Raw genomic sequence first — 56561 nt, 5'->3', positions numbered from 1 at the left:
GCCGACCCGGCCGCCTCGGTGGCGCGGGTGTCGGCGCTCCTCGACGGGCTGTCGGTCGCGACGCTCGTCTACCGCAGCGTGACGCGCGCACAGCTGCGCGAGTGGGTGGCGGCCGCGGTCGCCCGCGAGCTCGGGCTCGAGGACGACTCCCTGCTCTGACCGCGCGTGCATCGTGGTGGTCACCTCACACCAACCAGTGCGCCTGGTAGTCGGGATCGGTGAGCGCGGGCCGGTCCATGCGGAACGCCGAGAGGTCGGTCGTCGTACGCCCGTCAACCGCGAGGTCGGCGAGCAGCCGGCCGAAAGTGGGCGCGAACTTGAACCCGTGGGCCGCGCCCATGCCGACCACCACCGACTCCAGACCCGGGACCGGTGAGATCACGAAGTCGCGGTCGGGGGTCAGGGTGTACTGGCAGCGCAGCGAGCGCACCGGCCTCCCGCTGTCGGGCAGCATCTGGCGCAGGTGCGCGGCCAGGCGGGCCTGCATCTCCTCGTCGGTCTCCGAGCCGCGCTGGTCGGGGTCGACGACCGGTCCGCCGCAGTCCTGGGCTGCCTTGACGGTCGGCTCGCCGTACGACGGGAAGCCGTAGTAGGACGGATCGTCCATCCAGATCCACAACGGCATCCGCCCCTGCGCGAACTGCTCTGGGCGCTCCGGCTCGAAGTAGGTCACCTGCTCCAGGGTCACCTCGAGCGGGATCGTGTGGCCGAGGCCCGAGAGCACGTCGTTGACCCAGGCATCGGCGCACACCACGATCCCGCCGCAGTGCAGCACGCCCTGCGGGGTGTCGACCTCGAAGCCACCCCCACCCAGCTCTCGTACGCCGCTGACGGGGCTGAGCTCGCGGAGCTCGGCACCGTGCGACCGCGCCAGGTCCTGCATCACCCGAGTGCCTCGTGCGGCCGGCACGATCGCGGCATCGGCCTGGTGGAGGGCGATCAGCCCGTCGGGCAGCTGGAACTGCGGCCACCGGTGCATCACCCCGGCCGCAGTGAGCAGCTCGTAGTCGATGCCGACCTCGTCGAGGGACTCGGTGTAGTCGACCGGGCTGATCGCCGGCTCCGGCGGGAACAGGTCGAGCCCGCCGACGACCGAGACCAGACTGGTCCCGGCGTCGCGTTCGAGTCGGGCCCAGTCGCCGTACGCCTGCTGGGTCAGTCGCACGTAGTCGGGCGTGTGGTAGCTGTGCCGCAGGATCCGGCTGGTGTCGTGGCTCGCCCCCCACGAGTGGCCGAGCCCGAAGCGCTCCAGCCCGACGACACGCTGGCCGCGGCGCGCCAGCTCCAGACAGGTGGCACTGCCGAGGGCGCCGAGGCCGATCACCACGAAGTCGGCGTGCTCCGTCGCGCCCGTGACGGTCATGGCGTCTCCTCGAGCAGGGGCAGCAGCCAGCGACGGATGTCGAGGCTGTCGTTCTCCATCGGGGCGAACCAGCCGTGCCGATAGCTGCGCGAGGACATGCCGCGCTGCACCGACTCGCAGACGGCCCAGTCCTGCTGGTTGACGAGGTCCCACAGCTCGACGGCATCGCTGGGGTCGAATCCCTTGGTGACGACCTCGGCCGGGTCGAAGAGCAACGAGCAGACCACGTCGGTCCGGTCGGTCGCCCGTGGCAGCAGCGTGAAGGCCGCGACGTGGTCGGCGGAGGCCGAGATCATCAGGTTCGGGTAGACGACGTCGCCCTTGTGCCGCGTGCGTTCGGCCTCGGTCAGGCCCGGCAGCGCCGACCGCGTCGTGGTGCCGGTCGTGGTGAACGTCCAGGCACCCTCGCGATGAGGAATGCCGTCGTCCCAGTCCAGCTCGCTGCCGCCACCCGCGAACGACGGCACCAGCCGGCACAGCTCGGGATGCACCGGACCGCAGTGGTAGCACTCGTTGTAGTTCTCGAGGATCACCTTGTAGTTGGCCGCCACCTCGTAGGTCAGGGTCGCGCCGGTCACGAGTGCATCGAGGCCGTAGTTGGCCAGCGTCCGTCCCGCGCGTCCGACCGCGTCGTCGAGCGGGGTCGCACCGTCCGGGGACAGGTGCACGAACAGGAAGCCGTTCCAGGTCTGCACCCCGACCGGGTGCAACGCGAAGTCAGCGACGTCCAGGTCCTCGAGGTCGGTGTGCGGTGCCCGCAGCAGCTGACCGTCGAGCCGGTAGGTCCACGAGTGGTAGGGGCAGCGGAGGGCAGCCGCGGCACAGGCCAACGGGGTGGCATTCCCTTCCCCCACCGGGAGCACCTGGGAGCCGCGATGGCGGCAGACGTTGTAGGCACCGTGCAAGGTGCCGTGCTCGTCGCTCGTCGCGAGCACGGACTCCCCCACGACGTCGAGCACCACCACCCGTCCCGGCTCGGCGAGGCCGAGGTCGTCGATCCGACCGACGCAGAACCACTGCCCGAACAGGACCGACTCCCGCTCGGTGAGCCAGGTCTCGGGATCGACGTACATCTCGCGCGGCAGTGCCGCCTGCAGGGCATCCTGGGGCACGGCGACCTCCTCGAAACGCTACTGACTCCCGAGTCAGTAAGCATCGTGCCACGCGCTGTCAGGATCACGCCAGACGCCTCGTGGGGCGTGTCCGGACCCGTCGCGCGCTTGCAAGTCGCGCAGATGGGCACCTACGCACGGTGAGACGTTGGCGATCCGCGCGGGCGAGCGCACCGTGACCGCCGACGCCTACCGTCGCGACACGGCCACGTGGGTCACCTTCGCGGCACTGTTCGCGTTCGGGCTGATGAACGCGATGCTCGGCCCGGTCCTCCCTTTCCTCCGGCAGAGCGAGCACATCTCCTACCTGGTGGCCGTCCTGCACCAGGTCGCCTTCGCGATCGGCGGCATGGTGGCCGGCCTGCTCGCGACACGGTCGTCGGCACCGAGACGTCGCACGATCATCGTGGGACTGGTCGGCGCGGCGATCGCCAGCCTGCTCCTCGGCTACGGCGGCGTGTTGCCGGCGACCATCGTGGCGGCCCTGCTCGTCAGTGGATTCGCCACCGCCGCCTTGATCCGGATGTGGGCCCTCCTCGCAGACCTCCACCTCGCGCATCGCGCGGTCGCCATGACCGAGGGCGAGATCGCGGTCAGCCTGGCTGGGATCGTGATGCCGGCCCTCATCGGCCTGTGCGCGGCCACCTCGATCACCTGGAGGTTCTCGACCGTCATCGCCTTCACGTTCGTGGTCGCTGCCGCCATCGCGGTCGGCCTGGTCAGGACGCCCGCGACCGGCGCTGAGGCGCGGACCGATCTCCCACTGCGGGAGACCAGCGGCCGTCCGCTCCGGACCCTGACGACGATCTTCGCAGTGGTGGCGCTGGAGTTCACCCTCAGCTTCTGGGCGGCGAGCTACCTGCACGACAACGTCGGCATCGACCGTGGCACCTCGGTGGCTTTGGTGAGCATGCTGTACGCCGCCAACCTCGTGGGCCGCCTCCTCACCAGCCGGATCGCCCGCAGGATGCGCGCGGGGGTGGTGCTCTGGCTCTGCCTGGCGGCCGCCTTCGCGGGTCTGCCGTTCCTGCTGTCCGCGACCAGCCTTGGCATGGCCGCCGTCGGACTAGCCGTGACGGGCATCGGGATCGGGGGGACCTTCCCCCTCGCCTCCGCCCAGCACGTCGAAGCCAGCGGAAGGTCGGCCGACCAGGCACTGGGCCAGATCCTCGCCGTCGGCGGCGTCGGCCAGATCGTCGGCCCGCTCGCCGCCGGCGCCGTCGCGCAGGTCGTCGACCTCCGCTACGGGCTCCTCGTCCTCCCCGTTCTCGTCGTCGTGGCCGCTGCGACCACCCGGCCGACGTAGGCGCGGAAAAGTGACAGGGTGGGTTCGTGACCGACGGACCATCGATCGACCAGGCGGCTGCACTCCTCGACCTGCACACCGGACCGGGGTTCGTGCTGCCGAATGCCTGGGATGCCGGCTCGGCCCGCATCCTCGAACAGGTCGGGTTTCCGGCCGTCGCCACGACCAGCGCCGGCATCGCCTGGTCGTGTGGAGTCCCGGACGGTGGGGCGCTGGACCTCGACACCATGCTCGAGCACGTCGCTCGCATCGCGGCGGCGGTCGACGTACCGGTCACGGCCGACCTGGAGTCCGGGTACGGCGACACCCCCGACGACGTCGGTCGCACCGTGTCCCGCGCCGTGGACCTCGGAGTGGTGGGCGGCAACCTCGAGGACGCGATCGGCGGCGGCTTGTTCGACCTCGACGACGCCGTCGGCCGTGTGGCAGCGGCCCGGGCTGCTGCGCCTCGCGGGACCTTCGTGCTGAACGCTCGCACCGACACCTACTTCGTCGGCGCGCCCGGCGACGTCTTCGACGAGACGGTCGAACGGGCGGCGAGGTATGTCGAGGCCGGGGCCGACTGCGTCTTCGTGCCCGGCGTCGTCGAGGACGAGACGATCCGCCGGCTCGCGGCCGCCATCCCGGCCCCGCTCAACGTGGTCGCCGGCCTGGCCAGCACTACCGATGCACCCACGCTGTTCTCGCTCGGGGTCAAGCGGGTCAGCCTCGGCGGCAGCCTGGCCAGAGCCTCGCTGAGCATGCTGGAGCGCGCCGGGCGCGAGCTGCTCGACTCCGGCACCCTCGGCTTCCTCGACGGCGCGATCGGCTACGCCGACCTCCAGCAACGCTTCGGCACGTCGCCGCCGGCGTAGTCTGGAAGTCCCTCTCCCGGAGGTTCGTGATGGCCTGGAGCAGTCCTGATGCCAGCGCGCGAGCGCCCATCGAGTCACACGTGCACGACGCGGTCGACCTGTCGACCGGCAGCGTGCTCAGCACACCTGCCGGGGAGACCCTGACGGCCGAGGACCGGCTCACCCGGCTGCACCACGTGGGCTTCCCCGGAGAGCTCAGCGTGTTCGGTTCACCGAGCCACCGGCTGAGCCCGCAGGTGCCGTACCAGGCGTCGCCGGAGGGATGGCTGGACGCCTACGAGGGCACGTACTCAGCGAGCACCAACAACGAGATCTGGTGGCGGCTCCCGGCCACGTTCGACAACTACACCGCGACCTGCAACGCGACGTTCCGTGGCGTGGCCGCGGGCGCGAGGGTGCTGAGCCTCTCGGTCGAGGCCTGGCCGTTCACCGGGCGCACCGGCTCGATCGTGATCTTCGTCGGTCAGACGCAGGCCGAGATACCGGTGAGCACCCCCACGGTCCGCACGATCGACGTGGCCTTCACCCATGACGGCTCCGACTCGATCACGGCCATGGTGGTGCTGCGTCAGGGGATCTATGACTTCGTGGTGCACTCGGTGAGCCTCGGGTCGCCGGGCATCGTCGTCGCCCAGCAGCCGACCGCCTGAGCTTCGTGACGCACTAGGACACGATGTTCAGCACCGTGTCGAGGTGGCAGGCGACCCGGTGCACGCCGGTCGCCGGCAGCGGGGCCAGCGGCTCGGTCCGGCACTGCTCGTCGACACCGGCCGCGGCAGCGCTGCCGTCGGCCAGGGCCGGGCAGCGTGGGTGGAAGCGGCACCCACCCGGGATGCGGGTCGGGTCGGGGATCTCGCCGGTCAGCACGATCGGCTCGATGTGCTCGATCTCGGGTACGACGGACAGGAGTGCCTTCGTGTACGGGTGTCGCGGCGACCCCAGGACCTCTTCGGTGGTGCCGGACTCGACCACCCGGCCGAGGTACATCACGGCGATCCGGTCGGCGATGTTCCACGCCAGCCCGAGGTCGTGGGTGACCACCACGATGCCGAGACCGAGCTCTTCACGCAGGCCGAGCAGCAGGGCCAGGATCTCGCCGCGGATGGAGGCGTCGAGCGAGGAGACCGGCTCGTCGGCGATCAACATCTGCGGCCGCAGCGCCAGCGCCCCGGCGATCAGCACCCGTTGCTTCTGGCCACCGGACAGCTCGTGCGGGTAGCGCAGGAACAACCGGTCGGGTGGCCGCAGCCCGGCGTCGGACAGGGCGGCGGAGACGAGGTCGACCTCGGTGCGCCCCTGGGGATCCTCGGCCACCTTGCCGTGCAGCCGGATGCCCTCGGCCACCGACTCGTAGACGGTCTGCCGCGGGTTCAGCGACCCGGCCGCGTCCTGGAGCACCATCTGCACCTGGTTGCGGAACCGGCGCAGCCCCCGGATCGAGTAGTCGAGCGGGGCGCCGTCGAAGAACACCTCACCGCTGCTCGGTCGCTGCAGTCCCATCAACGAGCGGGCCAGGGTGGTCTTGCCGGAGCCGGACTCACCGACCAGGGCCACGATCTCGCCCCGGCGTACGGACAGGTCGGCGCCGTCGAGGGCGCGCGCCACCGAACCGGAACGGGTGGCGAAGTCGACCTGCACGCCACGGGCCTCGATGAGCGGCTGCTCCTCCGTGGCCGTGCCGGCGACGCTCACGGCTCCCCCACGCGGATGCAGGCCGCGGCGCGCTCGCCCTCGAGCTGGAGCAACGGGGGCTCTGCCTCGCGGCACCGGTCGACCACGCGTGGGCAGCGTGGCGCGAACGAGCAGCCGGTCGGCAGCTCTCGCGGGTCGGGCGGGTCGCCGGCCAGACCGGTCGGTGCGTAGCGGGCGGCCGGGTCGCCGATGCGCGGGAAGGCGCCGGAGAGTGCACGCGTGTAGGGATGCTGCGGGTCGCTGAAGACCTGCTGGGCACTGCCCGACTCCACGATCCGTCCGGCGTACATCACCAGCACGCGGTCGCACACGTCCGCCAGCACCGAGAGGTCGTGGCTGATGATCATCATCCCGACCCCCAGGTCCTTCACGAGTCCGGAGAGCAGGTCGAGGATCTGGGCCTGCACCATGACGTCGAGGGCGGTGGTCGGCTCGTCGGCGATGATCAACGACGGCCGGCAGGCCAGGGCCATCGCGATCATCACCCGCTGGCGCTGGCCACCGGAGAGCTGGTGGGGGTAGGCCCGCATCCGCGCCGGCGGCAGGCCAACCTGTTCCAGCAGCGCGCCGACCCGCTCCTCGATCGCGTCGTCGCTCACGCCCGACTCGTGCACGCGGATCGCCTCGTCGATCTGCCGCTCGACGCGATGCACCGGGTTGAGGGAGTGCAGGGCTCCCTGGAAGACGATCGAGGCCCCGGCCCAGCGCAGCGCGCGCAGGTCGCCCCACCCCATCGTGAGCACGTCGGCACCGAGCACCTCGACCGTGCCGGAGACGGTCGCGCTCTTCGGCTGCAACCTGAGCACGGTGCTGGCGAGGGTGGACTTGCCGCACCCCGACTCCCCCGCAACGCCGACGACCTCGCCGGCATGCACCACCACGTCGACCCCGCGTACGGCGGGCAACGGGCCGTCGAGGGTGCCGTAGGACACCGACACGTCGCGCAGCGCGAGCAGCTCGGTCATCGCGAGCCACGCAGCCGGGGGTTGAAGACCTCTTCGAGCGCCTGACCGACCAGGGTGAAGGCCAGCACCACGATCACCACGCAGACGCCGGGCGGCACGATGTACCACCAGGCGCCGGTCGTCATGGCACCCACGGCGAAGGCGGACTCGAGCATCGAGCCCCAGGAGATGCGAGTCGGGTCGCCGAGGCCGAGGAAGCTGAGCGTGGTCTCGAGCAGGATCGCGCCGGCGACGGTCAGCGTCGTGTTCGCGAAGATCATCGGGGTCACGTTGGGCAGCACGTGCCGGCTCATCTGTCGCCAACGCCCAGCGCCCAGCACGCGGGCGCGCTCGAGGTAGGGGCGCTCCTTGATCGACAGCACCTGGGCGCGGATCAGCAGCGCCGTCGCCGGCCAGCTGGTCAGCCCGATCACGAAGGAGATGGTGAACAGGGACCGCCCCATCACGGTGGCGAGGATCAGGGCGAGAGGGAGGTACGGGATCACCAGGAACCACTCGGTGATCCGGAACAGGATCGCCGCCGGCCACCCCTCGAAGAACCCGGACATCAGCCCGACCAGGGTGCCGATCACCATCGAGATGACGGTCGCGCACAGTCCGACGAACAGCGAGATGCGCGAGCCCCAGATGAGCAGGGTGAGGATCGAGCGCCCGTTCTCGTCGGTGCCCAGCCAGTACTCCTTCGAAGGGGGCTCGAGGATGCCGCCGGTCGCCTTGGTGACCTGGAGCCCTTCGGGGTCGGCCAGCAGCGGCGCGAACACGGCGACCAGGATGAAGAGCACCAGCACGACGAGGCCGATGACTCCCCAGCGACTGGCCCGGAACAGCTTCCAGTTGGCCTTCAGCGCCGCCATCCGTCGCGCACGGAGGAGCTGGGCCGAGGTCCGGGCCGGGTTCGCGGTGCTCACGAGCGCACCCGTGGGTCGAGGACGCCGTAGAGCAGGTTGGCGATCAGGTTGGCCAGGATCACTCCGGCCGCCGCCACCAGGAAGGTCCCCTGGAGCACCCAGTAGTCCGGGATGCTGAGTGCCTCCTGCGCGAGCAGTCCCAGCCCCGGTATGGAGAACACCGTCTCGATGGTGATGGCCCCCGAGACGACGTACCCGAGGCTGATCGCGGAGAGGGTGGTGGTGGGGAGCAGGGCATTGCGAGCGGCGTGCCGGCGGCGCACGTCGACGTCACGCAAGCCCTTGGCGCGCGCCGTGGTCAGGTAGTCCTCCCCCAGCTCGTCGAGCAGCGAGGAGCGCATCACCAGGGAGTACTCCGCGAGGAACGCCAGCGTCAGCGTGAGCACCGGCAGGGTCAGGTGCCAGGCAGTGTCGATCCAGCCCTGGAGGCTGTTGGGATCGACGTCGAGGGAGTGCAACCCACCGGTCGGGAAGAGCCCCGGGAACGGCCCGATGCCGACCGCGAAGACGGCGATCAGGATCAGGCCCAGCCACCACTCCGGCATGGAGTAGAGCGTCAGCGTCGAGCCGGTCGAGAACCGGTCGAACGGACCACCCCGGTTCCAGGCGCCGATCATCCCGATGTAGACCCCGATGACCATCGCCAGGATCGTCGAGCTGCCCACGAGCAGCAGGGTGGTGCCCAGGCGTTCGGAGATCAGCTCGCTGACCGGCACCCGGTAGCGGAGCGACACCCCCAGGTGTCCGGTCAGGGTGTTGCCGACGTAGGTGACGAACTGGTGCGGCAGGGACTGGTCGAGGCCGTAGGTGTGCCGGAAGGCCTCGAGCTGCGCCTCGGTGCGGAACCGTCCGCGCCCGAGGGTGCGGGCCGGGTCTCCCGGCAGCACGCGGAACAGGAAGAAGTTGAGCACCAGGACGAAGCACAGGCTGCCGAACGCGCCCAGCACCTTGGACCCGACGTAGCTCAGGTAGGTGCGACGGCGGGCGACCGGCGGTGCCGGCGCGTTCGTGACGACGGCGGTCATCGGTGCGGCGTCACTCCCGCTCGGCCGCAGTGCTCCGACGACGCAGCAGCAGCACTCCGCCACCCACGAGGGCGATGACGACGACGCCGCCGGCGATCCACGCGGCCGCGTTGCTGCCGCCGCCGTCGTCGGAGGACTTCGTGCTCGATGACGAGCTCGCGCCGAGCGCCGAGGCCACCCCGTCGCAGTCGCCGGCCTGGGAGGTCGGGCGGAACTGGTTGTAGTTGTGTCCGCCGTACTGGATCAGCCAGACTCCGCCGGGGTCGGGCTGCGGCTGGAAGCAGGCGAACCGGTCGGTGCGCACGGCCTGCCCCTGGGTGGTCTCTGCCACCACGATGTACGGCGAGTCCTCGTAGAGCTTCTGCTGCATGGCCTTGACGATCTCGATCCGCTTCGCCTTGTCCATCTCGCCGTTCTGCTGCTTGTACATCGCGTCGTAGTCCTTGTCGCAGTACCACGAGTCCGACAGCCCGCCGCGCTGGTCACAGGTGAAGTCGGCCAGGATCCCGTCCGGGTCGGGCTCGACGTACCAGTCCCACTGGAACAGGTCGAACTCCCCGGAGAGGATCACGTCACCGAGCTTGCCGCTGTCCATGGCGGTCACCTTCGAGTCGATCCCGAGGTCGGCCAGCCACTCCTTGAGGAAGTTCATGATGTTGGTCGAGAACTCCGAGTCGCTGCGGGAGAAGAGGCGCAGCGGTGCGATCGGCTTGCCGTTGGGCAGGGTGCGCTTGCCGTCGCTGCCCTTCTTGTAGCCCGCCTCGTCGAGTAGCTGGCCGGCCTTGTCGAGGTCGAAGCTGAACTTCTCGTCGTCCGGCGGGTTCCAGTGCCAGGTCGTGTACGGCGACGGGACGACCGTCGAGCCGGGCGTGGCAGCCCCCTGGAACGCGCTCTTCACGATGCGGTCGAGGTCGACGGCGTACCCGAGCGCATGCCGGAACTTCGGGTCCAGCACCGCAGGGTTGGCGTCGCCGATCGGCTTGTTCGTCTTGGTGTCGACCGCTCCGGTGTTGAACCCGATCTCCTCGAACAACGGGGAGATGTTGTTGCCCGCGGTGATCCCGTCCTTGCCCTTGAGGGCTCGCACCTGCAGCGCGGTGATGTCGTCGACGAAGTCGGCCTCGCCCTTGATCAGCGCCTGCACGGCGGGGTCGGTGCTCTTGAAGACCCGGAAGTCGACGTGCTCGACGTGCGGTGCGCCGTCCCAGTAGTTCTTGTTGGCCACGAACTTGAACGTCGAGCCGCCGGTCTTGCCCTCCTCGAGGATGTACGGACCCGACCCGACGATCGGGTGGCCCGGCGTCGGCGCGTTGCCGAAGCTCTTCATCGCCTTCTCGCTGACGTTCTTCCAGATGTGCTCGGGCACGATCGGGATCGGCAGCAACGGGAGCACGGCATTGGCCCTGGACAGCTTGAGCACCACCGTGCCGGCGTCGGGCGCGGTGACGCTGGTGACGTTGTTGAGGTAGCTCGACCAGTTGTTCGCCTCGACGGTGCCGTGCAGCACCCGGTTGTAGGTGTAGGCGATGTCGGCCGCCGTGAGCTGTTGCCCGTCAGTCCACTTCACGTCGTCGCGGATGTGGAAGGTCCAGGTCTTCCCGTCAGGGGACGTCTCCCACTTCGTGGCCAGCTCCGGCTGCGGTGACATGTCCTTCATCGAGTAGCCGACCATGAAGTTGTAGGTCATCGCCCACATCTCGTAGGAGTTCGCCAGCACTCCGAGGAACGGGTTCAGGGAGTCGACCTCGTCGGTCAGCGCCACGGTGAAGGTGTCGTCGTCGGCGGCCGTCGCCGACGGGGCAGGAGTCAGCACGAAGAACCCGGCGATCAGACCCAGTGCCACGACGAGGCGGGTGAGAGTACGGTGCCCGCTGTGACGTCCCCTCCGCTGGCGAGACAGGTGCCGCACGTGCACCGGGAGCACGGAGTCGCGCGAGCCGACCCCTACAGCTGGATGCGCGACCACGAGTCGCCCGAGCTTCTGGAGTACCTCGCGGCGGAACGTCGCTGGTACGAATCTGCCACCGGACATCTGAGCCCCCTCGTAGACGGACTGCGATCCGAGATGAAGAACCGGGTGCCGGCTACTGACTTGTCAGTCAGTTGGCGACATCAGACTCGTTACTACTACACGCTCCTCCCGGCGGGAAGGGAGTACACGCAACTGTTGCGTGATTTCGACCTTCCGGGGCAGTCCACTCCAGGAGGCCCGGGTCAGGGCGAGCTGCTGCTCGATGCCAACCTGCTGGCCGACGACTCGGGCTACCTCGAGCTCGGGCTGACCATGGTCAGCCCCGACGAACGACTGCTCGCCTACTCGGTCGACCGGACCGGCGACGAGGTCTACGAGCTGCGGTTCCGCGATCTGGACTCGGGCGAGGACCTGGCCGACGTGGTGCCGCGGTCCTACTACAGCGGAGCGTGGAGCGCCGACTCGGCGTACTTCTTCTACACGGTGCACGACGAGGCCTACCGGCCCTTCCAGGTGTGGCGGCATGCCATCGGGTCGTCGTACGACATGGACGTGCTGGTGCTCGACGAGCCGGACGAGCGTTTCGAGCTCGAGGTGCGCGGCACCCGCAGTGGCGGACTCGTCGTGTTCTGGACGCAGAGCCGTGACACCCGGGAGGTGTGGGTCCTCGACGCCCACGACCCGACCGCGACGCCGCGCTCCGTCGGGGGGCGACGCCCGGGCATCGAGTACCACGCCGAGCACGTCGTCCTGCCCGACGGCACCGAGACCCTCCTGCTCGTCACCAACGACGGTGCCCAGGAGTTCCGCCTGGCGCGCTGCCCGGTCCCCCGCGATGCCGACCAGGACCACACGACGTGGCAGCCGGTGCGGCCGGAGGACCCGGGCGAGCGGCTGGAGCGGGTCGACGCCTTCGCCACCCACGTGGTGCTGAGCTTCCGCGCCGACGTCCGGCACCGGTTGCGGGTGCTGCCGGTGGACGCGCTGGACTCCGCCGGGTTCGTCGTCGACCCCCTCTTCGAGAGCGGGACCGTCGACCAGACCCACAACGAGGACTTCACGGCGAGCGGCGTGACCGTCGTCGACGAGTCCTACGTGCACCCGCCGGTGTGGTCGGAGGTCGACTTCGCGACCGGCACGCGCACGGAGCGACACCACCAGGAAGCACCCGGACACGACCCGGATCGGTACGTCAGCGAGACCAGGACGTTCCCCTCCCCCGACGGGACCCAGGTGCCGGCGACCGTCGTACGACACCGGGACACGCCGCTCGACGGCACCGCACCGGTCCTGATGTACGGCTACGGCGCCTACGAGTCCACCGACGACCCGGCCTGGGACCCGGCACTGCCGAGCCTGCTCGACGCCGGCGTCGTCTTCGTGCACGCCCACATCCGCGGCGGTGGTGAGGGCGGTCGGCGGTGGTGGATCGACGGTCACCTCGAGCACAAGCAGAACACCTTCACCGACCACATCGCCGTCGCGGACGGGCTGGCCGAGGCGGGACTGGTCGACGGCAGCCGCATCGGCACCCGCGGGCTCAGTGCCGGTGGGCTGCTGCAGGGAGCGGTGCTCAGCCAGCGGCCGGAGCGCTGGCGGGCCGTCGTCGCCGAGGTGCCGTTCGTGGACGCCGTCACCACCATGCTCGACCCGTCCATCCCCCTCACGGTCAACGAGTGGGACGAGTGGGGCGACCCGCGGCGCAGGGCCGACTTCGACTGGATGCTGGCCTGGTCGCCGTACGACCACCTGCCGCCGGCGGGTTCCCGACCGGACCTGCTCGTCACCGGGGCCCTGCACGACGCCCGGGTGATGGTCCACGAGCCGGCGAAGTGGACGGCCGCCCTCCGGGATTCCGACCCGGAGTGGTCACCCCGCTGCCTGTTCCGGGCCGAGACCGGCGCCGGCGCCCATGCCGGCCCCTCCGGTCGGTACGCCCGGCTCGACTACGAGGCCGAGGTCTACGCCTGGCTGCTCGACTCCCTCGGCGTCGCTACTGACGCGCGAGTCAGTAACAGATAACGTCTGACCACCATGATCAGGACGACGCCGTTCCACCCGCGGCTGGGTGAGCTCAACACCCAGGGTCTCTACACGCAGTGGCAGGGCTACCTGTCGGCGCTGCGCTACACCGACGCCCCCAAGCACGAGTACTTCGCGGTCCGCAACGCCGTCGGCGTCTTCGACACCTCGCCGCTGTACAAGTACCGGATCCAGGGTCCCGACGCCGAGCAGTTCCTCGCCGGGGTGCTGGTCCGCGACGTCCGACTGTGCCGGCCCGGCAACGCGCAGTACACGCTGTGGTGCGACGACCGCGGATTCGTGATGGAGGACGGCGTCGTGTTCCGGCACTCCGACACCGACTTCCTGCTGACCGCTGCCCGTCCCAACCTCGGCTGGTTCAGCGACCTGCGCGGACGTCTGCGCGTCGAGATCGAGGACGTCTCGGAGAGCTACGGGATCCTCGCCGTCCAGGGACCCCGGTCCCGGACCGTGCTCGCGATGCTGATGCCCGAGGCCGGTTCGCTACCGTTCTTCGGGCTCGCGGACACCAAGCTCGGCTCCTCCCCGGTGACCCTGTCCCGCACCGGCTACACCGGTGACCTCGGGTTCGAGGTCACCGTGGAGGCCGACCAGGCGGTCGGCGTGCTCGACGCGATCCTCGACGCGGGTCGTGGCCACGGCGTACGCCCCTTCGGGGAGGAGGCGCTGATGATGCTGCGCATCGAGGCCGGCCTCCCGCTCGTCGACGTCGAGTGGCACAACAGCCGGACCGCATTCACCGACCACGAACGAGTCACGCCGACCGAGCTCGGCATGGGCTGGATGCTCCGTGGTGTGGCCGACGGCGACCGCGCGTTCGTCGGCGGTGCCGCCATCCGGCGCGAGCTCGCCACGAAGTCCTCTCGATGGGCCTCGGTCGGGATCGTCGTGGACTGGAGGGCGTGGGACATGCTGCACCGCGACGCCGGACTGCTGCCACCCAAGGACGAGCACCCGCTGCCCTACGAGTCCGTGCTGCACGACCGGCCGACGACCGCGGGAGGGTCACAGGTCGGCTACGTCACCAGCTTCATGTACTCCCCGGTGCTGCAGAAGCACATCGGCTTGGCGCGCGTGCGCCCGGACGTCGCCTCCCCCGGCTCCGAGGTGCACATGGAGCTGGCCATCAACCACTCGAACACGACCGTGCTGGCCCGTACGGCGCGGCTTCCCCTGTTCAACCCACCGCGGAAGGCGGCGAAGCCATGAGCCCCGACACGTCGAGCCATGCCTACGACGCCATCGTGGTCGGCGGTGGCCACAACGGCCTGGTCAACGCGGGCTACCTCGCCAAGGCAGGTCTGCGCACCCTCGTGCTGGAGCAGCGCGACCTCGTGGGTGGCGCCGCCATCACCGAGGAGCTGCTGCCCGGCTTCTCCTTCACGACGTTCTCGTACGCCCTGAGCCTGCTGCGCCCGGACATCATCCAGGAGCTCGACCTCGTCGAGCACGGCTTCATGCCGCTGATGATGCCGTCGTCGTTCCACCCGACCGGAGACGGCGACTACCTGCTCCTCGGCGACGACCACGCCCAGAACCTCCAGGAGATCCGGCGTCACTCGCGGCACGACGCCGACGCCTACGACCGCTACCACCACGACCTCGACCGGGTGGTGCAGGCGATCCGGCCGCTGTTCGACCACGCGCCGCCGAACGTGTTCGGCCCGAAGTCAGAACGGGACCCCGAGGACCAGGCCGAAGTCGCCTGGCTGCTCGACCACCTCGGCGGCGTCGAGCAGAAGGTGATGCACGACGTGGTGCGGCTGCTCACCGGCAGTGCGTCGGACTGGCTCGAGGACTACTTCGAGCACGAGGCGGTCAAGGGCTTCCACGCCTCCTCGAGCATCATCGGCTCCAAGGTCGGCCCGATGTCTCCCGGCTCGGGGCTGGTGCTGCTCTTCCACAAGATGGGCGAGCACGACGGGCACCTCGGTTCGTGGGCGTTCCACAAGGGAGGCAATGGCGGCTTCACCCAGGTGCTGGCCCGGGCGGCCGAGGCGTTCGGCGCCGAGATCCGGCTCGGCTCACGGGTCGACTCCGTGATCACCTCGAATGGTCGGGCCGTCGGCGTCGCCCTCGAGGACGGCACCGAGTTCCGGGCCGACGTGGTCGTGTCGGCGCTCGATCCCCGTCGTACCTTCCTCGAACTCGTCGAGCCTCGGGAGCTCCCGGCCGACCTCGTCGAGAACATCGAGCGGATGAAGTTCCGGGGGGTCTCGGCCAAGGTCAACTTCGCCCTCGACGGGCTGCCGGTGTTCCCGGCGCTGCCCGACAGCGACGCGCAGTACGGCGGGTTCCTCAACATCGGCCCGACGATCGAGTACGTCGAGCGCGCCTTCGACGCCGCGAAGTACGGCTGGTACAGCGAGCGGCCCTTCATCGACGCGGCCATCCAGTCGGTGGTCGACCCCGACATGGCACCACCCGGGAAGCACGTGATGTCGTGCTTCGTCCAGTACGCGCCGTACGAGCTCAAGGGCGGGGACTGGGAGACCGAGCGGGAGAACTTCGGCGACAAGGCCCAGGCGGTGCTGGAGTCGCACTTCCCCGGCTTCGGCGACCTGGTCCTGCACCGCGAGGTGGTCACGCCCGTCGACATCGAGCGGGTCACCGGCCTCACCGAGGGCAACATCTTCGCCGGCGAGTTCCTCGCCCCGCAGATGTACTTCTTCCGTCCCGCCCCGGGCTGGAGCCAGTACCGGACCCCCATCGACGGCTACTACCAGTGCGGCTCGGGCACCCATCCCGGCGGTTGCGTGATCGGTTCTCCCGGCAAGCTGGCGAGCGATCGGGTGCTGCGCGACCTACGATCATCCTCGTGAGCACGACGCCGCACCAGCCTCGGGTGTACGCGTACCGATGGGTGGTCCTGGCTGCCTTCATGGCGGTCAACCTGACCATCCAGACGCTGTGGATCAGCTACGCCCCGGTCTCCAGCACGGCGCAGGAGTACTACGGCGTCTCCGCGGCGGCCATCGGCACCCTGGCCATCTCGTTCATGCTCGCCTACCTCCCGTTCTCCTTCGTGGCCTCGCAGCTCATCGTGCATCGCGGCTTCCGCTTCGCGGCCGGGCTGGGCGCACTGCTCGCCGGTGTCTCGGGCGTGGCCCGCGGCCTGGTCGGAGCGCACTACCTGCTGGCACTGCTGGCCACCATCGGGGCAGCCATCGCACAGCCGTTCCTGCTCAACGCCTGGACGACCATCTCCACGCAGTGGTTCCCCCAGTCCCAGCGAGCGACTGCCGTCAGCCTGATCACCCTGGCCAACCTGTTCGGCGTCGCCATCGGCATGGCCGTCACCCCGACGCTGGTGGAGTCGATGTCGATCTCCTCGGTGCAGCTGGTGTACGGCGTGGCCGCCCTCGTGGCCGGCATCGGCTTCGTCCTGGTCGCCCGTGACCGCCCACCGACCCCGCCCGACGACAACCCCGTGGCCGCACCCACGCCGGTGCTCGTCGGCGTACGCCAGGCCCTCGCCGTGCGGCCCTTCGTGGTGTTCCTGGTGATCGCGTTCGTCGCGATGGGTGTCTTCAACGGCATCTCCACCTGGGTGGAGGAGATCGTCAAGCCACGCGGGTTCTCCTCCGTCGACGCCGGCAACATGGGCGCACTTCTCCTGCTCGGCGGCATCATCGGTGCCCTGGTGATGTCGGCGATCTCCGACTGGCGCAGGCGACGGGTGCCGTTCATCGCGATCTCCTTCACGTTCTCCGCACCCGCCCTGGTGTGGCTGACCTTCGCCGACTCGCGGGCGGCCCTGGCTGCAGCCGCCTTCCTGCTGGGCTTCTTCATGACCAGCGCCCTGCCGGTGGGCATGCAGTACTCCGCCGAGATCACCGCACCGGTGCCCGAGGGCACCTCCAACGGCATGATCCAGCTCGCCGGCCAGACCTCGGTGGTGGTCGTGTACCTGATGGCCGTGACGCGGACGTCGTCCGGCTCCTTCGTGCCGTCCCTGTGCGCGCTCGCGGTGCTGTTGCTGGTGTGCGGCGTCGTGGTGTCCCGGTTGCCGGAGCCTGCGCGCCACTTCGAGCGCACCTCGGGCCCCGGGCCGGCTGGGGACACAGCTGTGCACGCAGCCACGAGTTAGACCACCTGCGAGTTGCCCGGATTCGTCCGGGTAACGGCGGCCGCGGGGCTTCTGGCGGAGTCCGTCGGCAATTTTGGAATCCCGTGCATTTCGGACTATTGGGCACTATTTTGATCCGGTAAACCCCCGCAAATCAGGAGGTATCCGGTACTCGTCATCCGACCGCCCACGCGCGCCAGCAGCACGCTGTCCGACGGCGGTGAGGCCCCGACGATCCTGGGTGCGAGAAGTCCACAGGCACCCTGAGTGTTGCCAGGCCATAGCCCGTTCGGGCTATCTTCCTGTGGCCCACGCAGGTCATGGGGGGGACGTCTGAACAGTCGTCAGACCGTTTCTCGGAGTGCGGGCGGTCCCGTCCTCTCCCCCGAAGCGAGCCCATGCGTACTCCACACAAACCCCTGTCCCTGACCCTGTTCATCTCCTTGTGCCTGGCACTCCTGGTGGCCCTCTCCGGGCCTGTCCCGACGGTCAGTGCCGCGGCTGCGCGGCTGACCAACGGTTGCGCCGTCGGCCCTCGAGGCATCCCCAGCTGTGGCGCCTACTTCGGCGCGGCGTACGGCGGCAACACGGCCGTCGGCGGCTGGGAGCGCTCGATGGGCCGGAAGATCGGCGTCCACCGCACCTTCTGGGCCGCCTCCCAGGTCGCCTCCGCCGTGCGGGTGGCCAAGATCGACGCGGCCAACAACCGGGTGCCCTGGATCAGCTTCAAGCCGCCCTACTCGTGGAAGGACATGGCGGCCGGCAAGGGCAACGCCTGGGCCCGCAACCTCGCCCTCAGGCTGAGGGCCGTGCGCGGTCCGGTCTGGGTGGCGATCCACCACGAGCCGGAGGGCGACGGCAACATCCAGCAGTGGAAGGCCATGCAGGCCAGGCTGGCGCCGATCATGCGCGCCGCCGCGCCCAACCTGGCCTACAGCATCATCTTGATGGGCTACCACGAGTTCCACGGCGCCGCGAAGTACCGGATGAGCGCGATCTGGCCGAACACCAAGATCGACATCGCCGGCTTCGACATCTACGAGACCTACGGCGCGCAGGGCAGCAAGACCTGGAAGATGTTCAACGCCAACTACTTCATCCCGATCCAGCGCTGGGCCAGGGCCAAGCACGTGCGATGGGGCCTGGCCGAGACCGGCTACAGCGACGCTGCGGCCAAGAAGAACCCGGTCTGGATCCCCCGGGTCTACCGCGCCATGCGGGCCCACGGGGGCATCGCGATGTCCTACTTCAACACCAACCTGAACAGCACGGCGAACTGGAAGCTGAGCCTGGCCAGCAAGCAGAGTGCCTTCACCCGCGTGAACCGCGTGGCACCACGGCTGCGGTAGCCCCACCGGCACCACCTGTCGCATCCTCGTGCTTGCGCAAAGTAGACCAGCGAGGCACTCGCACCATTCGTCCCCACGCCCGACCGGGGCCGGGTTCCTCCCGGGACCTCCCGGTCGGCGTGTCGGAACGGCCCGGCCGGGCGGTCCGGGAGGCAGCCCCGCAGGACCGACCGCCGCCGATTCGGGCATAGCGCGTATAGGTGCGCGCCGCCGCAGGTTCTGGGACGAAGCGACCGGGACATACCGCCCCACATCGCCATCTCCCGAAGGACCCCGGGGGTGCCCACCGGGCCGTCGACCCGGTGCGATGGAGGCCGCCACACCGGTGGTTGCGGCGTCAACAGCTGCGTCTCCCCCGGCGACGCCCCGGATCATCGGGGACGAGGCCGCGTTGCTTGCACCTGCAAGCGCTGGGAGAAGTCCACAGGCACGACCCTGTTTGCATTGCCATAGCACGTTCGGGCTAGGTTCATCAGGCCCACGCAGGTCATCAGACGCTCATTGTCGTCGGACCGAATCTCGGAGTGCGGGCCGTCCTGTACCCGTCCCCGAAGCGAGACCATGCGTACATCCCACAGCAGACCCTTGTCCCTTGCCCTGATCATGTCGCTCGGCATGGCCCTGTTCCTGGCCGTGACCGGCCCACCGGCCACATCCAACGCCGCCGCAGCCACCATGACCAACGGTTGCGCGGTCAGCGCCCGTGGCCTCCCGAGCTGTGGTGCCTACGTCGGCGGGGCGTACGGCGGCAACGCCGACGTGAGTCCCTGGGAGAAGTCGATCGGCAAGGCCATCGGCGTGCACCGCACCTACTGGAGCTCCGGTTCGGTCGCGTCTGCCGTCAAGAGCGCCACCGCGGACGCCGCCAAGCACCGAGTGCCTTGGATGAGCTTCAAGGCGCCGTACTCGTGGGCCGACATGGCCGCCGGCAAGGGCGATGCCTGGGCCAAGGACCTGGCCACCAGGATGAAGGCGACCGGCGGGCCGGTCTGGGTCGCGGTCGACCACGAGCCGGAGAACGACGGCGGTGACATCCAGAAGTGGAAGGCCATGCAGGCCCGCATCGCGCCGATCATGCGTGCGGCCGCGCCCAACCTCGGCTTCAGCATCATCCTGATGGGCTACCACGAGTTCCAGGGCGACAAGAAGTACGCCATGAGTGCGATCTGGCCGAAGACCACGGTCGACGTGGCCGGGTTCGACATCTACGAGAAGTACGGCCACCTGGGCCGGACCGAGTGGAAGGACTTCGTCAACAACTACTACGTGCCGATCCAGGCCTGGTCGAAGACCACGGGCGTCAAGTGGGGCCTCGCCGAGACCGGCTACAGCGACGCTGCTGCTGCGAAGAACCCCTCGTGGATGAAGAACACCTACAACAACATGGTGTCCTACGGCGGCATCGCGTTCTCCTACTTCAACACCAAGCTGAACAGCACCACGAACTGGACGCTGAACTCGACGACCAAGCTGAGCGCGTTCACGGCCATCAACAAGTCAGCCCCGATGCTGCGCTAGCACTCGCGGTCGCGGCGGAGTGCGGCAGACTGGGAGCGTGGTCTCGAACGACACCATCCCGGGACTGCTGTCCTCCGCCGTCGCCCGTGACGCACGCGGCACCTGGCTCCGCACCGACGAAGGCACGCTGAGCTTCGGCGGTGCGGCTGCCCACGTGGGTCGGCTGGCCGAGCGGCTCACCGATGCCGGCGTACGCCGCGGCGACCTCGTCGTGGTCACCGCCCGGACCACCCCGCCGTACGTGCTCGTCTGGCTCGCGCTGGCCTCCCTGGGCGCGGTGTCGGTGCCCACGGATCCCACCGGCACCCCCGACGAGCTGGCCGGTCTCCTGACGCAGGTGCAGCCCCGAGCCGTCGTGACCGACGCGGAGCTGCGCGCTGTCGTCGACACCGCAGCCGCCTCGACCCGGTCCCGGGTGCTCGACGTCGTGGACCTGCTGGGCGACTGGGGCACCGAGCGGGAGGTCGTCGAGGTGCCGGTGGCGGACGGGATCGATCCCTCCGACGTCGTCGTGCTGATCCCCACGTCCGGGACGACGGGACGTTCCAAGCTGGTGATGCAGACCCAGCGGGCCTATGCCTGGGCAGGCGTCGGATTCCCGTGGTGGATGGAGCTCACGTCGGCGGACCGGATGATGACGACGCTGCCGCTGTTCCACGTCAACGCACCGGCCTACTCCGTGCTCGGGTCGCTGGCCGTCGGATCCGGGCTGGTGCTGGTGCCCCGCTTCTCGGCCAGCGGGTTCCTCGACTCGGCACGGCGCCACGGCGCGACCGAGTTCAACGCGATCGGCGCCATGCTCGAGATCCTGATGCGCCAGCCCGAGCGCCCCGACGACGCCGAGACCGACCTGCGTCTGTGCTACACCGGCCCCTCCCCCGCGCGCGAGTGGCAGGAGGCATTCGAGGCGAGGTTCGGCCTGCGCGTCGTCTGTGGCTATGCGATGTCCGAGTCGCCGTACGGCCTGATCTGGCGGCACGGCACTCGACCGTTCGGCACCCTCGGCTCGGTGCGGCAGCATCCCACCCTCGGCACCGTCAACGAGGCCCGCGTGGTCGACGAGGACGGCACCGAGCTCGGCGCGGGTGAGACCGGTGAGCTGTTGCTGCGCAACCCGACGGTCACCCCGGGTTACTGGCAGATGCCCGAGGAGACGGCGGCCGCCGTGGTCGACGGGTGGATGCACACCGGCGACCTCGTCACGACCAACGGCGACGAGACCTACACCTTCGTCGCCCGCAAGAAGGAGGTGCTGCGTCGCCGCGGCCAGAACCTCTCCCCGCTCGAGGTCGAGGAGGCGATCCTCGAGCACCCGGACGTCCTCGAGGCGGCTGTCGTCGGCGTACCGTCCGAGCTCACCGAGGAGGAGGTCAAGGCGTTCGTCGTACTCACTCCTGGCGGGACCGTCGACTTCCCCACCCTGTGCATCTGGACCGCCGAGCGGCTCTCGGCCTTCAAGGTCCCGCGCTTCTGGGAGACGGTGGAGGCGTTGCCGCGCACCCCGACGTCACGCGTGGCCAAGCACCTCCTGCCCCGGGAGCGCACGCCCGAGGAGTACGACGCCGAGCAGTGAGCCTCAGATCGCGAAGAACAGGTTCAGGTAGCGCTCGGCCAGAGCGTGGTCTCCGCGGACGGTGCCCGAGTTCATCCGGTTGTAGGTCCGGAGCACCAGGCTGGCGGCGTCGAACTCGATCAGCGCCGGCAGGTCGTCGATCTCGCCGGGTCCGTAGGTCATGCCCTCGTTGCTGACCGACACCTTGTAGTCGCCGCCGTTGCGCCCGCCGACGCGGATGCCGATGTCGAACGGCTCGGTCACGGTCTCGGCCCGGCAGGTGCCCTGCCACAGCGCGAACATGAACGGCACCAGCAGGTCGGCCACGTCGCCGTTGAGCGCGTGCACCTGGCCGCGCCCCTCCCGCAGGTCCCACGTGTGCACGCCGTAGTCCATCAGCTGGCCGGCCGCGAAGAAGAACGCCGGGACCGGACCCATGTAGGCGTGGGTCACCATCATCCCGGTCCAGTCCTCGGCGCCGAGGGGCTGGAGGATGCCCTGCATCTTCTCGAAGTCCTCGTGCAGGCGCTGCACCATCTCCTCCTGGGACAGCGACCGGAAGGAGGTCGCGCCCTCGTTGGCGAGCTCGGCCATCACGGTCAACCCGTGCGGCGGTGCGTCGTCGCGCTCGCCGCGTGCGGCTTCGAACGCTCGGAAGTAGCCCTCGGTCGTGTCGACGATGTGACCGACCACGTCGCGCGTCGTCCAGCCCTCGCAGGCGGTCGGTTGCTCCCAGGTCGCGGGATCCTCGATCAGCCCGAACATCGCATCGGCCTGTTCGCGCACCACCCGCAGGATGATGTCCTTGCCCTCGAACGTCATGGCGTTCCACTCACTCATGCCCCACACCTCTCCTGTGATGAGTCAGGAAGGCTCGCCGAGTGTCCTACTCGTCGAGCTGGCGGCCGCCGAAGTACATCAGCGGATCGCTCAGCAGCTCGATCTGGATGCCGTCGGGGTCCTTGAAGTACATCGACTCCTCGATGCCGCGATCGGGTCCGGCGTACTCCACGCCGGCCGCGTCGAGACGCTCTCGGACCTGCTCCCAGCGGTCACGCGGGGAGGAGATGGCGATGTGCTGCACGCTGCCGATCGACTCGACGCCGGGGTCGAGACCCAGGCCCGGAAAGTCGAAGAAGCCCAGCAGGGTCTGGTTGCCGAGATCGAAGAAGAAGTGTGAGGAGCCCGGGTAGTCGCGGTTCTCGACCAGCTCGACGAGGGGGAACCCGAGCAGGTCCTGGTAGAAGCGGATCGTCGCCTCCACGTCGGAGCAGATGAAGGCTGCGTGGTGGATGCCTCGTCCGGGCGTGTTCCACTCAGCCGGCGGCTTGAGGTACTTCTCCCGGAGCTCGGCCCGGCGCGCCTCGAGCGCGACCTGCTCGTCCTCGGTGGGTTCTGCCACGGCCCGGCCACCCTTCGGCTCAGAAACTGGTGAGAGTTTCAACAACTCCGACTCTAGTCCCGAAAGGGTGGTCAGGTAAGGCCTCGGTGCGGGTCAGGAAGCGAGCTTGTCCGAGCGGTGCAGGTTGCGGACGAGCATCCCGCGTACCTGGTCGGCCTGGGCGCTCTCCTGGTGGTGGAGAAGGGCCATCAGGTCGTCGACCTCGGCGCGAGTGCTGAAGGTGGCCAGCTCGCGCTGCAGCTGGCGCCGGACGGCGCGCGCCTCACGACGCTCGCGAAGGTCGTCCCGCACGCTCGTGAGCAGGCGGCGCGAGAGCGACGCGGTGGAACTCGAGTGCGTGTTGGTGTTCATGGCTCTAGTCTCCGCTGATGCAACCCATACGTCCAATAACTGCAAGGCCTCGGATCCATGCGATAGCGTCATAGGTATGGAGACAGAAACCCTGCGCTGGTTCCAGCAGGTGGCGGACGGGATGACGGTCACGGAGATCGCCGACCTCGAGATGGTGAGCCAGCCGGGGGTGTCGCGAGCCCTGGCCCGGCTCGAGCGGGAGCTGGGTACGCCCTTGCTGCAGCGCAGCGGGCGGGTGCTGCGTCCGACGAGGGCGGGCAACGAGTTCAAGAAGCACGTCGACGGTCTGCTGCACTCCCTCGACGACGGGTACGCCGCCGTCAACGAGCTGGTCGACCCGGAGACCGGGACCGTGGACGTGGCCTTCCAGGTCTCCCTCGGCGGTTGGTTCGTGCCCACCCTGATCAGGGGATTCCGCGATGCCCATCCGCGCGTGCAGTTCCGGCTCCGGCAGTCCGACGACGCGCTCGGCTCCTCGTTCGTGGCAGGGGGTCGGGTCGATCTCGAGTTCACGGCCCGCCACCCGGGCAACCCGGACGTGCACTGGGAGCACCTCTTCACCCAGCCACTGGCCCTGGTCGTGCCCCCGACCCATCACCTCGCAGGACGCACCCGCGTGTCTCTCTCCGACCTCGCCGACGAAGAGTTCGTGATGGTGCGCCCGTCGTGGGTGTTGCGCACCCTGACCGACGAGATCTGTGCCGCGGCTGGATTCACACCGCGGGTGGCCTTCGAGTGCGACGACCTCTCCGTCGTACGCGGCTTCGTCCGCGCAGGGCTCGGAGTGGCCGTCGTCCCTGCCGCCGAGCCCGGGCGCCGCTCCCGGAGCTCGCACGCCGAGCCGTTGATCCGGCTGAGCGACGAGGGCGCCCACCGCGAGGTCGGACTGGTGTGGTCGAGGAGCCGCCGGCTCCTCCCCTCGGCCGAGCTCTTCCGCGAGTACGTCCTCGACACCGGACTACGCCGACTCGGCTCGCGATGACGACGAATTCCGCAGGGTCCCGACGCGCCGATCTGGCCTAGACTGACCCCTCGACCAGGGGACTGGGTCAACGGGGGAGGACGTCGTGAGAGACGTTGAGGCACAGCTCATCCACGACATGCAGAACACGGCGACCGTGCTGCGTGAGGCCGCCTCGCAGCTGCATCGCAACCGGGAGACCCTGCCAGCCGGCGTGGTCACGCATCTGACCGAGATGATGGACCGCCGCAGCGAGATGCTCGTCCGCCTGTTGGGGGACCTCTCCACCGCACACCTGGCCGAGCGCGGCGAGCTCGACCTGTCCCTGCAGCGGGTGTCCCTGCCCGAGGTCTGCCGTGACCTGATCGAGGAGCGTCAGCCCGTCCTCGGCTCGTCCCGCATCACCGTCGACGTCGCGGCAGATGCTCTCGTCGTCGCCGACCCCACCCGGATCACGCAGGTCCTCGACAACCTGGTCACCAACGCCCTGCGCTACGGCGGACCGCACGTCGAGGTCCGGGCCGTGCGCGAGGGTGCGCACGTCGTACTCACCGTGACCGACGACGGAGAGGGCGTCCCGGACGACCTCGTCGACACCCTCTTCGACGCCTACGTGCACGGCAGCAGCTCCCACAGCCTGGGCGGCAGCGGGCTCGGCCTGCTGATCGTGCGCCAGCTGTGCGAGGCGATGAGCGGCACCATCGAGTACGACGAGGACGGCGGGACGCGCTTCACCGCGACCTTCCCCGCCCTCCCCCTGCCGACTCGGGTGCTCGATCCCGACGTCGCAGCCGGACACTCGGTCGCCTTCTGGCACTGCGAGGACGACTTGGCGGAGAACCTGGTCGCATACGTCGCCAACGGTCTTGCCGCCGGTGAGGCGGTGCTGGTCGCCGCCACCCCGGCGCACCACGACCTCCTCGAGGACGGCCTGATGGCGATCGGCATCGACCCCGCGGCCGCCCACGCCTCCGGCCAGTACCTCCCGCTCGACGCCGACGCGCTGCACACGCACCTGCCGAAGCGCCAGCACATCGACCCGGAGCGCTTCGAGTCGATCATCGGGGAAGCCGTGGAGCGGGTCAGCGGACGCTGGCTCGGCTTCCGCGTGTTCGGCGAGATCGTCGACCTCTACTGGCGCAGCGACCACGACCACCTCGCCCTCGAGCTCGAGGCCTGCTGGAACGACCTGCGCCGCCGGCTGCCGTTCCCGCTCCTGTGCGCCTACGAGCTCGCCCCCGGCGAGAGCGCCGGCCCCATCTTCGACTGCCACGACACGGTGGTCTCTGCCTGACCGGCCGGGCGACCTCGCGCAACCGATTCCGAAAAGCCGCTTTAGTGCCCTAGACCACGAAATCGGGCGAGTCGCGCCTTTCGTGACGTTCAGCCATGATTCCACCAGCTCCCGTAGGTGACCCGAGACGCCGATGGGAGCGGGAACCGCCCGTTGACAGTGCCCAGGTCAGCGGGCGGTTTTCCGTTGTCCCGCAGCCTCTAGACGAGCTCGCCCTCCTCGGAGTCCTCCTCCTCGGCGTCGACGGTCCACTTCAGCTGGAACTCGATCTCCTCCTCGTCGTCGCCCAGCTCGTGCTCGATCGAGAACTGAGCGCGCACGGGGACGCGGATCCGCACCCCTGCCACCTGGATGCGGAAAGAGGTGTCCTGCTCGAGGGCGTCGGCCAGGCGCCGCAGCTTGGCCACCACCTCGGGAGTCGAGTAGATGCGTTCGATGTCGCGCGGTGCCCTGGCCATCGCAGCTGTCCCTTCGGTCCGGTGTGCAGGACTCGTGACGGTGCCAACCAGCAGGGAGCCGGGGTTCACCCGAGAGGGGTGATTGGGGAGCGCGGACGATCCGTGTGCCGACGGGCCGACCCTGACACACTGGACAGGTCATGAATGACCGGGAGCAGACCGAGACGTGGTCGTTGGTGGCGGGCGACCTCGCCCTGGACTTCGTCAACACGGTGGGCGGCAACGAATCGACCGCACACCTCGACGCCATCGCCACCTACGAGCTCCTGCTGGTGTGGTCGGTCCGCGTCGGCGCACTCGCGGAGGACCAGGCGGAGGCCCTGCGCCGACGGGCGCGCCGGCGCGCGGCTGAGGCCGACGAGGCCATGGCACGCGTCCACGCGCTGCGGGGCTCGCTGTACGACCTCTTCCTGGACCTGGCCACTGGTGAGCCGATCAACGAGTCCTGGGCCAACGTGCGACCCGAGGTCGCCGACGCGGTCGCTCGGGCGGAGCCCGTCAGGGACGAGGCGGGCATCCGGTGGAGCTGGGCCGGCGCCACCGAGCTCGACGCGCCACTGCTGCCCGTGGCCCACGCGGCCGCCACGCTGGTCACCAGCCCACAGGCGGCATTGCTGCGTCAGTGTGGCCGGTGCCGCTGGCTGTTCGTCGACCACTCGCGCAACCACGCGCGGCGCTGGTGCGACATGCGCACCTGTGGCATGGCGCAGAAGGTGGAGCGTCAGGCCGAACGGCGCCGCGAGTCCTGATCCGGGGCGTCCGTCGCGCGGTTCAGCGACCAGAGTGCGAGCGCGGCACCGACGGCCACGACGCCGGCAGCGCCGACCTGGACGGGGCCGAAGCCCAGACCGGTGCCGAGCAGCGTCAGGTAGATCGCGGCGGCGACCCCACCCCCGACATGGCTCATCGACTCGAACATCGCCGCGACCGTGCCGCTCTCGTCGTTGTCGACGTCGGCGAGCACGTCGCGGGTCAGGCCGACGAAGACTGGTCCTGAACCCGCTCCCCACAGCACCAGCCACGGCACGAGCAGGGCCGGCTCCTGCGGTCGCGACAGCGCGAGTCCGCACATCGCGACAGCACAGAGCACGAGGGAGACGGTCGTCACCCGGCGTACGCCGAAGCGCCGCACGACACGCGGTGACAGCACCGCGCTGGCGGTCCCGACCACCAGCATCGGCGTCAGGAACAGGCCGGCACCGGAAGCGCTGAGACCGTACTCGGCCTGCACGAAGAGGCTGCCCACCACCACGAGGGCGGTGTAGCCGGCGCAGTAGGCACCGAACGCCAGGCAGGTCCCGACCAGGCGGCGCGAGCGCAGCAGCCGGGGTGGCAGCAACGGGTCATCGGCCCGCCGTTCCACGACGGTGAGCCCGACCAGGCACAGCAGGGCGATCGCCAGGGCGCCGCCGCCGAGCGCACCGTCGCCGTGTGCGACCTGTTCGACCCCGAGCAGGAGGGCCGCCAGGCCAGCGGTGGCCAGCAGGGCGCCGGCCACGTCGAGGCGCCGACCGACCTCCCGGTCCCCCGCCGGCGCCGGCACCACCCGACAACCGACCAGTCCGAGCACCGCGGCCGGGACCGTGACCAGGAAGATCCACCGCCATCCCCACGTGTCCGTGATCAGGCCGCCCAGGACAGCGCCGGCGATCGCGGCCAGCCACGCCGCGGTGGCGATGACCGAGTAGACGCGACTCGCCCACGGCTCCTCCTCGAACAACGACGAGGCGAGCGATAGCGCGGCCGGGAGCGCCGCGGCCGCCGCCAGCCCCTGTACGACGCGGCCGGTCAGGAGCACGCCGACCGACGGCGACAGCCCGGCCAGCAGGCCACCGATGATGCACAGGCCGAGGCTCCCGATCAGCACCCGGCGTGCGCCCAGCACGTCGCAGGCCCGGCCACCGAGCATCATGAAGGAGCCGATGCTGATCGAGAACAGGCTGACCACCCACTGCAGCTCGCCGGGCTCGAGGTCGAAGTGCTCGCCGATCGCCGGCAGCGCGGTCGCGACCGAGAGACTGTCGAAGAGCACGCACAGCTGGGCCACTCCGAGCACCGACGCCACGGCCCAGGCGTGGGCACCCTCGAGCGTCCGCGACGGCATGATTCCGTCCATTGGCCTCATACTGGAATCATGCCGGTGCCGGCCGGACTCGGCAACCGGGTGGCCGCGGGATGGACCAGACCGTTCAGCGGTCCACCGACTCCCGGCGCCGCCGAGCGCGGAGTACGACGAAGCCGGCACACAGCGCGCCGAGCGTGCCCAGCGAGAGATCGCCGAGGGTGTCCTCGTACGCCGTGTCGAGCTCGGTCCCGTGCCGGATGAAGGTCCACCACTCCCCCAGCTCCCAGCCGATGGCGAGGACCGCGCCGAGCCCCGCGACGAGCACGACCAGCGCCCAGTCAGGGCGGACCTCATCGGCGACGAGCAGGCCGATCCCGGTCAGCAGGAGCAGCCAGTTGATCCAGTGGTTGAAGTCGTCCCACCACACGACGGTGTCGTAGAGATCGAGGCTGTTGCCGGTCACGTCGATCAGGAAGGGCAGCATCACCAGCGTGAAGGCGCCGTACGGCGGAGGTGTGTCGCCGTCTCGCCGGCCTACGACCAGCCACCAGATCGCCGGGGCCAGCAGCATCATCAGCGGGTACGCCACCAGCCGGGCACCGAACGCCTTGTCCGCGAACCGCTCGATGCCCGGCCACCACTCGGCGATCGCCAGCTGCGCGACAGTCGAGACGAGCACGGCGGCAGGCACCCAGAAAGGGCATGATCGGCGGTTCACGACGCTCATTGTGCGGTAGTCAGGTTGCTGTCAGGTTCGTCGTACGACGATCGCAACCCGCAGCCGGGCACCGCCGAGCAGGGAGGACCCCACCGTGACGACGACCGTGCAACGAGCCGCCGCCGCGGCCGGGTGCGCCGCCCTGCTACTCGTCGCCTCGGCCTGCGGAGCGGCCAACCCCCCGAGCGCTGCCCCGGCGACGCCGAAGTCGACCCAGCACACACCGACGCCGACTCCCAGCCCGACACCGACCCCGACACCGACCCCGACACACCAGGCCACGCCCCGGAACACCTCCTCGACCTCGGGCATCTCCAAGGTGCTGGTAGTGATCGAGGAGAACCACTCCTACGCCCAGATGAAGCAGGGGATGCCGTTCCTCTCGCGCCAGTCGGAGACCTACGGGTACGCCACCCACTGGACCGCGCTGGCCCACCCCAGCCTGCCCAACTACCTCGGCATCGCCGGCGGGAGCACCTTCGGCATCCTCGACGACCGGTCCCCTGCCGCCCACACCTCCGACATCGGATCGGCTTCGTCCGTCTTCGACCAGGCCATCGCGGCCGGCAAGACGGCAGGGACGTACGCCGAGAGCATGCCCGAGAACTGCCACGTCTACGACTCCCCCGACCGCTCGGTCGGGACGCCGGTGTACGCCGTCCGGCACAACCCGTGGACCTACTTCACCAGCGGGCGCAGCAACTGCCTGACCCACGACCGCGATCTGACCACGTTCGCCGGCGACGCTTCCCGCAACGCCCTGCCCGACGTGGGGTTCCTGATCCCGAACCTCGTCCACGACGCACACGACGCCTCGCTCGCGTCGGCCGACACCTGGCTCGAGCAGCAGCTCACGCCCGTGCTGAAGAGCACCGACTTCACCAGCGGGAAGCTGGTCGTGGTCGTGACGGCCGACGAGGACGACAAGCACTCGGGCAACGTCGTACTCACCTCGGTGCTCACCCCGCGCCTCCACCACCGGGTGGTGAGCAGCCCGCTCACGCACTACTCCCTGACGCGCTTCATCGCGCAGGTGCTCGGGGTGAAGCCGCTGCAGCAGGGCGCCACGGCCCCCGACCTGAAGACCGCTTTCGGACTCTGATCCCGGCCACCTGGCCACCAGCCGACGTGAGAGGCTCGACCCATGGCCTTCACCGTCGAGTTCACGTCCGGGGAGTCGAGCGAGTACGACGACCGGGCGCGCTACTCCATCGACGGCAGCGGCGCCCTGCACATCACGGCACCCGACGAGCGGTCGATCTACGCCGCGCACGCGTGGCGCAAGCTGGTCGAGCACCACGACCCGCGTGAGCCCAGCTCACGATTCGTCTGAGACCTGCCCTCACTCACCGCCAGCGACCACCCACGCGAGCCCCGGTCGATCGGGGCGTCGTAGACCACCTGGTTGGGTCGCGCCTCTGCGCCGGCGCCGGTCGATCGATTCACCAGGCCGTGCTCATCGGCCAAGGCAACGGCGCGCAGGCGGTCGGAGACACCCAGCTTGGCGTAGACGTGCGCCAGGTGCGTGTGCACGGTCCTTGGCGAGATGACCAGGGCATGCGCGATCCCCTGGGCGGTGAGCCCCTCCGAGAGCAGTTGGAGCACGGCACGCTCCCGGCCTGTCAGCCCCACCGGGTCATGATCGGTGTGGACGCGCGCGAGGATGGTTGTCTGTCGGCTGATCAGGGCGATCAGGGGCTGGATGAGCCTGGCCAGTCGGACATCGTCTGCTGAGTAGTCCTCTCCGGACTGGGCGAGGACGAACGCCCGGCTCCCGCTGGGACCGATCTCGTAGGGGATCGAGAGCTGGCGCTCCAAGCCGTAGGGCGAGCAGAGCTCGCGGACCAGCGCGAACCCTCCCGCCGGAACCAGACGCCTCGGCACCCGCTCGATCGTCATCGGTCGTGGATCGAGTGTCGCCTGGAACCAGAACAGGAGTGGATGGGTCGAGCGGTTGGCCCGGGACCAGGCGTCGAGGTCGGCACCTGCGAGGCCAAGGACCGGATGGCTGAGGTCGAAACGGAACGAGCCGTCCACGTCCTGGAAGTGCCACGAGGCCAGGGACTCGAAGGTGGCACTGAGCTCGGTCAGGAGGCGATCGTGCGGCATCGTGGCGCTCGGGAGAGTGACCAGGTCGGCGGCGAGATCGAGCCATCGCGCGTTCTGGGTGCGTACGTCCATGCCGACCTCCTGTGTCGACAAAGCACTCTCGTCAATCGGTAATTCTACGGATTCCTGCGCGCCCGGTGAAGTGGCGACGCTGAGGCAGCGCGTTCCTCGCGCCAACGGGCGCTCGGACCGGAGGACAGATGGACGAGGCGGGTGCACAGACCACGGTCGGGGGCAAGCAGATCCTCCCCGCCCTCGCACCACGCCCGGACGTGCAAGGACTCCGTGCGCTCGCCGTGTGCGTCGTCATCGTGGGGCACGCGCACATCGCCGGGTTCACCGGCGGTTACGTCGGCGTGGACGTCTTCTTCGTCGTCTCGGGCTACCTGATCTCCACGCTGTTGCTGCACGAGGCGACGAGCACCGGGCGCGTCCGCGTCGGTGCCTTCTACGCGCGCCGGGCCCGCCGGATCCTGCCCGCCGCCGGGCTCATGCTCGCCGTCACCTCGGTCTTCGCCGCCGTCGAGCTGCCATGGTCGCGAGTGCCGGCGATCGTCGGTGACTCCCGCTGGGCGGCGTTCTTCCTCGCCAACGTGCACTTCTCGCAGGTCGGCACGGACTACTTCGAGCAGGACCGAGCCACCTCACCGGTGCAGCACACCTGGTCATTGGCCGTGGAGGAGCAGTTCTACCTGGTCTGGCCGTTGGCGCTGCTGCTCGTCTTCTGGCTGTTCGCCCGACGTCGGCTGCTCGTCACGCGCATCGTGCTGGTCACGGCGTGGAGTGCCTCCCTGGTCTGGTCGGTCTTCCTGACGGACAGGTCTCCCGTGGCGGCGTACTTCTCCTCGGCCACGCGGGCCTGGGAGCTGGCCACCGGCGCCCTCCTCGCCCTCGCTGGTCATCAGCTGAGTCGACTTTCCGCCTGGGCGCGGCACGTGCTGGTGGTGCTCGGGATGGCGGCCATCGCCGCTGCCGTCGGGTGGTACGACGAGTCGACGGCCTTTCCGGGGTGGCACGCGGCCCTGCCCGTCGCCGGCGCCGCGGCACTGCTCGCGGCCGGCGCCGCGGGACCCGTCGGTGCCGGGCGGGTGCTGACCCTCCCGCCGGTGCGCTACGTCGGCGACATCTCCTACTCGCTCTACCTGTGGCACTGGCCCGTGCTGATCATGGGCGCGTTCCTGATCGGCCATCGGCCGGACGTGCGGCAGACCGCGGCGCTGATCGTGGTCATGGGCGCGGTGTCGGTCCTGGCCTACCACCTCGTCGAGAACCCGATTCGACACCAGCGGCTGCCCGGGCTCGGTGGCCTGCGCGGCCTGGCGTTGTGGCCGGTGGTGCTCGTCCTCGTCCTTGCGGTCAGCGGTGGCGCGGCCAGCTACGCCCAGCGCCGTTTCGACTCCCGGTTCCAGGCGGGAGCGGAGGAACAGCTGGACCCCCAGCTCGCGGTGCACCACACCCGCGGCGCCAGCGGACGAGCCGACCTCCAGCTGCCCGATCCAGACGTGGGCAGTCTGATCGATGCCTCCCTCGTGGATGCCGATCACCGACGCCCGATCGCCTTCCCCCTGGCCAACTTCAAGCACCTCGGCAGGGACCTGTGGCAGACGAAGTTCGACTGCTACGCGGGATGGGAGGACCGCAAGGTCCGTCTCTGCCCTCGTGGCGACCGTCGGGCAACCCGCACCGTCGTCCTGTACGGCGACTCCCACGCCGGCATGTGGCTGCCACCCCTCGACCTGCTCGGCCGGCGCGACGGATTCCGGGTGATCCCGCTCATCAAGCTCGGCTGCGCACCGTTCGACGTGAAGCAGCTGCACGGCGGCGCCCCGCTGCCCGCCTGCCCACCGTTCCGGAGCTGGGCGCTGGACCGGATGCGAGTGCTGCGTCCCGATGTCGTCGTGGTGGCCTACCGCGGCCTGTTGGAAGTCGTGGCGCCGTCGGGTCAGAGTGTTGAGGAGGCGTGGCGCGCAGGGGCGCGGACGAGCCTCCGTGACATCGCGACGTTCACGCCGCGGGTCGAGGTCATCTCCGACATCACCTCACTCGACTTCTCCCCCGGCGACTGCCTCACCGCACCGCGGTCGAACACGGCCTCCTGCACGCAACGCCAGCAGTCGGTGACCGAGACCGGGAACGACCTCACCCGCGACGCGGCACGCGCCACCGGTGCACGCTTCATCGACGTCACCGGTCTGGTGTGCCGCCGCAAGCGATGTCCCCTCGTGGTCGATCACGTGGTCACCTACCGCGACCCATGGCACATCTCCCTGACCTGGAGCAAGGTCATCGCGGCCGAGCTGGGTCGCAGGCTGCGCCTCCAGGGTTGAGAGGCACTGTTCCCTGTGCCCATTCAGACGGCCCCCCGGGGCGCTGGTGTCGACCAGCCCGACCGCACCGTTGCCTGCTCCTCCGGACCGGAGCAGAGTTGGCGCACCTACTACCGAAAGTGGTGCCGTTATGCCCGAGTTCATGGACGTGCACACGCAGATGGCGGGGGTCACCCCCGAGGCGCTGCTCGACGCACACAAGGCCGACCTCGCGATCCAGGACGACGAGTCAGTCAACTTCAAGCATGCGTGGGCAGACCCCGAGTCCGGCATGGTCTTCTGCCTGTCCGAGGCACCGGACGCCGACGCCGTGCAGCGCATCCACGCGCGCGCCGGACACCCCTACGACAACATCTACCCCGTGCCGGTACAGGCCTGACCCGAGAAGCTAGCGCGCCAGCAGCACCAGGGAACCGAGGGCGACCAGCCAGCTGACGAAGCTGCCGACGAGGAAGTACTCGGTCAGGCGGTGGATCCACTGCTGCTCGGTCTTCGACTGGAGCTCGGGCCAGCGCAACAGGCCCTTGCCGGCGATCACGATGCTCGCGGCGGTCAGGTGGCCGGTCAGTCCGAGACCGAGGATCAGCACCCGCTCCATCGGCCCGAGCAGGCGTCCGCCCTTGAGCCGCTGCTCGGGGTCCTCCGGGGTGTCGAAGACCATCGGGTTGGTGGTGCCGGTCGTCGCGAGCACGAGGCGGACGAGCACGTTGCCGGTCGAGAGCATCACCAGGAAGGCACCGGCCAGCAGCAGGAACCGGTCGGCCGAAACTCCGCGGAGGGCAGGCACCTGGGTGGCCTCGAGCCAGTCGGCGAGCAGTCCGCCTGCATGGCTGGCCCACGCCGAGCAGAGGATGCCGAGCGCCAGGCCTCCTCCGAGCACGAGCAGCGGCGCCCACGCCGGACCCCACACGTCACGACGCGAGAACGCCCGGGTCACGGTCTGGCCCCACAGCACGACCAGGATCGCGATCACGACGAGGGCGAGGAGGTCGGGCCAGTCCGTCAGTCCGGCCAGCAGTCCGACCCAGACCGCGACGGCCGCGCCGGTGAGCTCGTTGACGACGGGGATCGGCCTGATCGAGTGGGCGAGGTCGGCCACGGCCACACCGATCAGCAGCACCGCGATCCAGCTCATCGAACCTCCTCGAGCAGCTCGTCGGCCAGGGCGACCATGGCGAGTCCGTCGTTGCGCACCCGCTGCGAGACCGCCGAGGCGGAAATGCCCTCGGCCGCAGCGAGCTCGGCCTGGCTGTCGCCGTCGAGCACACCACGGAGCAGCCGCAGCGAACGTTCGGACATCGAGCCAATCATCTGGTCCCGACAGACCAGGGCAGCGTTCACCGCGCCGGGGTCGGGGCCGTCGGTTTCCTCGGCCAGCCGGTACGCCGTACGCATCAGCCGGGTGCCGGCCCTGGACGCATCGGCCTTGACCGCCTCGATGGCCGCCCGCGCCACCCACCACCCCGGACCGTCCTCGACCCGCGGCTCCTCCGCCAGCACCCCGACCGCTCCCCAGCCGACGCCGTGGCGCAGCTGCACCGGCGCGAGTCGCAGGCGCAACCACAGCGACGCGTGCAGCGCCTCGCCCACGGTGGGGAAGCAGCCCTGGAACTCGTCGGCCACCGTGATCCGCAGGGGTACGACGGGCCGCAGCCGCGTGTTCGCCTCGGCCAGGGTCGTCACGAGCCGCTCGTGCAGTACGGAGCGGTCGGCCGCCACCCGGGACCCCACGATGTCCCCGATCAGCGTCGCCAGCACGGTCGACTGCTTCAGATCGTTCATCTGAAGATAATACCTTACTTCTGTTCAGATGAAGAGAACCTCTTCAGGACCAGAAGATCCGGTCGACGATCCCCCGGGCCCGTCGCGCTGCCCGCAGGTAGTCGTTGACCATCTCGTCGGACTGGCCCGGCTGGTACTGCAGGATGGCCGCCACCGCAGCCCGCTCCCGGGCGTCGCGCGGCAGCTGGTCCGACGGCTTGCCCCGCACCTGCACGGTGGCGTTGCGCGCCCGGCTCGCGAACCGCCAGGCCTCGGCCAGCCCCTCGGCGTCGCCCAGCTCGAGCAGGTCGTGCTCGACCGCCACCTGCAGCGCCTCCAGGGTCTTGGTGGTGCGCATCTCGGGGATCTTCCCGGCGTGCTGCATCTGCAGCAGCTGCACCGTCCACTCGACGTCGGAGAGACCGCCGCGGCCGAGCTTGAAATGGGTCGCCGGGTCGGCGCCGCGGGGCAGCCGTTCGGAGTCCACGCGCGCCTTGATGCGGCGTACCTCCACCACGTCGTTGCGTGTGAGCCCGGCCTCGGGGAACCGCAGCGGATCGATCAGCTCACGGAACCGCGCGCGCAGCCCGGGATCGCCGACGATGGGTGCGGCGCGTAGCAGCGCCTGGGCCTCCCAGACCGCCGACCACTTGCCGTAGTAGGCGGCATAGGAGTCCAGCGTGCGCACCAGCGGGCCCTGTCGACCCTCGGGACGCAGGCCGGTGTCGACCTCGAGCGCGGGGTCTCGTGACTGCGAGGTGAGCAGCCGGCGTACGTCGTTGGCCACCGTCTGTGCCATCGACGCCGCCAGCTGGGTGTCCGCTCCGGGCAGCGGGTCGTGCACGAACATCACGTCGGCGTCGCTGCCGTAGCTGAACTCGTAGCCGCCGTAGCGGCCCATCGCGATGATGGCCATCCGCGTCGGCATCGGCTCGCCCCTGGCCTTCTCGACCGACCGGACGACGGCGGCCAGGGTCGCCTCGAGGGTGGCGCTGGTGACGTCGGTGAGCGCGTAGCCGACCTCCGCGACCCCGAACGGCACGCACAGGTCGGCCACGCTGATCCGCAGCAGCTCGCGGCGGCGTACCGACCTGATCGCGGCGACGGCCTCCTCGGCGTCCTCGCGGCGCTCGGCGGCCGACATCATCTCGCCCTGCGCCGCGTCGCGGGTCAACGGCTCGAGCCGCTCCTGCTCGCCGAGGATGGCGACGCCCTGGGGCTCGCGCTCGAGCAGGTCGGTGGCGTAGCGGCTGGTCGCCAGCACCTGCGCCATCCGCTGCGCGGCCTCGCCCTCGTCGCGCAGCAGGCGGAGGTACCACGGGGTGGCGCCGAGCGCCTCGGAGATGCGGCGGAACCCGAACAGGCCGGCGTCCGGGTCGGGAGCGTCGGCGAACCACTCGAGCATCACCGGCAGCAGCGTCCGCTGGATCTGCGCCGTGCGGGTGACCCCGGCCGTGAGCGCCTCGAGGTGTCGCAGGGCGGCGGTCGGGTCCTCGTAGCCGAGCGCCGAGAGCCGGGCCCGCGCCGCCTCGGGGCTGAGTCGCGCCTCGTCACCGCTGATCCGTGCCACGGCGGAGAGCAGCGGGCGGTAGAACAGCTTCTCGTGCAGCCGGCGTACCTCTCGCTGGTGGAAGTGCCACTGCTTGTCGAGCTCGCGGACGGGTTCCCTGGTGTAGCCGAGGGAGCGGCCGAGTCGGCGCAACGAGGCCTCGTCCTCGGGCATCACGTGGGTACGCCGCAGCTGCTGGAGCTGGATCCGGTGCTCGAGCGTGCGCAGGAACGCGTAGGCGTCGTGCAACGCGCGCCCGTCCTCCCGACCCACGTAGCCACGCTCGGTGAGGCGGGCCAGTGCGCTCAACGTCGTCGGTGGCCGCACCTCCTCGTCGGTCCGGCCGTGCACCATCTGCAGCAGCTGTACGGCGAACTCGACGTCGCGTAGGCCACCCGAACCGAGCTTGAGCTGCCGCTCGGCCTGGTTGGCCGGGATGTGGTCGAGCACGCGGCGGCGCATCGACTGCACCTCCTCGACGAAACCGTCCCGCTCGGTGGCCGACCACACCAGCGGTGCGACGACCTCGACGTACTCACGGCCGAGGGCGAGGTCGCCGGCCACCGGTCGGGCCTTGAGCAGCGCCTGGAACTCCCAGGTCTTGGCCCAGCGCTCGTAGTAGCCGGCGTGGCTGGCCAGGGTGCGCACGAGCGGACCCGACTTGCCCTCCGGACGGAGGTTGGCGTCGACCGGCCAGATGGTGCCCTCGCGGGTGTTCTCCGAGCAGACCTGCATCATCGTCGAGGCGAGCTGGGTGGCGGCGCGCATGGCCACCTGCTCGCCGCCCTCCGATGCCTGCGCGCCCTCGGCCGGCTCAGCCACGAAGATGACGTCGACGTCGCTGACGTAGTTGAGCTCGTGGCCGCCGCACTTGCCCATGGCGATGACCGCGAGCCGGCACGATGACGCCGCCTCCCCCACCTGGGCCCGGGCCACGGCGAGCGCCGCGTCCAGCGTCCCGGCGGCGAGGTCGGCCAGCTCGGCAGCCGCGTCGTCGACGCCGAGGTGGTGCGCCAGGTCTCGGGAAGCCAGCCGCAGCAGCAACCGCCGGTATTCCACGCGCAGCGCGTCGCGGGCCTCGGTCAACGGCAGGGTCGCCACCGGTTGCGGCTCCTCAGGCTCGGCGCCGACGGACCTGAGCAGCGAGGTGCGCAGGGCGTACGCCGGAGGGCGGGTCGATCCGAGCGTCGGGTCGCACAGCTCGTGCCAGTGGTCGGGATGACGACGGAGATGGTCGCCCAGCGCCTGGCTGGCACCGAGCACCGAGAGCAGCCGCATCGAGGTGCCCTCGTCGTCGGCCACCTCCTGCAACAACCGCTCGCGGTCGTCGACGGCGTCGGCCAGGGCGATCAGGGCGGCCAGGGTCTGGTCGGGGTCGGCGCTGCGCCCGATCAGCGGGACGATCGGGGCCGCCACCTCGCCGAGCCCCGCAAGCAGCAGGCCGGCCCGCTCGGGGTCGAGGAAACCGAGACGCACCAGCTTCCCCTGGGTGATGTCCCCTCGCGCTGCCACCCGGCGAATCTATCGAAGGCCCACCCTGGTCACCGCCGGACGTCATACGAAGTGGCTGCTATGGCGACCAGAACGCATGACGTCCCCGGGAAGTCAGGCATCCGTGCCGTCGTGGATGGTCAGCACCTGGTGCAGGCCGGTGATGCGCAGGATGCGCAGCAGGCGCGGGTCGCTGCAGACGAGCTCGAAGGAACCGCCGGTGGCCACCTGCGCCTTGTGGGCCCCGACGAGTAAGCCGAGCCCGGTGGAGTCCATGAACGTGACCCCGTCGAGGTGCACCACGACCCGGTCCTCCCCCTGGACGACGACGTCGTGCAGCCGCTGGCGCAGGAGCGGCGCGGTGTGCACGTCGATCTCGCCGCGGACGGTGACGTTCGCCCCGGACTCGCCGAGCCGGATGTCGGTGTCGAGGACGGTCGGGAGGGCGAAGACCCCTGAGGCGGTGCGCTTGGTCGGCATGCGGGCCACGCTTCCGTGACCAGCAGCATGCCGGTATCCGTACAGGTACTCAGGTCCGACGACCGCGGCTACTCAGATGACCGGCAGCATCCGGTCGCGCTCGAAGGCGGAGACCTGGCCGCGGTACTCCTCCCACTCGGCACGCTTGTTGCGGAGGAAGAACTCGTAGACGTGCTCGCCGAGGGTCTCGGCCAGCAGCTCGGAGTCCTCGGCGATCTTGATCGCGTCGTGCAGGTTCTTGGGCAGCTGCTCGAGACCCAGCGCCTTGCGCTCGCGGTCGTTGAGCGACCAGACGTTGTCCTCGGCCTCGCGCGGGAGCTCGTACTCCTCCTCGAGCCCCTTCATCCCGGCGGCCAGCACGACGGCGTACGCCAGGTAGGGGTTGCACGCGGCGTCGATGGTGCGCAGCTCGATGCGGGTGGACTGGCCCTTGTTGGGCTTGTACATCGGCACCCGCACCATCGCGGAGCGGTTGTTGTGCCCCCACGAGATGTACGACGGAGCCTCGCCCCCGCCGATCAGCCGCTTGTAGGAGTTGACCCACTGGTTGGTGATGCAGGTGATCTCGGTGGCGTGGTGGAGGATACCGGCGATGAAGTTGCGACCGGTCTTGGAGAGCTGGTACTCCGCACCGGCCTCGAAGAAGGCGTTGGTGTCGCCCTCGAACAGCGACACGTGCGTGTGCATCCCTGAACCCGGGTGGGTGGTGAACGGCTTGGGCATGAAGCTGGCCCAGATGCCCTGGCTCAGCGCCACCTCACGTACGACCGTCCGGAAGGTCATGATGTTGTCCGCGGTGGACAGCGCGTCGGCGTAGCGGAGGTCGATCTCCTGCTGGCCGGGACCACCCTCGTGGTGGCTGAACTCCACCGAGATGCCCATCGACTCGAGCATGTTGATCGCCTCGCGGCGGAAGTCGGAACCGCGCGACTGGGCGGTGTGGTCGAAGTAGCCGCTCCGGTCGACCGGGATCGGGTCCTCCCCGACACCGGGTCGTCCCTGGAAGAGGTAGAACTCGATCTCGGGGTGGGTGTAGAAGGTGAAGCCCTTCTCGGCGGCCGTCTGCAGGGTGCGCTTGAGCACGAACCTCGGGTCGGCGTACGACGGGGAGCCGTCCGGCATCATGATGTCGCAGAACATCCGCGCAGTGGAGGGCCCCTCACCCCGCCACGGCAGCAGCTGGAAGGTGCTCGGGTCGGGGTGGGCCAGCATGTCGGCCTCGGTGACCCGCGCGAAGCCCTCGATGGCCGAACCGTCGAACCCGATGCCCTCGGTGAAGGCGTTCTCCAGCTCGGCCGGAGCCACCGAGACCGACTTGAGGTAGCCGAGGACATCGGTGAACCACAGCCGCACGAACCGGACGTCCCGCTCCTCGAGAGCGCGGAGTACGAAGTCTTCCTGCTTACCCATGGGACGGAGCCTATTGGTAGGAGCCGAAGGCGTCAGGTCACGGTGCCGGTGCCAGGATCCAGAGCACCTCGCAGGTGTCCGGACCGGGGTTCCGCCACGTGTGCGGGGAGCTCCCGGGGAAGGTCATCGTGTCGCCGGCGTGCAGCGTCTCCGGGCCGTGCTGGAGCACCACCTCGACGGTGCCGGAGAGCACGTAGGCGCACTCGACGTCCGAGGTCAGCGCGTAGAGCTCCTCGCCACCGTTGCCTCCCGGCTCGATGACGGAGTGGATGACCTCGAGCGCGCTCTGCGTGCCCGGGGTGACCAGCCGCTCGACGGCGCCCTGGCCGCCGAAGTTGATCAGCCGTCCCTCCCCCTTGCGGAGAACCGAGGTGACCGGCGGGTCGAAGAGCTCACCGACGCGCAGCCCGAGGACCTCGCAGACCGCGACGAGCGAGGCGACCGAGGGCGAGACGTCGTCGCGCTCGAGCCGGCTCACGAAGCCCTTGGTCAGACCGGCCGCGAGGGCCACCTGGTCGAGGGTGAGGGAGCGCAGCTTGCGGGCGGCGCGGAGCTTGGCGCCGATCAGCACGGCGGGTCGTTCCTCGACGGGATGGGCCACGCGGGTGCGGATGCTGCTCATGCGCCAAGTTCTATCGCAACGGCCCGCACCGGCCCGCCGTCGGCACCGGTCAGCCGCACCGGCGTGCACACGACCAGGAAGTCGCCCTCGGGGAGTACGTCGAGCCGGAAGTTCTCGCCGATCACCCCGTCCAGGCGGGAGATCAGGTGGTGGCACGGGAAGCCGACCCCGGGGTGGTCGTCATCAGGCGTCTCGTCGATGTTGATCGCCTCGATGCAGAAGGCGCGCACGCCGAGGTCCAGCATCCGCCGGCACGCCTCAGCGCCCAGATAGGGGTGCTCGAAGTACGCCGGAGTGCCGTAGTGACGACCCCAACCGGTGCGAAGGAGCACGATCACACCGGGTCCGAGCCGATCGGCGACCGGCTCCACGTGCTCGAGCCCGATCACCCCGCGCGGCCCCAGGCCGGTCGCGTCGACCACGACGCCCGGGCCGACGAACCGCTCCGGCGGGATCTCGTCGACCCGCAGGCCGTCGGGCTCGAAGTGGTACGGCGCATCGACGTGGGTGCCCGACTGGCTGCCGAGATGGATCTCCAGCAGGTTGAAGCCGTCGCGCTCGATGGTGCTGTGCACCTCGAACCTCGGGGAAGGGTCACCGGGGTAGACGACGGTCGAGCCGTCCACCGGCACCGACAGGTCCACCACGCGATTGACTCTCATGGGCAACAACTATTGCATGTGGGTAAACCTTGGTCTACGGTCCCGGACAACCCGATTCCTCTCGGGCACCCGCCAGCACCTGGAGCCGTGATGAGCATCCCTCTCGACGAGTCCCCGATCGCCCGCCCCCGCGCCACCGAGGTCGAGCAGCACGGGATCGACACGATTCCCGCAGAGCACCGCCACTCCACCCCGTTCGACCTGTTCCGGATCCAGTTCGGCGGCGCGAACACCTTCGCCACGGTCATCCTCGGGACCTTCCCGATCCTGCTCGGCCTGTCGCTGTGGCAGGCGCTGGCGGCGACGGTGGTCGGCGTGCTGGTGGGGTCGCTGTTCTTGATGCCGATGGGACTCTTCGGCCCGTTGACCGGCACCAACAACGCCGTCTCCTCCGGCGCCCACTTCGGGGTCCGCGGTCGGGTGGTGGGTTCGTTCCTGTCGTTGCTGACCGCCATTGCGTTCTACTCGATCTCGGTCTGGGTCAGCGGCGACGCGGTCGTCGGCGCGCTCATCCGCCTCTTCGGCATCTCCGACTCCGACGTGCTGCGTGGGGTCGTCTACGCCGTCCTCGGCGCACTCGTGATCATCGTGGTCGTCTACGGCTACGTGTTCATGCTGCTGGTCAACAAGGTCGTCGTGGTCGGCAACACCGTGATGATCCTGCTGGGCGTGCTCGCCTACTCCGGCAAGATCGACCTCTCCTACAACCCGGGTCCGGACGCCTACGCGCTGGGCAGCTTCTGGCCCACGTTCGTGCTCTCCGCACTGATCGTGATGGGCAACCCGATCTCGTTCGGCGCCTTCCTGGGCGACTGGACGCGCTACATCCCCGAGCGGACCAAGCCCAGCTCGCTCATGCTGGCCACGCTCGCCGCCCAGGCGGCCACCCTGGTGCCGTTCTTCTTCGGGGTCATCACTGCGACGCTCGTCGCGGGCGAGGCCGACTACATCGTCGCGCTGATCAACGCCTCTCCCCTCTGGTACGCCGTGCTGCTGATCGGGGTGGCGTTCCTGGGAGGGCTCTCCACCGGGATCACCTCCCTCTACGGCACCGGCCTCGACTTTTCCTCGGTGTTCCCGCGGTTCAGCCGCGTGCAGGCCTCGCTCTTCATCGGTGCCTTCGCGTTCCTGTTCATCCTCGTTGGCCGGCTGGCCTTCGACCTGATCGACAGCGTGAACGCGTTCATCGGCGCGATCGTCATCTGCACCACGCCGTGGATGGTGATCATGACGCTCGGCTACTTCGTCCGGCGCGGCCACTACAGCGCGGCCGACCTGCAGGTGTTCAACCTCGGCCTGCGCGGAGGTCCGTACTGGTTCGACAACGGCGTGAACTGGCGCGGCATGGCGGCCTGGATCCCGGCGGCGATCGCCGGACTGCTGTTCGCCAACTACCCGCCGCTGATCGAGGGACCGTTCCGCAACGCCGCCGGCGGCGTGGACATCAGCCTGCCGGTGGCGATCGGCCTGGCCGCCGTGCTCTACCTCGCGATGCTGTTCCTCGCCCCGGAGCCGCGCTACGTCTTCGGGCCCGACGGACCTCGCCTGGTGCCGGCGCGGGAGGGCACGCCGACGGAGGTTGTCGAGGACCCGAACGCCTCGTCCCACCGGCAGATCATCCGCAACCGCAAGGCCGAGGCGGAGGCCGTCGAGGAGCTCACGGAGGGCCAGTCGCATGCCTGACTCCCTGCCTCGCATCGTGGAGGGCGACCACGTCGGCCAGGTCGACAACACCCAGGTGCCGCGCTTTGCCGGGCCGTCCACCTTCGCCCAGCTGCCGCGGATCGACGAGGTCGGCTCGGCGGACATCGCGGTCGTCGGGATCCCCTTCGACGCGGGGGTCTCCTACCGACCCGGCGCGCGGTTCGGGCCGGCCCACATCCGTGCCGCGTCCAAGCTGCTGCGTCCCTACAACCCGGCCGTCGACCTCTCCCCGTTCGGCCTCCAGCAGGTGGCCGACGCGGGCGACATCTCGGCCAATCCCTTCTCGCTCGAGGAGGCCGTGGCGGGTATCGAGCGCGCGGCACGGTCTCTGCGAGAGCGGGCCGATCGGCTGCTCGTGCTCGGCGGCGACCACACGCTCGCCCTGCCACTGCTACGTGCGTTGGCGACCGACGAGCCGGTGGCGGTGGTCCACTTCGACGCCCACCTCGACACCTGGGACAGCTACTTCGGTGCGGCGTACACGCACGGCACGCCGTTCCGCCGCGCCTCTGAGGAGGGACTGCTCGACACCTCGGCCTGTGTGCACGTCGGAACGCGCGGTCCGTTGTACGGCGCCCGCGACCTCGTCGACGACAGGGAGCTCGGCTTCGCGATGGTGCCGTCCACGGAGATCGACTCCATCGGCGCCGACGGCGTCGCCGAGCGCATCCGGGCCCGCGTGGGTGACCGGCCCGTCTACGTGTCGATCGACATCGACGTCCTCGACCCGGCCTTCGCGCCCGGCACCGGAACGCCCGAGGCGGGAGGCATGACCAGCCGCGAGCTGCTGGCTGTGCTGCGACAGCTGGCCGGGCTCGACATCGTCGGTGCCGACATCGTCGAGGTGTCGCCGGCCTACGACCACGCGGAGATCACCGGCATCGCCGCGTCCCACACGGCCTACGAGCTGCTCAGTGCGATGGCTCCGAGGAGTGACTCATGACCCCGCTCGCCTTCGCCGAGTCGCTCGTGGACGCCTTCGCGGCGAGCGACGCGACGTCGTACTTCGCGCACTTCCACCCCGATGCCACCTTCCTGTTCCACGACACCCCTGGCCGGATCGAGTCGCGGGCGGCGTACGAGCAGATGTGGGTGGAGTGGGAGCGCGACAACGACTTCCGCGTGGTGGCCTGCGAGTCGACCAACCAGCGCGTCCAGGAGTACGGCGACACGGCGGTCTTCACCCACGACGTGCACACCGTTCGTGAGATCGACGGAGCCGAGGACGAGGTGTTCGAGCGCGAGACCATCGTCCTGCGCCGAGAGGGCGGGACCTGGACGTGCGTCCACGAGCACCTCTCCCCCGACCCCGCCCACGCAGCCAGCGCCTAGGACTCCAACATCTCGGCCTGTGCTCGAGCGTGCTCCTGGACGGCCTCTCGGTCGGGCAGGAACGCCGTCGACACGGCGCAGACGAGGAACCCGCCCAGCACCCACCAGCTGGCGGTGATGTCGGCGTCACGCAGGGCCGCCGGGGTGAACGACGAGATCGCCCCGAAGAAGACCGACCCGACCACCGCGATGCCGAGCGCGGCACCCACCTGCTGGAAGGTGCCGTAGGTGCCCGAGGCCGCACCGGCCTCGGTCTCCGGCACGGTGGCCAGCGCGATGTCGACCAGTGGCACCACCAGCAGCCCCAACCCGATCCCGGCCAGCAGCATCGGGAGCGCCAGGCTCCAGAAGGTCAGGTCGTCGCCCACGTCCTGGATGATGCGCGCGACCCACCAGACCCCGACGGCCTGGAGCAACGCCCCGGCGAGGCAGACGGTCTTGCCGACCTTGAGCCCCAACGGCACCGAGATGCCGGTGCCGACGAAGGCGCCGATGCTGAAGGGCAGCAGCATCAGCCCGGCGTGGAAGGCGCTGAAGCCGAGGCCGGCCTGGACGTAGATGATCGTCACCAGTGAGAACCCGGCCAGCGAGCCCTGGAACACCGACTGGGTGACCAGCCCCGCGCTGAAGCCGCGGTTGGCGAAGAGGTGCATCGGCAGCAACGACGACCCGGTCTGCTGCTCGGTACGACGTTCCACCGCCACGAACAGGACCATCAGCACCGCCGACCCCGCGAGCATCAGCCAGATGCGCGCCGACCAGTCCTGGCTGTGGCCCTCGATCAACGGGAACACGAGCAGGAAGAGGGCCGCGCTGGCCAACAGAACGCCGGGCAGGTCGATCCGCTTGGCGGTCGCGGATGAGGTGTTCGGGACGAACATCCAGGCCAGCACCAGGATCACCAGGCCGACGGGGATGTTGATCAGGAAGATGCTGCGCCAGCCGATCCCGAACGCGTCGTGGGTGATCAGCCAACCACCGAGGAGCGGGCCGATCACGGCCGCCGTACCGCTGACGGCGCCGACGACGCCGAACACCGCCGCACGCTCGCGCGGTGGGTAGAGCACCTGCACGCTGGACAGCATCTGCGGGACCATCATCGCCGCGAAGCCGCCCTGGACGACCCGGGCGACGACGAGCATGTCGCCGTTGGTGGAGAGGCACGCGCCCAGGGACGCCAGGGTGAAACCGCCGACTCCGAGCAGGAACATGGTGCGCCGTCCGACGTTGTCGCCGAGGCGGCCACCGGTGATGAGCAGCACCGCGAAGGTGAGGGTGTAGCCGCTCAGCACCCATTCCAGGTGCGCGGGCGTGGCGTGCAGGTCGTCCCGGATCGAGGGCAGGGCCACGTTGACGATGGTGACGTCGATGAGGTCCATGAACGCGGCGAAGATGAGGATGCCGGTGGCCAGGGCCCTCCGGGGCGCCTGGACCTGCGGGACGGTCGGGTCGATGACGGACACGGGTTCTCCTTGGATGAGGAGCCGCTCGTCTACCCTTGCGAGTGCGAGCCTGGGTCGTGAGCGACTCGGTTTCGAGATCCCCGGTCGATGGCAGTCGGCCGGGGATCACTGCTGTGTGGAACGGGTGCTGCTAGCCCCCTGCGTCGTCGAGGGTCCAGTCGAAGATCCCGGGGAACTCCTCGGCGAGCTTCTGCTGGAGGTCGTCCCCCGAGTGCCCCGCCTCGCGGAGCTCGTGCAGGCGGGCCCAACCCTCGAGGCCACCGAGGCGACCCGAGGAGATCTTCTCGAGCAGGGACCGGACGTACGCCGACTCGGCCTCGCGCATGTGCTGTGCGTACTCACCCTCGACGGTGAAGATCTCGGGGAACCCCTCCGGCATCATCGCGCGCAACCCGTTGGACTTCGCGGACTCCTTGGCCAGCGCCTCCAGTCGCTGGCGCAGCATGTCCTCGACGACATCGGGAGGGATCGCTCCCATCAGCGAGAGGGCTGCCTCGAAGTCGGTGAACTGCGGCGAGGGGTCGCGCAGCATCTCGGCCAGCCACTCGCGCATGGCGTGCTCTCCCTCGGGGGTCAGCGCGTAGATGGTGCGCTCCGGACGGTTGCCCTCGCGCCGGGTCTCGCCGGCCTCGACCAGGCCCTTCTTGCGCAGCGACTCGACCACGGCGTACAGCGAGCCGTAGTTGAGCTTGATGCTCTCCTCCTTGCTGCGGTGGCGCAGCGTGGTGGACATCTCGTAGGGGTGCATCGGCTTCTCGTAGAGCAGGGTGAGCACGGCCAGCGCGAGTGCGTTCGCGGGTCGTTTCACGGGTCACCTCTTCACCTGCTCGGACTGCGATTACTCTAGATCAAGTATTCGTTATGGAGCAAGTTCTGGGCAAGTGTCGCCAGGGCCGTCGCGAGCGGTCGCCAGCCCGCCTCGAGCTGGGCCCGCGCGGCGACGATCCTGGAGAGCACGTCGTCGAGGACGCCCTCGGCGTAGCGGTCCGGGTCCTCCTCGGCCCAGGTGGCGAGGATCTGCTCGTCGACCTCCGGGTGCAGCTGCACCCCCCAGACCCGGGTCGCGAACCGGGCGACCTGGAGCTCTCCGCCGGGAGCGGTCGCCAGCGTCTCGGTGCCGTCAGGCGCGCGCGTCACGATGTCGTCGTTCCAGTGGATGCCGACCCCCGCTTCGACGAGACCGGCCGTCAGCTCGTCACGGGGCGCCGCTGCGGTCCAGCCCATCGGCAGGAGCCCGAGCTGCTGCCCGTGCGGGTTGCGGGCCACCTCGCCACCCAGGGCCGACGCCGCCAGCTGGTGGCCGAGGCAGATCCCGAGGGTGGGGGTGCCGCGGTCGGCGGCGTCACGGATCAGCGCCTTGGTGGCAGTGAGCCAGGGGTGCTCCGCGTCGTCATCGGCGCCCATCGAGCCGCCGAGGACCAGGAACGCGTCGTGGCCGGTGAGGTCGTCGGGCAGCTGGTCACCGGCGTACGGGCGTCGTACGTCGAGCGCGCAGCCGGCCTCGACCAACCATTGCCCGACCAGCGCCGGTGGGCAGTCGTCCTGGTGCTGGACGACGAGGACTCGCGCAGCCATCTCAGTCGCGCGGGACGTTCTCGAGCTCGGCCAGCCAGGCTGCGGGGCTGGCGTCGCTCGGCATCCGCCAGTCGCCGCGGGGCGACATGGTGCCGCCCGGGCTCACCTTCGGGCCGTTGGGCAACGCCGAGCGCTTGAACTGGCTGGCGAAGAAGCGCCTGACGAACACCTCGAGCCAGTCGCGGATCTCCCCGAGGTCGTACGACGGTCGCCGATCCTCGGGGAAGTTCGGGGGCCACTCCCCCGTCGCCGGGTCTGACCAGGCGTGCTCGGCCAGGAAGGCGATCTTGCTCGGACGGGCGCCGTAGCGCAGCACGTGGAAGAGGGAGAAGTCGTGCAGCGCGTAGGGGCCGATCGTCCCCTCGGTCGACTGCGGCTGCTCGCCCTCGCGCGTCGGCACCAGCTCGGGAGTGATCTCCTGGCCGACGATCCCGGTCAGCAGCTCGTTCACCTCGTCGCCCGTCTGGCCGAGCTGCTCGCTGTCGACCACCCACCGGATGAGGTGCTGGATCAGGGTCTTCGGGACACCGGCGTTGACGGTGTAGTGCGACATCTGGTCGCCGACGCCATAGGTGCACCACCCGAGGGCGAGCTCAGAGAGGTCGCCGGTGCCGAGCACGATTCCCCCACGCTGGTTGGCGATCCGGAACAGGTAGTCGGTACGCAGGCCGGCCTGGACGTTCTCGAAGGTGACGTCGTAGACCTCCTCGCCGTTGGCGAACGGGTGCCCCATGTCGGTCAGCATCTGCTGGGCGGCCGGGCGGATGTCGAGCTCCTCGAAGCTGACACCGAGGGCCTTGGAGAGCCGGGTGGCGAGGGACTTGGTGGCGTCCCCGGTCGCGAACCCCGGCATGGTGAAAGCCAGGATGTCGCTGCGCGGCCGATCCAGCCGGTCCATCGCCTTGGCCGCGACGATCAGCGCATGGGTCGAGTCGAGCCCGCCCGACACTCCGATGACGACCTTGGGGTGGCCGATCGCCCGTAGCCGCTGCTCGAGCCCCGAGACCTGGATGTTGTAGGCCTCGTAGCAGTCCTGCGCCAGCCGCTCGACGTCGTCGGGCACGAACGGGAACCGGTCGACCTTGCGGCGCAGTCCGATGTCACCCGCGGGCGCGTCGAGAGCGAACTCGATCTCGGCGTACTCCTCGAGCTCGACGCCGAACGCGCGGCGGTTGTCGTCGAAGGTGCCCTGACGCAGTCGTTCCTGACGGATCCGGTCGAGGTCCACGTCGACGACCGTGCGTCGCGAGCCCTGGGGGAAGCGCTCGGTCTCGCCCAGCAGGTCGCCGCACTCGTAGACCATCGTCTGGCCGTCCCAGGAGAGATCGGTCGACGACTCCCCCTCGCCGGCTGCGCTGAAGGCGTACGCCGCCAGGCACCGCGCGCTGGCCGAGCGCACGAGCAGCCGACGGTCCTCCGCCCGGGCGACGGTGATCGGCGACCCGGAGAGGTTGGCCAGCACGGTGGCGCCGGCCAGAGCGGCGTGCGAGCTGGGAGGGATGGGCACCCACATGTCCTCGCAGATCTCGACGAACAGCGTCAGGCCCGGGACGTCACTCGCCCGGAAGACGAGGTTGCGGCCGAACGGCAGCTCGTCGTGGCCGGCCACCGTGATGGTCCCGCCGAGCTGGTCCTCGGCAGCAGCGAAGTAGCGGTGCTCGTAGAACTCCCGGTAGTTGGGCAGGTGCGACTTGGCGGGCACCCCGAGGATCTCCCCACGGTGGATGACGACCGCGCAGTTGTAGACCCGGTTGTCCTTGCGCAGCGGTGCCCCCACGACCAGCACCGGCCGCAGGTCCTTGCTGGCCTCCACGATGTTGGCCACGGCCGCGTCGACCGACTCGAGCAGCACGTCCTGGAGGAACAGGTCGTCGACGGAGTACCCGCTCAGGCACAGCTCGGGGAAGATCGCGACGGCCACGCCCTCGTCGTGGCAGGCGCGCGCCTCGGCCAGCACCGTCGCAGCGTTGGTCGCCGGGTCGGCGATCGCCACCGGCACCGTGCAGGCGGCGACCCGCGCGAAGCCGTGCGCATAGGCGGAGTTGAAGTCCACGTCACCAGTGTTACAGACGAGATGTCCGAGAATGGGGTCGTGCAGCCGATCGCGCAGACCCCGGACCCGCCGTACACCGCGGTCATCTTCACCAGCACCCGCACCGAGGGTGACCAGGGCTACGGCCAGATGTCGTCACGCATGGACGAGCTGGCTCGGCAGCAGCCCGGCTACCTCGGTCACGAGTCCGCCCGCGACGACGGCGTCGGCATCACCGTCTCCTACTGGGTCGACCACGCCGCGGCCGCCGCGTGGAAGCAGGTGGCCGAGCACCTCGTCGCCCAGCAGCGCGGCCGCTCCACGTGGTACGCCGACTACACGGTCCGCATCGCCACGGTCGACCGGGACTACCCGATGCGGAGCGAATGATGGCGGTGTCCGTCGTACGCCTCGGCACGCCGAGAGGTCTGGACGAAGGCCTACGGATCGGGACCGTACGACGCCCGCCGCGCGGCGTACCCAAGAAGGAGTTCGCCAGCCGCGACTTCTACGACGCCTGGCTCCCGGAGCTGGCGCCGAGCGCAGAGCTGGTGTCGTTCGCGCTGGCCGCCGAGACCGACGCGCAGTGGGCGACCTTCACCCGCCGCTACCGCAAGGAGATGTCCACTCCCACGGCCCGGCACCTGCTCGACCTCGTCGCCGCGCTCTCGCGGGACTCGGACATGGCCGTCGGCTGCTACTGCGAGGACGAGACGCGCTGTCATCGCTCGGTCCTGCGAGAGCTGCTCGCCGAGCACGGCGCCGAGCTGGCGTGACGTCAGTCGGGCACGCGGGCGAGAGGCAGCACGGCCGTGAAGGTGCTCCCGACTCCTGGCGTGCTCACCGCATCGAGGTGACCCCCCATGAGGTCGACCAGGTCGCGGCAGATGGCCAGCCCGAGACCGACACCGTCGTGGACCCTGGTCGCCGACGGGTCGACCTGGGTGAAGGAGTCGAAGAGGAACTCCAGGTGCTCGGGGGAGATCCCGATGCCGGTGTCGGTGACGGTGAACCTCACCCCGACCGCACCGTCCCCACCGCCGGGTGCGGTGGGAGCGCTCGGGCTCACAGTGACGTCCACGGTGCCGGAGTCGGTGAACTTCAGCGCGTTGTCGACCAGGTTCGAGAGCATCTGGAAGACGCGCAGCGCGTCGCCCACAGCGCTGGTCGGCAGCGCCGCGTCCAGGGTGGTCCGCAGCTCGACAGCGCTGCCAGTGGCGCGCGGCTGGGCCCACTCCAGGAGCTCCTCGAACATCTCGGCGAACCGGAACGGGGCAGGGTGGAGGGAGAGCTTGCCGGCCTCGAGCCGGGAGAAGTCGAGGATGTCGTTGACGAGATGCAGCAAGCGCTTGCTGTTGCGCTGCACCATGCCGCTGAGCTGCCCCTGGTCGGGGTCCAGGTCGGTCTCGAGGAGCATCTCGGTGGCACCCATGATCATGGTCAGCGGCGTACGGACCTCGTGGCTCACGTTGGCCAGGAACAGCGTCTTGGCGGTGTTCGCCGCCTCCAGGCTGCGGTGCATGCCGTTGGCCTCGGTCACGTCTTCGGTGATGCCGTGCACGCCGACCACCTGGTCGGAGACGACCACCGGGACCGCCGTCAGCTTGATCTCGCGGACCGTACCGGTCGCGGTGACCAAGCGGGCCTCGAGCAGCTGCGGGACCCGTTCCTTCACCGCCGCGAACGCCTTCTCGGTGGCCTCGACGTCGTCGGGATGGACGATGTCGTGGTAGTCGATGTCGAGCAGCTCGGCCAGGCTGTGGCCGGTGAGCTCCTCCAAGGCATTGTTGGCGTCGGTGAGGTGACCGTCCAGGTCCAGGGAGAAGACACCGTGCGGGCTGTAGGCGAACAGCGACCGGTACCGGTCGGCTTTCTCGGCCAGAGCACGCTCAGACGCGCTCAGGGCAGCGTCGGCGTTCGGTCCCTCTGTCATCGCGGTCACCCGAGCCCTCGCCGTGGCCGGCCCACAGGTGGCGGGAAACGCACGCCGCTCATGGTCCTCCTCGCTGCATCTCACGGCAATCACCTCGCCCAGGTCGCTCGGTCCGGGCCAGCGCTCGTGGCCCACCGGGCGGCCAGGTCAGGCGCTCTCCTGCTCGACGACCTCGGCAGCGATCTCGCGCACCTTGGCCTGGGAGCCGGAGGACCGTTGGACCAGCAGCTCGAAGGCGGCGTCCCGGCTCACACCATCGCGGGCCATGAGCAGTTCGACGGCCCGCCCGATGACCGCGCGCGCGCCAAGCGCGTCGGTCGCCTGCTCGTCGTCTCGTGGCAAGAGAAAACCCCCGACTTCCGCAGTTCGCTGATGATGCGCACTGCCGAGGTCCGGGGCAGGTCCCCAGTGAACCACGGGGATTGGCCATCCCCCCGCGCGAAGGGGGTCTTTCCCCTGTGGGCCAGTCCACCGGCCGACTGCCAACGGAAGCGTCCCGGTCATCGCTCTGCCACGCTGGTGCCTGTGATCGATGACTTCGCCAAGGCGTACCTCCACGACGACCTGCGCTGGGTCCGGCAGTCGATCGTGGCCAAGCTGGACGGGCTCTCGGAGTACGACGCCAGACGTCCGCTCACGAGGACCGGTACCAATGTGCTCGGCCTGGTCAAGCACCTGACCTTGTCCGAGGCGACGTACTTCGGTGACATCTTCGGTCGGCCGTATCCCGAGGGGTTGCCGCGGTTCGACGACCCGGGCTTCTCGAACCGCGACCACATGTGGGCCGCGCCGCACGAGTCACGAACCGACGTCGTCGAGGCGTACCAACGAGCCTGCCGGCACGCCGATGCGACGATCGAGGCTCTCCCGGTGGACGCCCCCGGCGTCGTCCCCTGGTGGCCCCAGCCCGACGTGCAGCTGTTCAACGTGCTGGTCCACGTGCTCACCGAGACCAACCGGCACGCCGGCCATGCCGACATCCTGCGCGAGCAGCTGGACGGTGCCACCGGTGCTGACCCGGTCACGACATCGGACGACGACGCGGAGTGGGAGGCACACCGGGCGAAGGTCGAAGAGGCCGCCCGGGACGCCGATTCCCGCGCCTGAGCAGCCACGGGCATCTCAGTCCTCGAAAAGCCGGGTCTCACCGATTCGTCCGCACGGCAATCGTGGGAGATAGTGCTGCCCGCCTGACCTCACATCAATCAAGTCTCGGAGACGTAGTGATCGCGAAGATCCAGCTGTTCACCCTCATCGTCGTGCTCGCCTTCGTGACGGCAGCCTGCGGATCCGACTCCGGTTCCAGCGGTTCGGGCGTCTCGGGGCAGTCCGCCCAGGAGCTGTTGCGCAACGCCAAGTCACAGCTGACGCGCGAGAACACCGTCCGGATCAGCGGCTCCGTGAGAGACAAGGGCAGCAAGATCAAGCTGGACGTGACGTACGCCGGGAAGACTGCCGCGGGCACGGTCGCCCTGAACGGGGCCGGGATACGGCTGTTGAAGTCCAAGGGTCATTCGTACTTCAAGGGCAGCGACGCCTTCTACCGCCAGGTTGCCGGGGAGAACTTCACGCAGTTCAAGCAGGTGGTGCACGGCCGGTGGATCCTCATCGATGAGGGAAGCAAGGACTTCCGGGAGATGGGAGATCTCATCAATCGGAAGACGTTCTTCGGAGGGTTCACCAAGCAGCTCAAAGGCAACCTCTCGAAGGGCAAGGAAGGTCGCGTGGCAGGGGTCGACTGCATCCCGCTGCGCGACGCCTCGGGAACGGTGTGGGTGAACGCCGACGACGGGACCCTCGTGCGCCTCGTGACCGACGACGGACAGGCACTCAACTTCGACTACGACCGCGTGCGGCCGGCCAAGCCGCCGAAGGCCGCAGACGTCTTCGACCTCGCGTCACTCAGCTGAGTCACTCCGTCAGGCCGCGCAGGCTCCTCGACAGGCAGGGGATCATCACGCTCGCCGCGACGAGGTGCAGTCCGATGAGGGTCGTGATCGTGGCGGGAGGTGCCCCGGAGAGCATGGGCGGCACCAGCGAGATCGCCGTGAGCGACGCGGCCGTCCACACGAAGCGCCCGGCCGGACGATCGCTCCAACCCAGGAGAGCGGCCGCGATCACGACGCCGACGACCGAGAAGACCCCCGTCGCGACGACGAAGCCGGGCAACGGGACCACCTCGCCGCCGTCGGGGACCTCGAACTCATCACTCGGGTCATCACTCGGGTCATCACTCGGGTCATCGAGCGGTGTTCGCCGACCACGGCCGCGCAGGTCGCTGTGACCGACAAGACACCGCGCGAGCGTGCGCTGAGGTCTAGCGTTGAGCAAGGTCCGGGGACTCAACCGGGAGCCTCGAGTCACAGCCCAAGGAGCTCGACGATGAGCAACTCACCCAGCGAGGAGACCGCGCCGTACGGATCGGGAGCGGCCCGGGAGTCGACCACGCCGGTCGCGCCGGTGAAGCGGATCCGCACCCAGCACCTGCGCGAGATGAAGGGCCGTGGTGAGCGGTTCGCGATGCTCACGGCGTACGACATGTACACCGCGCAGATCTTCGACGAGGCCGGCATCGAGGTCCTGCTCGTCGGCGACAGTGCCTCCAACAACGTCTACGGCAACGAGACCTCGCTGCCCGTCACGGTCGACGAGCTGATCCCGCTGACGCGCGCCGTCTCGCGCTCGGTGACGAGGTCGCTGGTGGTCGGCGACCTGCCCTTCGGCTCCTACCAGCGCTCCCCCGAGCAGGCCTACGACACGGCTGTGCGGTTCATGAAGGAGGGCGGCGCCCACGCCGTGAAGCTCGAGGGCGGGCGCGAGATGGCCCCCCAGATCGAGCTGCTCAGCCGTGGCGGCGTACCCGTCATGGCGCACATCGGCTTCACCCCGCAGAGCGAGCACGCCCTCGGCGGCTACCGGGTGCAGGGCCGCGGCGAGACGGCCGAGCGGATCCTGGCGGACGCCAAGGCGGTCGAGGCCGCCGGCGCGTTCGCCGTGGTGATGGAGATGGTGCCCGGCGACGTGGCCGGCCAGGTCACCAGGGAGCTGGCCATCCCGACGATCGGCATCGGCGCCGGGGTCGACTGCGACGGCCAGGTCCTGGTCTGGCAGGACGCCTTCGGCATGAGGAGCGGGAAGATGGCCCGCTTCGTCAAGCAGTACGCCCACCTGCGCGGCGTACTCCTCGAGGGGGCACGCAGCTACGCCGACGAGGTCCGCTCCGGGGCCTTCCCGGGGGCCGAGCACACCTTCTGAGGGTCTTTTAGTCCGTTTTAGACTATTTCTCCTGTTTCGCCATCATCGGGGGCGATTGCTGGCCAGACTGGGTGCGCACCGACCACCCACGCCGCGCAGGGATCCCGATGGCCATCTTCAGCGTCTCCGCACGCAAGAAGCGCAAGAAGAAAAAGAAGCGCCACCACGCTGCCAAGAAGCACCCTGCCCCGAAGAAGCGCAAGCCCAGTCCCCCGCCGCAGCCGGCCCCCAAGCCCCCGACCCAACCGCATGCCCCGTCACCGACGCCCGGTACCGGGAGCGGCGGCACCGGCACGGCCGGGAAGACGACCGCGCTCGTCGCCACCGCGCGTGAGCGGCTGTTCCTCAACCGCTTCGGCACCGGCTTCACCCAGGACGCGCTGAAGCAGCTGCGCGCGGCTGGGACCACCGAGGCGTGGCTGGAGCAGCAGATGACCCCGTCATCGGTGGCCGAGGCAGCGAAGGTGGCCGAGGTCGACGGATGGTTCTCCTACCTGTGGGCGCCGGTCACGGCCAAGGTCGCGGCCAACGGCGACGGCTCGATGCCGGCCTGGAAGTACGGCCACAACCTCGGTAACTGGACCATCCTCCGGCGCATCTACTCCCGGCGCTCGGTGCTGGAGACGATGACCGACTTCTGGTTGACCAACCTGCACATCCCCGTCGGGCACGACCGGGCCTGGCTCTACCGTGCCGACTACGACGCGACGATCCGGCAGCACGCCTTCGGCACCTTCGAGGACCTGCTCGTCGCCCTCTCGCTGCACCCGGCGATGCGCCTCTACCTGGACAACTGGTCCTCGGTGAAGAACAAGCCCAACGAGAACCAGGGCCGTGAGCTCCTCGAGCTGCACACGGTCGGTCGTGGCGCCGGCTACACCGAGGCGATGGTCAAGGACTCGGCCAAGATCCTCTCCGGCTACACCGTCGACTGGGGCAAGACCTACGCCGAGAAGTACGACTCCGCCCGGCACACCACCGGGGCCGTGAGCGTGCTCGGCTTCAGCGACCCCAACGCTGCACCCGAGGGGCAGTCCCTGACCGTGGCCTACCTGAAGTACCTCGCCAACCACCCGGCCACGGCCTCGAACCTGTGCCGCAAGCTGGCCACCTACTTCGTCTCCGACTCCCCCTCCGACGGTCTGGTCGCCAGCCTCGCGCAGGTGTACCTCGACTCCGGCACCGACCTGAAGGCCGTGCTCCGCGCGCTCGCGGCCCACCCGGAGTTCCTGACCAGCCAGGGCCAGAGGGTCCGTACGCCGGTCGCGGACATGGTCGCCACCGCTCGGGTGCTCGACCTCGACGCGTTGCCCCCCGATGTCGACGGCTCCTACGCCTACAACGCCAACTGGGCCAACGGCGGGCCGGCGTTGTTCTCCTGGCCACGACCAGACGGCCCGCCCGTGGTCGGCCCGATGTGGTCCTCAGCCTCACGAGTGTTCGCGTCCTTCGACATGCACCTCAGCCACGCCGGCGGTTGGTGGCCGAAGGGCGCGACCTACCGCAGCGCTGTGTCGTGGCTGCCCGCCTCGTCCGTGCGGTTCGACGACTACGTCGAGCACCTGAGCCGGACTTGGCTGGGCCGGTCCGCCGACGTCCGGCTCCAGAAGGTCGCCACCACCGCAGTCACCGGACCCGAGAAGTGGGCGGTGATCACCGCGTCGACCATCGTCGACAAGGACCACAGCCTGGCCCGCTGGCTCTTCCCACGACTGGTGATCGCCCTGCTCGACACCCCTGACCACATGACCACCTGAGGCCCCGAGATGACCGAGAACACTCCCCAGCCCGAGTGCTGCCGCGACTTCGCCCGCGTCTCCGCCTCGCGCCGCACCCTCCTCAAGGGTGCCCTGATGGCTGGCGGCACCATGGCCGTCAC

At 69.6% G+C, this 56561-nt stretch carries 57 protein-coding genes (2 of these 57 only partly in view); 28 read left to right on the top strand and 29 right to left on the bottom strand.

The annotated features are described in order from the left end of the window. On the top strand, positions 1–159 hold the end of the coding sequence (locus tag H976_RS0110395; protein ID WP_027861487.1) for a TetR/AcrR family transcriptional regulator. It extends 450 nt beyond the left edge of the window; only the last 159 of its 609 coding nucleotides appear in the window; the start codon falls outside the window, past its left edge; it ends in the stop codon at positions 157–159. 25 nt (positions 160–184) lie between these two features. On the opposite strand, the gene solA is transcribed toward H976_RS0110395, so the two are convergent. After that, complete coding sequence (solA, locus tag H976_RS0110390; RefSeq protein WP_027861486.1) at positions 185–1363, bottom strand: N-methyl-L-tryptophan oxidase; 1179 nt, start codon at positions 1361–1363, stop codon at positions 185–187. Beyond that, the gene (locus tag H976_RS25680) at positions 1360–2475 is read right to left on the bottom strand and encodes an SRPBCC family protein (RefSeq protein ID WP_196804033.1); all 1116 of its coding nucleotides are present in this window, start codon (positions 2473–2475) and stop codon (positions 1360–1362) included. The genes solA and H976_RS25680 overlap by 4 nt, the downstream gene beginning before the upstream one ends. 148 nt (positions 2476–2623) lie before the next feature. On the opposite strand from H976_RS25680, the gene H976_RS0110380 reads away from it, so the two are divergent. The 3 genes from H976_RS0110380 to H976_RS0110370 are packed head-to-tail and all read left to right on the top strand — an operon-like array spanning position 2624 to position 5285. Then, positions 2624–3781: a sugar MFS transporter gene (locus H976_RS0110380; RefSeq protein ID WP_027861485.1), complete on the top strand. Its 1158-nt coding sequence runs from the start codon at positions 2624–2626 to the stop codon at positions 3779–3781. 26 nt (positions 3782–3807) lie between these two features. Then, positions 3808–4635 carry an isocitrate lyase/phosphoenolpyruvate mutase family protein gene (locus H976_RS0110375; RefSeq protein ID WP_231388854.1) on the top strand — a complete coding sequence of 276 codons (828 nt, stop codon included), beginning with the start codon at positions 3808–3810 and terminating at the stop codon, positions 4633–4635. Between the two features lie 29 nt (positions 4636–4664). Further along, on the top strand, positions 4665–5285 hold the full coding sequence (locus H976_RS0110370; RefSeq protein ID WP_155918152.1) for a hypothetical protein: 621 nt from the start codon (positions 4665–4667) through the stop codon (positions 5283–5285). A 13-nt stretch (positions 5286–5298) separates the two neighbouring features. On the opposite strand, the gene H976_RS0110365 is transcribed toward H976_RS0110370, so the two are convergent. From H976_RS0110365 to H976_RS0110345, 5 genes are read right to left on the bottom strand one after another with little or no spacing between them, the layout of a single operon-like run. Beyond that, complete coding sequence (locus H976_RS0110365) at positions 5299–6327, bottom strand: ABC transporter ATP-binding protein (protein ID WP_051276648.1); 1029 nt, start codon at positions 6325–6327, stop codon at positions 5299–5301. Next, a complete protein-coding gene (locus tag H976_RS0110360; RefSeq protein ID WP_027861481.1) occupies positions 6324–7292 on the bottom strand; it encodes an ABC transporter ATP-binding protein in 969 nt (322 codons plus the stop codon). Before H976_RS0110360 ends, H976_RS0110365 begins: the two co-directional genes overlap by 4 nt. Continuing rightward, positions 7289–8200, bottom strand: a complete 912-nt coding sequence (locus H976_RS0110355) for an ABC transporter permease (RefSeq protein WP_027861480.1) — start codon at positions 8198–8200, stop codon at positions 7289–7291. The genes H976_RS0110360 and H976_RS0110355 overlap by 4 nt, the downstream gene beginning before the upstream one ends. Beyond that, positions 8197–9225 (bottom strand): ABC transporter permease, encoded by a 1029-nt coding sequence (locus H976_RS0110350; protein WP_027861479.1) that lies wholly within the window; start codon positions 9223–9225, stop codon positions 8197–8199. The genes H976_RS0110355 and H976_RS0110350 overlap by 4 nt, the downstream gene beginning before the upstream one ends. A 10-nt stretch (positions 9226–9235) precedes the next feature. Beyond that, complete coding sequence (locus H976_RS0110345) at positions 9236–11068, bottom strand: ABC transporter substrate-binding protein (RefSeq protein ID WP_027861478.1); 1833 nt, start codon at positions 11066–11068, stop codon at positions 9236–9238. A gap of 21 nt (positions 11069–11089) precedes the next feature. Between H976_RS0110345 and H976_RS0110340 the strand changes: the two genes are divergently transcribed. The 7 genes from H976_RS0110340 (at position 11090) to H976_RS25665 (ending at position 21749) form a co-directional block, all read left to right on the top strand. Next, a complete protein-coding gene (locus H976_RS0110340; protein ID WP_027861477.1) occupies positions 11090–13219 on the top strand; it encodes a S9 family peptidase in 2130 nt (709 codons plus the stop codon). A gap of 12 nt (positions 13220–13231) precedes the next feature. Continuing rightward, positions 13232–14449, top strand: coding sequence for an aminomethyltransferase family protein (locus H976_RS25675; protein ID WP_051276645.1), 1218 nt, complete (start codon positions 13232–13234; stop codon positions 14447–14449). After that, a complete protein-coding gene (locus tag H976_RS0110330; RefSeq protein ID WP_027861476.1) occupies positions 14446–16062 on the top strand; it encodes an NAD(P)/FAD-dependent oxidoreductase in 1617 nt (538 codons plus the stop codon). The genes H976_RS25675 and H976_RS0110330 overlap by 4 nt, the downstream gene beginning before the upstream one ends. After that, positions 16059–17330 (top strand): MFS transporter, encoded by a 1272-nt coding sequence (locus H976_RS25670; protein ID WP_155918150.1) that lies wholly within the window; start codon positions 16059–16061, stop codon positions 17328–17330. The genes H976_RS0110330 and H976_RS25670 overlap by 4 nt, the downstream gene beginning before the upstream one ends. Before the next feature lie 377 nt (positions 17331–17707). Next, complete coding sequence (locus H976_RS0110320) at positions 17708–18658, top strand: hypothetical protein (protein ID WP_027861475.1); 951 nt, start codon at positions 17708–17710, stop codon at positions 18656–18658. Between the two features lie 585 nt (positions 18659–19243). Further along, positions 19244–20176: a hypothetical protein gene (locus H976_RS0110315; protein WP_155918148.1), complete on the top strand. Its 933-nt coding sequence runs from the start codon at positions 19244–19246 to the stop codon at positions 20174–20176. 37 nt (positions 20177–20213) lie between these two features. Further along, positions 20214–21749, top strand: a complete 1536-nt coding sequence (locus H976_RS25665) for an AMP-binding protein (RefSeq protein ID WP_051276641.1) — start codon at positions 20214–20216, stop codon at positions 21747–21749. Between the two features lie 3 nt (positions 21750–21752). Here the strand turns inward: H976_RS25665 and H976_RS0110305 are convergent, their stop codons facing one another. The 3 genes from H976_RS0110305 to H976_RS0110295 all read right to left on the bottom strand — a co-directional run bounded on the left by H976_RS0110305 (position 21753) and on the right by H976_RS0110295 (position 23481). Further along, positions 21753–22568, bottom strand: coding sequence for a maleylpyruvate isomerase family mycothiol-dependent enzyme (locus H976_RS0110305; RefSeq protein ID WP_036225760.1), 816 nt, complete (start codon positions 22566–22568; stop codon positions 21753–21755). A 46-nt stretch (positions 22569–22614) separates the two neighbouring features. Continuing rightward, a complete protein-coding gene (locus tag H976_RS0110300) occupies positions 22615–23130 on the bottom strand; it encodes a VOC family protein (RefSeq protein WP_027861472.1) in 516 nt (171 codons plus the stop codon). Between the two features lie 93 nt (positions 23131–23223). Next, positions 23224–23481: a hypothetical protein gene (locus H976_RS0110295; RefSeq protein WP_027861471.1), complete on the bottom strand. Its 258-nt coding sequence runs from the start codon at positions 23479–23481 to the stop codon at positions 23224–23226. Between the two features lie 76 nt (positions 23482–23557). On the opposite strand from H976_RS0110295, the gene H976_RS0110290 reads away from it, so the two are divergent. Next, a complete protein-coding gene (locus H976_RS0110290) occupies positions 23558–24463 on the top strand; it encodes a LysR family transcriptional regulator (RefSeq protein ID WP_027861470.1) in 906 nt (301 codons plus the stop codon). Between the two features lie 85 nt (positions 24464–24548). Then, complete coding sequence (locus H976_RS0110285; RefSeq protein WP_155918144.1) at positions 24549–25736, top strand: ATP-binding protein; 1188 nt, start codon at positions 24549–24551, stop codon at positions 25734–25736. 200 nt (positions 25737–25936) lie between these two features. Here the strand turns inward: H976_RS0110285 and H976_RS0110280 are convergent, their stop codons facing one another. Beyond that, positions 25937–26194 carry an amphi-Trp domain-containing protein gene (locus H976_RS0110280; RefSeq protein WP_027861468.1) on the bottom strand — a complete coding sequence of 86 codons (258 nt, stop codon included), beginning with the start codon at positions 26192–26194 and terminating at the stop codon, positions 25937–25939. Between the two features lie 140 nt (positions 26195–26334). Here H976_RS0110280 and H976_RS30340 point away from each other — a divergent pair, with 140 nt between their 5' ends. Beyond that, complete coding sequence (locus tag H976_RS30340) at positions 26335–26943, top strand: ABATE domain-containing protein (RefSeq protein ID WP_027861467.1); 609 nt, start codon at positions 26335–26337, stop codon at positions 26941–26943. On the opposite strand, the gene H976_RS0110270 is transcribed toward H976_RS30340, so the two are convergent. From H976_RS0110270 to H976_RS30335, 3 genes are all read right to left on the bottom strand, one after another. Continuing rightward, on the bottom strand, positions 26916–28310 hold the full coding sequence (locus tag H976_RS0110270; protein WP_027861466.1) for an MFS transporter: 1395 nt from the start codon (positions 28308–28310) through the stop codon (positions 26916–26918). The two genes, H976_RS30340 and H976_RS0110270, sit on opposite strands and share 28 nt — an antisense overlap. Positions 28311–28383: 73 nt before the next feature. Next, positions 28384–28950, bottom strand: coding sequence for a hypothetical protein (locus H976_RS0110265; RefSeq protein WP_027861465.1), 567 nt, complete (start codon positions 28948–28950; stop codon positions 28384–28386). Positions 28951–29007: 57 nt separating this feature from the next. Then, a complete protein-coding gene (locus H976_RS30335; RefSeq protein ID WP_027861464.1) occupies positions 29008–29289 on the bottom strand; it encodes a hypothetical protein in 282 nt (93 codons plus the stop codon). Positions 29290–29305: 16 nt separating this feature from the next. Between H976_RS30335 and H976_RS0110255 the strand changes: the two genes are divergently transcribed. Together H976_RS0110255 and H976_RS0110250 are read left to right on the top strand one after the other, a co-directional pair. Further along, complete coding sequence (locus H976_RS0110255) at positions 29306–30079, top strand: alkaline phosphatase family protein (protein WP_027861463.1); 774 nt, start codon at positions 29306–29308, stop codon at positions 30077–30079. Between the two features lie 42 nt (positions 30080–30121). Further along, the gene (locus H976_RS0110250) at positions 30122–30310 is read left to right on the top strand and encodes a hypothetical protein (RefSeq protein WP_027861462.1); all 189 of its coding nucleotides are present in this window, start codon (positions 30122–30124) and stop codon (positions 30308–30310) included. Here H976_RS0110250 and H976_RS28740 read toward each other — a convergent pair. Next, complete coding sequence (locus H976_RS28740; protein ID WP_051276639.1) at positions 30238–31158, bottom strand: LuxR C-terminal-related transcriptional regulator; 921 nt, start codon at positions 31156–31158, stop codon at positions 30238–30240. The two genes, H976_RS0110250 and H976_RS28740, sit on opposite strands and share 73 nt — an antisense overlap. 128 nt (positions 31159–31286) lie before the next feature. Here H976_RS28740 and H976_RS0110240 point away from each other — a divergent pair, with 128 nt between their 5' ends. Together H976_RS0110240 and H976_RS0110235 are read left to right on the top strand one after the other, a co-directional pair. Beyond that, positions 31287–33413 carry an acyltransferase family protein gene (locus H976_RS0110240; RefSeq protein ID WP_027861461.1) on the top strand — a complete coding sequence of 709 codons (2127 nt, stop codon included), beginning with the start codon at positions 31287–31289 and terminating at the stop codon, positions 33411–33413. Positions 33414–33543: 130 nt separating this feature from the next. Beyond that, entirely contained in the window at positions 33544–33792 is a 249-nt protein-coding gene (locus H976_RS0110235) for an SCO4226 family nickel-binding protein (RefSeq protein ID WP_027861460.1), read from the top strand. Positions 33793–33801: 9 nt separating this feature from the next. Here the strand turns inward: H976_RS0110235 and H976_RS0110230 are convergent, their stop codons facing one another. The 7 genes from H976_RS0110230 to H976_RS0110200 form a co-directional block, all read right to left on the bottom strand. Continuing rightward, positions 33802–34548 (bottom strand): hypothetical protein, encoded by a 747-nt coding sequence (locus H976_RS0110230; RefSeq protein ID WP_027861459.1) that lies wholly within the window; start codon positions 34546–34548, stop codon positions 33802–33804. After that, complete coding sequence (locus H976_RS0110225; protein WP_036225750.1) at positions 34545–35195, bottom strand: SatD family protein; 651 nt, start codon at positions 35193–35195, stop codon at positions 34545–34547. Before H976_RS0110225 ends, H976_RS0110230 begins: the two co-directional genes overlap by 4 nt. A gap of 43 nt (positions 35196–35238) precedes the next feature. Beyond that, a complete protein-coding gene (locus tag H976_RS0110220) occupies positions 35239–38235 on the bottom strand; it encodes a bifunctional [glutamine synthetase] adenylyltransferase/[glutamine synthetase]-adenylyl-L-tyrosine phosphorylase (protein WP_027861457.1) in 2997 nt (998 codons plus the stop codon). 93 nt (positions 38236–38328) lie between these two features. Beyond that, positions 38329–38694, bottom strand: coding sequence for an STAS domain-containing protein (locus H976_RS0110215; protein ID WP_081682815.1), 366 nt, complete (start codon positions 38692–38694; stop codon positions 38329–38331). Positions 38695–38766: 72 nt separating this feature from the next. After that, positions 38767–40104 carry a glutamine synthetase family protein gene (locus tag H976_RS0110210; protein WP_027861455.1) on the bottom strand — a complete coding sequence of 446 codons (1338 nt, stop codon included), beginning with the start codon at positions 40102–40104 and terminating at the stop codon, positions 38767–38769. 37 nt (positions 40105–40141) lie between these two features. Further along, the gene (locus H976_RS0110205) at positions 40142–40726 is read right to left on the bottom strand and encodes a helix-turn-helix domain-containing protein (protein WP_036225747.1); all 585 of its coding nucleotides are present in this window, start codon (positions 40724–40726) and stop codon (positions 40142–40144) included. Further along, complete coding sequence (locus H976_RS0110200; protein WP_027861453.1) at positions 40723–41388, bottom strand: cyclase family protein; 666 nt, start codon at positions 41386–41388, stop codon at positions 40723–40725. Before H976_RS0110200 ends, H976_RS0110205 begins: the two co-directional genes overlap by 4 nt. Positions 41389–41478: 90 nt before the next feature. Between H976_RS0110200 and H976_RS25655 the strand changes: the two genes are divergently transcribed. Genes H976_RS25655 through H976_RS0110185 form a run of 3 tightly spaced genes read left to right on the top strand, consistent with a single transcriptional unit; the run spans position 41479 to position 44424 of the window. After that, entirely contained in the window at positions 41479–43071 is a 1593-nt protein-coding gene (locus H976_RS25655; RefSeq protein ID WP_081682814.1) for a cytosine permease, read from the top strand. Continuing rightward, a complete protein-coding gene (gene speB / locus H976_RS0110190) occupies positions 43064–44035 on the top strand; it encodes an agmatinase (RefSeq protein ID WP_036225744.1) in 972 nt (323 codons plus the stop codon). Before H976_RS25655 ends, speB begins: the two co-directional genes overlap by 8 nt. Beyond that, the gene (locus H976_RS0110185; protein WP_027861451.1) at positions 44032–44424 is read left to right on the top strand and encodes a nuclear transport factor 2 family protein; all 393 of its coding nucleotides are present in this window, start codon (positions 44032–44034) and stop codon (positions 44422–44424) included. The genes speB and H976_RS0110185 overlap by 4 nt, the downstream gene beginning before the upstream one ends. Here the strand turns inward: H976_RS0110185 and H976_RS0110180 are convergent. The 4 genes from H976_RS0110180 to H976_RS0110165 form a co-directional block, all read right to left on the bottom strand. After that, the gene (locus tag H976_RS0110180; RefSeq protein WP_051276637.1) at positions 44421–45887 is read right to left on the bottom strand and encodes an MFS transporter; all 1467 of its coding nucleotides are present in this window, start codon (positions 45885–45887) and stop codon (positions 44421–44423) included. The two genes, H976_RS0110185 and H976_RS0110180, sit on opposite strands and share 4 nt — an antisense overlap. 130 nt (positions 45888–46017) lie before the next feature. Further along, positions 46018–46695, bottom strand: a complete 678-nt coding sequence (locus tag H976_RS25650) for a PadR family transcriptional regulator (protein WP_051276635.1) — start codon at positions 46693–46695, stop codon at positions 46018–46020. Positions 46696–46730: 35 nt separating this feature from the next. Then, positions 46731–47462: a type 1 glutamine amidotransferase gene (locus H976_RS25645; RefSeq protein WP_051276633.1), complete on the bottom strand. Its 732-nt coding sequence runs from the start codon at positions 47460–47462 to the stop codon at positions 46731–46733. 1 nt (position 47463) lies between these two features. Further along, the gene (locus tag H976_RS0110165; protein ID WP_027861449.1) at positions 47464–49515 is read right to left on the bottom strand and encodes an NAD(+) synthase; all 2052 of its coding nucleotides are present in this window, start codon (positions 49513–49515) and stop codon (positions 47464–47466) included. Between the two features lie 39 nt (positions 49516–49554). Here H976_RS0110165 and H976_RS0110160 point away from each other — a divergent pair, with 39 nt between their 5' ends. Then, positions 49555–49884 carry an antibiotic biosynthesis monooxygenase gene (locus H976_RS0110160; RefSeq protein ID WP_196804032.1) on the top strand — a complete coding sequence of 110 codons (330 nt, stop codon included), beginning with the start codon at positions 49555–49557 and terminating at the stop codon, positions 49882–49884. Continuing rightward, entirely contained in the window at positions 49884–50270 is a 387-nt protein-coding gene (locus H976_RS0110155) for a DUF488 domain-containing protein (RefSeq protein WP_027861447.1), read from the top strand. The genes H976_RS0110160 and H976_RS0110155 overlap by 1 nt, the downstream gene beginning before the upstream one ends. A gap of 2 nt (positions 50271–50272) precedes the next feature. Here H976_RS0110155 and H976_RS0110150 read toward each other — a convergent pair whose 3' ends face one another. Then, entirely contained in the window at positions 50273–51427 is a 1155-nt protein-coding gene (locus H976_RS0110150; protein WP_155918140.1) for a HAMP domain-containing sensor histidine kinase, read from the bottom strand. Positions 51428–51574: 147 nt separating this feature from the next. Then, positions 51575–51769: an ANTAR domain-containing protein gene (locus H976_RS30330; protein WP_027861445.1), complete on the bottom strand. Its 195-nt coding sequence runs from the start codon at positions 51767–51769 to the stop codon at positions 51575–51577. 183 nt (positions 51770–51952) lie between these two features. Between H976_RS30330 and H976_RS0110140 the strand changes: the two genes are divergently transcribed. Both H976_RS0110140 and H976_RS0110135 read left to right on the top strand, forming a co-directional pair. Continuing rightward, positions 51953–52534, top strand: coding sequence for a DinB family protein (locus tag H976_RS0110140; RefSeq protein WP_027861444.1), 582 nt, complete (start codon positions 51953–51955; stop codon positions 52532–52534). Positions 52535–52650: 116 nt separating this feature from the next. Then, on the top strand, positions 52651–53337 hold the full coding sequence (locus tag H976_RS0110135) for a hypothetical protein (protein WP_027861443.1): 687 nt from the start codon (positions 52651–52653) through the stop codon (positions 53335–53337). 1 nt (position 53338) lies between these two features. Here the strand turns inward: H976_RS0110135 and H976_RS30885 are convergent, their stop codons facing one another. After that, positions 53339–53791 carry a DUF6069 family protein gene (locus H976_RS30885; protein WP_255337298.1) on the bottom strand — a complete coding sequence of 151 codons (453 nt, stop codon included), beginning with the start codon at positions 53789–53791 and terminating at the stop codon, positions 53339–53341. An 18-nt stretch (positions 53792–53809) separates the two neighbouring features. On the opposite strand from H976_RS30885, the gene panB reads away from it, so the two are divergent. The 3 genes from panB to H976_RS25630 all read left to right on the top strand — a co-directional run. Then, positions 53810–54682 (top strand): 3-methyl-2-oxobutanoate hydroxymethyltransferase, encoded by an 873-nt coding sequence (gene panB / locus H976_RS0110125; protein WP_027861442.1) that lies wholly within the window; start codon positions 53810–53812, stop codon positions 54680–54682. A gap of 107 nt (positions 54683–54789) precedes the next feature. Beyond that, positions 54790–56439, top strand: coding sequence for a DUF1800 domain-containing protein (locus tag H976_RS25635; protein WP_051276631.1), 1650 nt, complete (start codon positions 54790–54792; stop codon positions 56437–56439). 9 nt (positions 56440–56448) lie between these two features. After that, positions 56449–56561: the beginning of a DUF1501 domain-containing protein gene (locus tag H976_RS25630; RefSeq protein WP_036225740.1), read on the top strand. Its footprint extends 1162 nt past the window's final position; only the first 113 of its 1275 coding nucleotides appear in the window; it begins with the start codon at positions 56449–56451; the stop codon falls past the right edge of the window.

This window comes from Marmoricola sp. URHB0036, from assembly GCF_000426045.1.
Taxonomy (GTDB): domain Bacteria; phylum Actinomycetota; class Actinomycetes; order Propionibacteriales; family Nocardioidaceae; genus Marmoricola.
The sequence above is the reverse complement of the archived record's forward strand: the minus strand, read 5'-3'. Positions and strand labels throughout refer to the sequence as shown.

Coding starts and splice junctions, on each gene's coding strand:
- H976_RS0110305 (WP_036225760.1), bottom strand. CDS start 22,568: ATGAGTGAGTGGAACGCCATGACGTTCGAGGGCAAGGACATCATCCTG.
- H976_RS0110250 (WP_027861462.1), top strand. CDS start 30,122: ATGGCCTTCACCGTCGAGTTCACGTCCGGGGAGTCGAGCGAGTACGAC.
- solA (WP_027861486.1), bottom strand. CDS start 1,363: ATGACCGTCACGGGCGCGACGGAGCACGCCGACTTCGTGGTGATCGGC.
- H976_RS0110215 (WP_081682815.1), bottom strand. CDS start 38,694: ATGCCGACCAAGCGCACCGCCTCAGGGGTCTTCGCCCTCCCGACCGTC.
- H976_RS0110155 (WP_027861447.1), top strand. CDS start 49,884: ATGGCGGTGTCCGTCGTACGCCTCGGCACGCCGAGAGGTCTGGACGAA.
- H976_RS0110350 (WP_027861479.1), bottom strand. CDS start 9,225: ATGACCGCCGTCGTCACGAACGCGCCGGCACCGCCGGTCGCCCGCCGT.
- H976_RS28740 (WP_051276639.1), bottom strand. CDS start 31,158: ATGGACGTACGCACCCAGAACGCGCGATGGCTCGATCTCGCCGCCGAC.
- H976_RS30335 (WP_027861464.1), bottom strand. CDS start 29,289: ATGCCCGAGGTCGAGGAGGTGTTCCGGGGCGTGGCCTGGTGTGTCGGG.
- H976_RS0110270 (WP_027861466.1), bottom strand. CDS start 28,310: ATGGACGGAATCATGCCGTCGCGGACGCTCGAGGGTGCCCACGCCTGG.
- H976_RS0110200 (WP_027861453.1), bottom strand. CDS start 41,388: ATGAGAGTCAATCGCGTGGTGGACCTGTCGGTGCCGGTGGACGGCTCG.
- H976_RS0110290 (WP_027861470.1), top strand. CDS start 23,558: ATGGAGACAGAAACCCTGCGCTGGTTCCAGCAGGTGGCGGACGGGATG.
- H976_RS0110330 (WP_027861476.1), top strand. CDS start 14,446: ATGAGCCCCGACACGTCGAGCCATGCCTACGACGCCATCGTGGTCGGC.
- H976_RS25675 (WP_051276645.1), top strand. CDS start 13,232: ATGATCAGGACGACGCCGTTCCACCCGCGGCTGGGTGAGCTCAACACC.
- H976_RS0110235 (WP_027861460.1), top strand. CDS start 33,544: ATGCCCGAGTTCATGGACGTGCACACGCAGATGGCGGGGGTCACCCCC.
- H976_RS25635 (WP_051276631.1), top strand. CDS start 54,790: ATGGCCATCTTCAGCGTCTCCGCACGCAAGAAGCGCAAGAAGAAAAAG.
- H976_RS30340 (WP_027861467.1), top strand. CDS start 26,335: ATGAATGACCGGGAGCAGACCGAGACGTGGTCGTTGGTGGCGGGCGAC.
- H976_RS0110320 (WP_027861475.1), top strand. CDS start 17,708: ATGCGTACTCCACACAAACCCCTGTCCCTGACCCTGTTCATCTCCTTG.
- H976_RS0110230 (WP_027861459.1), bottom strand. CDS start 34,548: ATGAGCTGGATCGCGGTGCTGCTGATCGGTGTGGCCGTGGCCGACCTC.
- H976_RS0110205 (WP_036225747.1), bottom strand. CDS start 40,726: ATGAGCAGCATCCGCACCCGCGTGGCCCATCCCGTCGAGGAACGACCC.
- H976_RS0110295 (WP_027861471.1), bottom strand. CDS start 23,481: ATGAACACCAACACGCACTCGAGTTCCACCGCGTCGCTCTCGCGCCGC.
- H976_RS0110185 (WP_027861451.1), top strand. CDS start 44,032: ATGACCCCGCTCGCCTTCGCCGAGTCGCTCGTGGACGCCTTCGCGGCG.
- H976_RS0110150 (WP_155918140.1), bottom strand. CDS start 51,427: ATGACAGAGGGACCGAACGCCGACGCTGCCCTGAGCGCGTCTGAGCGT.
- H976_RS0110225 (WP_036225750.1), bottom strand. CDS start 35,195: ATGAACGATCTGAAGCAGTCGACCGTGCTGGCGACGCTGATCGGGGAC.
- speB (WP_036225744.1), top strand. CDS start 43,064: ATGCCTGACTCCCTGCCTCGCATCGTGGAGGGCGACCACGTCGGCCAG.
- H976_RS0110360 (WP_027861481.1), bottom strand. CDS start 7,292: ATGACCGAGCTGCTCGCGCTGCGCGACGTGTCGGTGTCCTACGGCACC.
- H976_RS0110240 (WP_027861461.1), top strand. CDS start 31,287: ATGGACGAGGCGGGTGCACAGACCACGGTCGGGGGCAAGCAGATCCTC.
- H976_RS0110210 (WP_027861455.1), bottom strand. CDS start 40,104: ATGGGTAAGCAGGAAGACTTCGTACTCCGCGCTCTCGAGGAGCGGGAC.
- H976_RS25645 (WP_051276633.1), bottom strand. CDS start 47,462: ATGGCTGCGCGAGTCCTCGTCGTCCAGCACCAGGACGACTGCCCACCG.
- H976_RS0110280 (WP_027861468.1), bottom strand. CDS start 26,194: ATGGCCAGGGCACCGCGCGACATCGAACGCATCTACTCGACTCCCGAG.
- H976_RS25655 (WP_081682814.1), top strand. CDS start 41,479: ATGAGCATCCCTCTCGACGAGTCCCCGATCGCCCGCCCCCGCGCCACC.
- panB (WP_027861442.1), top strand. CDS start 53,810: ATGAGCAACTCACCCAGCGAGGAGACCGCGCCGTACGGATCGGGAGCG.
- H976_RS0110370 (WP_155918152.1), top strand. CDS start 4,665: ATGGCCTGGAGCAGTCCTGATGCCAGCGCGCGAGCGCCCATCGAGTCA.